Here is a 57,671-nt window from a genome sequence, read left to right as displayed (position 1 = left end):
ATCATTCGCAATCATGAAAGTGGTGATTGGAATGTGCAGTTTTCGGGCTTGTTGTGCCTGATTGTAGCATTTATCTACAATATATTCATCGAGTCCGTTACTGTTCATATAATAGGAACCGTCTTTTTCGCGGACACAACTTGGTTTTCCATCGGTAATCATGAAAATTTGCTTGTTTGTATTTCTTTTTCGACGCAAAATATCCATGGCTAATTGTAAACCGGCAACCGTATTTGTGTGATAAGGACCCACTTTTAAATACGGCAAATCCCGGATCGCAATTGTCCAGGCATCGTTTCCAAAAACCAGAATATCTAAAGTATCTTTTGGATAACGGGTCGTAATCAATTCAGCAAGAGCCATTGCCACCTTTTTAGCAGGCGTAATTCTGTCTTCTCCGTACAAAATCATACTGTGACTGATGTCTATCATCAAAACGGTACTCATCTGAGATTTATACTGTGTTTCTTCGACAACCAAATCATTTTCGGTCAACATAAAATCCGCCACTCCATTATTGATTTGCGCGTTGCGTAAACTTTCAGTTAACGAAATCCGTTCGAGACCGTCACCAAAATGAAACTCCCGAAATTCACCGGTATGTTCGTCTCCGTTTCCGGAATGTTTGGTTTTGTGATTACCGCTTCCAGAGCGTTTTAGATTACCAAAAATGTTGTCTAACGCTTGTTGTCGAATGGCGCGCTCCGTCTTGGCAGTAATTCCAATTCCCGAGGTTCCATCCTCTTTGAGTTCGTCGCGGATGTAGCCTTTTTTCTTTAAATCTTCGATAAAATCATCGATGGTATAGTGTTCATCGGTGAGTTTATATTCTTTGTCTAATTCCCTCAACCAGTCGATTGCTTCATCAAAATCTCCCGAAGTATGCGTAATTAACTCTTTGAAAATACCAAAGAGTTTATCAAACGGAGTCTGGAATGGCGCTTCGTATTGCTTGAAATAAAATCCTTTTTTATTATCATTTTTCATAGACAATAAAATTACATCAATAAAAATGTACTGAATACAAACGTTTATTAATTTTTAGTTAAAACAATACTGTGAAAAGGATATAATTAAGCTAATTAAAAAATTGTCCATCTACGTAGAACCAACTTCCATTTTCGAATTTGAATGTCGAAAGTTCATGATGAATTTGTTTTTGACGTTTGCTGTCCAAAAAATAAGCTTTGAATTCCACCGTATTTTCTGTAGCATTTATAATCTCTAATTGAAGCCATTGATTTGAAGTTGCCCAATTTAGAATGTCGGATTTCGAATAGTATTTCCGTTCTGAAATATGAGTGGTTTCCAACAAATAATCGGCTTGATGAGTTGCATAAGCCGAATATCGGGAACGCATCAAGGATTCAGCTGTTGGCGCTTTTTGAATGCCTTTTATAATTGGTTCACAACAGTCCTGAAAAATTTTATCGGAACCGCAATAACACTTATTTGCCATTATTTTTTGATGAAAATCGTTTAAATTGGATTCGTTGCCTGACCATTAAGCCCTACTATTCGTTGATGTAGCTGATTCAATAACACTTGATAACGGCTTATTTCCATCAGATCTTCATCTTCCTCAGCAAAATCAAGGAGTTCATCTAATTCCTCGCTGACGTCCGCTAATTTATTGTTGGCTTCTTTGGCATTTTTTTCGGCAATAAAATCAATTATTTGCTGAACTCCATCTTTCACTTCGTTAAATCTATTTTTTTCCATGACACGAGTTTTATATTATTCTTCTGAAGCTTTGTCTTCATTAAACTTTTTAGTAATTTGTTTTAGCTTTTCCTTTCGCAGTAACACGGATTGTTTGGCCTTGTCTTGCGCTTTGTGTAACTTATCGTTATGTTTTTTTATATTTCTTTCGTTATTTCTGCTCATGACTTTTATTTTTAAAGAATCAAATCAATTATTTGATTCCTAAACTGCTGCAAAGTTCGGATTTATTATTGAAACTAAAATAGTTTTAGTTTGGTAGTTTTAGTTTGCTAAAAAATTGCAGAAACAATTTGGTAGTTATTCACAACGTTGATAGAACTAATTTATTTAAAATCAGGTCTATTATTTTATAATGCGTAAGGTTGTAAACCTTAATGCTCATTGCAATATGTATTACAAAGTATTTTCGAATTAAATTATAAAGAATAGGACTGTACTTAATAAATTATTTTGCTAATTCATTTTTTTTTATATCTTTATTTTTTGAACCAAGTTGCCTCCCAAATCTGCTATTACGATAAATGAAGTCCAAAAATAAACACACAAAATTCATTCACTGGTTCTTAAAAAGGCCAAAAACAACTGGCTTCATAACATTTTTATTCTTAAGTTATGTGGCAGCCTTCATAGTCTCACAGCAGTACAAACTAATAAAAGAAGATGAACAGCGGGAAATGAACAACATATTGCAAGTTGTTCATCAAAATATCGAACAGGCACTTAAAAACTGCTATACGACCACTTTAACCCTGGCATTAACAATCAACGATAAAGGCATTCCTGAAAATTTTGATTATGTAAGTGAAAAACTAATGGAATCAAATCCCAATATTGATGCTGTTCAATTGGTTCCCAATGGAATTATTAAATATACTTACCCTCTTGAAGGAAATGAAACAGCGTTAAATTTAAATATTATAAAAACGCCTCATCTTAGGGACGAAGCCTTAAAGTCGATCGCTAAAAAAAAGATGTATTTTGCAGGCCCATTTGAATTAAAACAAGGCGGAGTTGGAATCGTAGGAAGGTTACCCGTTTTTCGAAATAATAAGTTTTGGGGTTTTTCAGCAGTTATTATTAGGTTAGAAACTTTTTTAAATACTTCGGGAATTAAAAACGTAGATGATTCTAAATATTATTTTCAGTTTTCAAAATATGATATTGAAAAACAAAAAGAGATTTTCTATCTACCTAATAAAACTGACTTTTCAAAAAATTATAGCATTAGTACTCTTATACCGGATGGCGAATGGAATTTATACTTAATATCAAAACATCAGAATTATCTTTATTCTCAGATAGTAATTCCTGGAATTATTGGAATTATTCTGGCAGCACTTTTTGGGGTTTTAATATTTACACTTTTAAAAATACCCGAAGAGTTACAATCTTTAGTAAATACTCAAGCCACTAAATTACTGAATTCAGAAATAAAATTTCAAGCCATATTTGATCAGGCAGCGGTTGGAATTGCACACATAAACTCGTTTACAGGAGATTTTATTGAAATCAATAATCAATATTGTCAATTACTAGGATACTCTCAACAAGAAATGAAAGAGAGGAATTTTCAATCTGTGACGCACCCAGAAGATTTAGAGGAGGATTTAATGAACTTAGAAAAACTTAGGGATGGAAAAATCAATGAGTATTCTATGGAGAAACGGTATTATACAAAATCAGGCGGTATTGTGTGGGTAAATCTTACCGTATCACCACTTTTTAAAAAAGACAAAAAAGTTACCACCCATATTTCCATTGTTGAAGATATTTCAGCAAAAAAAGAAAGTGAAAAATTAATCAAAAAAAGTGAAATTAGATTCAAAAGTTTGTTCGAGGACTCTCCTATTCCTTTATGGGAAGAAGATTTCTCTGAAGTGAAAAATTATTTGCAAGATTTAAAACTTGTCGGTGAAAGTCTTGAAACTGTTTCTCTTTATTTCAAAATGCATCCTGATGTTGTTGAAAAATGCATTTCCTTGGTAAAAATTATTGATGTCAATACGATGTGCCTGGATCTTCATCAAGTCAAAACAAAAAATGAATTAATTTTAGATCTTGCACAAATAATTGATAAAAATTCTATTACGGATTTCACAAAACAATTAATTGCTATAACACAAGGCGAAAAAAAATTGATTGTAGACACCAAAATAAAAAATAAAGACGGCGAATTCCGAGATGTGAATTTAAGGTGGAACGTCATTCGTGGTTATGAAAAAACATTAGAGCGTATCATTGTTTCAACGGAAGACATAACAGATCGTAAATCCTCTGAAAATATAATTCTCAATTCGCAACAAAGAGTCGAATCGCTTATAAATACTATTGACGGAATTGTTTGGGAATGCGACGCAGCTACTTTTAATTTTAATTTTATCAGTCAAAAAGTAGAGAATATTTTGGGATATACTCCGGAAGAATGGCTGGGAAATCCAACATTTTGGCGTGATCATATCTATTCCGAAGATAGCAAATGGGTTCAGGACTATTGCAAAATAAAAACAAATGATGTTTTAGATCATGATTTTGAATACCGAATGGTTGCAAAAAACGGTTCAATTGTTTGGCTGAGAGATATTGTAAATACTGTAATTGAAAACGGCAAAGCAAAAAGTTTACGAGGTATAATGATTGATATCACGAAAACAAAAGAAGCAGAAAAGGAACTGCATAACTCGTTCAACCTGGTTACCGAACAAAACAAAAGACTGCTAAACTTCTCTTATATCGTTTCTCATAATTTAAGATCGCACACCAGTAACATTGCCTCTATTGTCTCTTTGATTGAATCCTCGGAAACTGAAGAAGAACGAGAACAAATGATGGAATTATTAAAAACAGTATCAAGTTCGCTCAACGAAACCATGCTTCATTTAAACGAAGTAATCAACATTAGAACAAATATTGGTTTGGTATCGGAACCTTTAAATTTAGAGCAGTACATCACTACTGTAAGAAACGTACTGTCGGAACAAATCACAACCAATGAAGTAACGATTTTAACAAAAATACCCGATGAAGCAATGATTAATTACAATCCTGCTTATCTGGAAAGCATCCTTTATAATATCATTTCAAATTCTATCAGATACAGACATCCTTCACGTAAACCAATCATAAAAATTAAATTACTTGTCGAAAACGATATGAAAGTTTTACAAATTTCGGATAACGGCATAGGAATTGACCTTGTCAAAAATGCGGACAAAATTTTTGGAATGTATAAAACTTTCACTAATAATTCTGATTCAAAAGGAATTGGATTGTTTATTACAAAGAATCAAATTGATGCCATGGGAGGAAATATTACCGTGGAAAGTGAGCCAAATATTGGAACTACATTTAAAATCTATATTCAATGACAAAAAAAGCAATCTGGATAGTAGACGATGATGCTATTTACCAAATCATCGTTAATAAAATAATTCAAAAATCTGACATGTTTTCTGTCATTTCCACTTTTAAAAATGGAAAAGAAGCTATTGATGACCTTCATACTTCATTAGAAAATAATGCAGATCTTCCGGATATTATTTTATTGGACATCAATATGCCAATTATGGATGGTTGGGAATTCATGGAAGAAATGGGATTGATAAAACCTAAATTTCCTAAAGAAATCGTAGTATACATTGTCAGCTCCTCTATTGCCGTTGAGGATAAAAACAAATCAAAGTCTTATCAAAATATTTTAGGCTATTTATCCAAACCAGTTACAGTAAATGATTTAGTATTGATTGCTTCGAATGATTAAAAGTTTAAGCTGAATTTTGAATCGCAAAGAGACTGAAATTAGAAATCTCAGATGAATTCTTTTTTTATTTCCTCCAAAGTTTTATTGGTGAAAATTAGTTGCTGGATGATTTTTTTTCGCAAATCATCTATATCATCATATTCAAAATACTTGGCCCAGGAAGTAAGACTGAATAGATTCCGAACTTGTTTGATGCGTTTAGTGGTTTCAAAGCTCGTTCTTAAAATTGCCTTTTTATCGTAGTTTGGATTATTCTTGTGTTGGTAATTGACCGTCCTCTTTTGGAAATTTGCCTCTAAATAATAGAGTCCTTCAACAGCATTATCGGGATAAAAATTTTCCCAAGAGGCGAAACCCAATTTAATTTTAGAAATAGTTTCAGGTTCCAAGGGTTCTAAACGCCATTTACTATTAGCCAAGCGACCCCAATGATTTGACAAGCGATACATACCTATTTTAGTGTAGTAATATTTACTTCCAGATTTACTGTCGTACTGGATTTTCAATCCATTTATAGACTCAATAGCTACTTCATTAAAAACACAGAACGTATTCTTGAACGAATTAGGGTTTGGTCGAAAATTTTTTTCCATGATACAAAGGTAATCAGAATGCCCAATTCGTAGCAAGACAAACAATATTTGATTAACTTTGCCAACTAGAATTTTTAAAATAAACGGATTATGACTAAAGCTGCTGAAGAAAGAATGTTACAAAAAGGTGTTTTCACCGGAATTATGGAAAAAGATGAAAATAACAACTTTTTTTGTGGTGTGTATCTTTTAGATTATAAAATGGCACAGAAACACGCTATAGGAGATTACATTACGATAAAATCAATTATTGAAAATCCAAGTGATATCAGTTATAACAAATATCCAAAAAAATCGAAAAACTTCGATAAAGCAAATAATAAGCCACAACAATAGTTGCTTTTAACTTCTAAAATATTCAAATAAGAACATTAAAAAGTACTTTTTTAGGAAAATTTATTGGTGTGAAACCAAAAAAATAAAAAAAAGTGTACCTTTGCAAAAAATTTGTCGATTTTGAAATCAAATTACATTGATTTTATAGTAAAAGACAAGTAGTTACCTTATTTATGAAAAAAATAGTTGAATACCGCAAACTGCTAAATGTAGACAAAACTGCAGAGCTAAAAGATTTGAAAACGATTTATCGTAATGCGATGAAAGAAGCGCATCCTGACAAATTTTCGGGCGATGAAGCTGGATTAAAAGCTGCTGAAGAAAATAGTAAAAAAATTATTGAAGCATATCACTTTTTGGTAAGCATCAATCCTGAAACTATAAAAGCAAACTTACCTGAGTATACTGAAACCATAGCTACATCCACAATTACAGATTATAAATTTGTTGAAGGAAGATTAATCATCAATTTTTCAAACGGAAGTGTTTACGAATACATCAGTGTTCCAAAAGCAACTTATGTAAAAATGGTGAACGCAGATTCTCCTGGAAGATTTGCAAAAAGACATATCCTGAATTCATTTACTTGGAGAAAAACGATCAATCAAGATTAGGTTTTTTTCAAAATTAAAAATACCAAAGCATCCTTCTTAAGGATGCTTTTTTTGTTTTAAGCGGCTTTTAAAAAATGAGTGAAAAATCAGTAAAATTACGGTTGTTTAATCAGCATGTTTTTAGTACTTTAGCAGTCCTGAAAAATCAAAATTGATATTAATAATTATGGAAGATCCTTGCATTAGGTACAAATCGCAATTTAAAAAAGCAAAAGAAACACTTGATATTCTGGAAAGACAAAGAGCAAAAATAGATTTGAGTCTACTTTCAAACCCTATTTGCTCGGTATTACACAAAGAATTAAGGACCGTAAACTTAGATATCAAAATTACTGTAAATGAATTAGAGCATGCCGAAGCGGACATTGAAAAATGCATAATGAAATACAATTCAACCAATAATTAAACAAAGAAACCTTCCTGTTTTTTAGTTTTCTTTTTTTATTAAATATCTCCTTTTTAATAGCTTTACAATTCTTGGCGGCGTAGATAACATTCAGTCAATAGGCACTTTTCTGATAAAAACTCCCTTTATCAAACGGGTTCATCTTTATAAAAACAGCATTAGCAATCACAAAAAATCGGTGTTGATCTACTTACAATTAAAAATTAAGGAACAATAACAAAAATTTAGGGAATAAAAGTATTTATAAATTATAATTTTAAATACTTTTGCAGACTTAACTCAATTAACTAATTTATAATGAAAAAAATAATTTTTTTACTTTCTGCTGCTGTTGTTTTAATTTCTTGTAACAAAGTTGGCAAAGACGAATACATCATTTCAGGTACTGCAACAGGAATTGAAAATGGTAAAACTATCATCTTAGAAACCCAAGATGCAACAGGAGCGATGCTGCCAAAAGATACGGTAAAAGTTGAAAATGGTAAATTTGAAATGAAAGGATCAATTACAGAGCCTGCTTTTTACGCAATTCAGTTAGAAGGAGCACAAGCTAAAATACCTTTTATATTAGAAAATGGAGAAGTTACTATTGCCATAAACAAAGATAGCATCTCAATTTCTAAAGTTTCAGGAACATATAACAATGACGAATACACTAGTTTCAACCAGGACATCACTAAAGTTCAAAAGAAGTTAATGGATTTCCAAACTAAAAACATGCAGGCAATGAATGCAGCACAGCAAGCTAAAGATACAGTAGTTATCAATAGTTTGATGAAAGAATTTTCTGCGATTCAAGAAGAGGTTGCTACTACTTCAAAAGCTAAATACATAACATATGCTGAATCACATCCAAAATCTTTTATCTCAGCTTTAATCATTCAAGGAATGTTAAATGATCCAACTGCTGATGTTGCAAAATCAGAAAAATTATACAATAGTTTAGATGAATCATTGAAAAAAACTAAGCCGGGAATAGCAATTAAAGCTAAATTAGCTGAGGTAAAAGGAATGCCAGCAGTTGGAGCGCCAGCAGCGCCTACCACAGATGCAAAATGAAGAGCAGATTTTTCCGGACCTAATCCTCAAGGTAAAATAATTTCTTTGAAAGAAAGTTTAGGGAAAGTAACAATAGTAGATTTTTGGGCTTCCTGGTGTGGTCCATGTCGTCAGGAGAACCCAAATGTTGTAGCTCTTTACAATGAGTTACACGGCAAAGGGCTTAATATTATCGGTGTTTCTTTAGATAAAGACGCAAAAGCATGGAAAGATGCAATTGCAAAAGATAAGCTAACATGGAACCAGGTTTCAAATTTAAAATTTTGGGATGAACCGATAGCTGCTCAATACAATGTTCAGTCAATCCCTGCCACTTTTATTCTTGATGCGTCAGGAAAAGTTGTAGCAAAAGATTTAAGAGGAGCTGAACTTAGAGCTAAAATTTTAGAACTTTTAGCCAAATAATCTCCATTTTTGGAAAAATAAAAAAAATCTCCCTTGTGGAGATTTTTTTATTTTATTCAATACCAATACATTAAAAATAATACCAAAATTAAGTGCAAATATTGTTTGGAAAACTCAAAACTGTTTCTATATTTGCACCCGGTTAGCACGATAAGCAATGCTTATTGAGACTTGGGGAGATACTCAAGCGGCCAACGAGGGCAGACTGTAAATCTGCTGTGTAAACTTCGCAGGTTCGAATCCTGCTCTCCCCACCAAAAGGGTAAAAGAAGCAAAAAGGCAACTTTTTCAATCTTTTCAAAAACCCGCAAAAAACGTGGTAAAACCTGCAAATCCAAGGATTCGCAGGTTTTTTTATTTTAAAGCACTTTTCAATATTTATAAAAACGCTCAAAGTTTCTATGGCAAAATCGTGGCACATTACCGTGTTCACAAAATGTGCCACAGAATACCACTTAAACACTAGTAAATACAGAGGTTAACGAGGTTAACGACTTGTTTTTTTGATGCTATAATTCTACATTTATTAATCTAAAAAGTTGAATTATGTTAGAGAGCAGCTTTGGGTTGGTTTTCTTTTTGAAAATCCCCCGCAATGAAAGTAAAATTAGAACAGTTTATCTTAGAATAACTGTAGATGGAATCCCTAAGGAAACATCCACCAAACGAAAATGGGACAGCGCCCGCTGGGACCAGAAAACCGAAAGGGCTATCGGCACCAAAGAAGATGCGAGATCCCTTAACTTTTTTCTGGATTCACTGATTTTAAAAATCAATGAATACAAGACCGACATCATGTACAGCGGAAAACCAATAACTTCCCAAAAGATCATGGATTACATATTAGGAAACGTTACTCCAAGGGTTAAAGTACTGGAAGAATTTCAAAAACATAATGATGAAATGACTGCCTTACTGGGAAAAGGATATGCTAAAGGAACTCTTGATCGTTTTACTATTACGATAAATCATTTAAGGTCATTTATTAGATTTAAATTTAATGCTGATGATATTGAATTTACAGATCTAAATCTTGAATTTATTAAGGACTTTGAGTTTTACCTGAGAACAGTTCGAAATTGCAGCAACAATACCACGCTTAAATACATTGCTAATTTCAAAAAAATTGTCATTCGTGCAATCGATAAGGAAGTCATCCTAAAAGACCCTTTTAAAAACTTTAAAAGCCGAAAAACCAAAATAGTTAAGAAACCTCTTTCCACACAAGAACTGTATGAATTGGAACGGCATTATTTTACCACAGAAAGACTTAATGTTGTCAGAGATGTATTTGTATTCCAATGTTACACGGGATTGGCTTATATCGACGCATATCAATTAAAAAAAACCGATATCAAAGATGGTATTGACGGGAATTCTTGGATAATGTCTGAAAGACAAAAAACGGGTTCTCCTACCAATGTCCCACTATTGCCTCAAGCACTCAAAATAATTAAAAAATATAAAGAACACCCTCTGTGCTTACAGCGTGGCACAGTTTTACCAGTTTCTTCCAACCAGAAAATGAACGAGTATCTTAAAGAGATTGCGACTCTATGCGGTTTTCCCTTCACATTAAATACACATATGGCACGTCGAACCTTTGGAAGTACAGTTACATTAAACAATAATGTCCCCATTAATGTAGTTAAAGAAATGCTAGGCCATGCGTCTGTTAAACAGACGGAAGCCTATGCCATTACAGAACAGGCAACCATTGGACGCGAAATGTCACTGCTCAATAAAAGACTGTCTAAAACGTCCTTTAAGATGTCCAAAGTAGATCTGGCTGTACTTTCAAGATTAGAAAAAGATATAAAAACAATTAAGGAAAAATACAATATACCCTCATCTTAATTCATATTTGGAAAAAAAATAAATAGTAAAACAAAGAGGTTATCTCACTAGTTATGAGATAACCTTTTTTCATGTAATTCAACTTCACTCCTATAGTCTGGATGGTATGAGGGGCTGTACTTGAAATATCCAAAATCTTGAAGCTGTTTAAAGTATTTATGGTATGTTGGCAGTGTATTTATGTGCGACAATGCCATTATTTTACTACGACTAACTTTGATTCTCTGCCATTGTCTCTGCCTGTAACCTAAATTTAGAATTGCCGCTAAAATGGCCAGATGCCAAACATTAAGCCTTGGATCGTCCATACAAATGGATAAATAGTTCATGATTTGGTCTTCACTTGGTTTATTTGTCTGATTCATCATTAAAAAGTTTCTGAAGATCTTCTTTATTGTAATAATACGAGCCCAGAACTTTTTTAAATCGGACTTTCTGTGTCACTCTGAGATTCTGCACTGAACCTGCAGAGATATCCAGCAGCTTTTTGACAGCCTTACTTTTGAGCCATTCTGGCTGTACTAATTCCGTTTGCGTAGGAGTGGTCTCTTGAACTATAATGCGCATTTTATCTAATAATTGCAGACCAAACTGCCTTAAATCTTCTTTTGTTATAATTTCTTCCATAACATTTTTTTAAAAATTTGACTGTTGCATATTTTCATTTACCAAAAAATAAATTCTGCTTTTTTGATTTCTTTTTTTTAATCGGTACAACTACTAAATTATTAGAATGATACAGAAATAATCAATCTTCGGCTTTAAAAGGAGATTCTTGGCTATGATTGTCTGTTCATCAACTCTTGGCAATTAATCTATAGTAAAGGCTACTTCAAAAATACTTTCAAAAACGAGCCTTAAGCAAACGAATCATCCTCGGGTTGAAGAAAACCTTCAGCGATAGTATTTTGTAATTTTTGCCGAGAGTTTTTTTGCAATTTTCTGTATTGGCAAATAACAGGACAAAATAACGCAAAACAAAACAAAGAATCCCAGTTAAAATGTTATAAAATAACATTTTAACTGGGATTTATCTTTCTGTTTATTTAGTTTTATTTACAGAGAGTTTGTTCTTTTTTGTACCATTATTGTACCACTTAAAAAAAAATCCAACTTGGGAATTTTTTAGGCGAAATTATGACACAATTAGAGACGCTTAGACACAATGGGACACAAAATTAGTCATATTATGAGTTCTAAAATTGAGGTTATCAGAATTTGCGAGTACTGCAAAAAGCAGTTCACAGCCAGAACAACGCGTACAAGATATTGTTCACACATTTGCAACAGCAGAGGATATAAATCAATCGTGCGCAACGGAAAACTAGAAAAAAGCAATAGCGAAACAGTTCAGCTATTAAACACAGATTTGGAAAAAATAAAGCCGCTAGAGTTTCTAAAAATTACTCAGGCAAGCCTTCTTTTTGGAATCAGCCGGAGTACTATTTATAGGTTAATTAACAATGGACATTTGGACATTGGAAAGTTCGGCAAAAGAACAGTTATCCGACGATGCGATCTTGAATCTTTTTTTGCTATTCCCATACAGGATGTAACCTTGAGTACTGGTCACCAATTTCCTGGATTTGACAATTGCTATACAATAACAGAAATTCAACAGAAGTACAATATTTCTTCAGGGGCACTCTATCTTTTGATTCAGCGACAGGGCATAGTTAAATATTCCGTTGGAAAATTTAACTATGTAGCCAAACAGGATATTGATATAATTTTTAATGACGTGAGAAGATGAAAAATGTAAATGTTACGCTAAGAAAGAGAAAGCTGCCTAGTGGAAAGATCACATTATATCTTGATTTTTTTCCCGCAGTCTATAACCCTAAAATCCGTGAATTCTCACGAAGAGAATATTTAGGCTTATATCTCGTTTCAAATCCCAAAAGCAATATGGATAGAGAAATGAATTTAGAGAATCTGTGCAAGGCTGAAATTATATGTGCAAATAGGCTAAATGAACTGAACAAGTTGCAAATCTATACTCCGTTCGAGCAGGAGCGTCTTCGTCTGATTGAGATTGGTGAAAAATCATTTCTTCAGTTTTTAAAAGAGACAGCAGAAAGTAAAATTGGAATTAACAGTGATATCTGGAAGTACGCGATTATTCACTTTGAGATGTTCCTTAAGAATGAGGATATAATAATGCGGGAAATAGACGTAACCGTTATAGAAGATTTTAGAGAATATATCTTGAACGCAAAAAGTCTACGGAGAAAAAACCAGTTCTTAGCCCAAAACACTGCCCTATCTTATTTTAACAAGATCAAAGCAACTCTTAAAAAAGCGTACAAAAAAGGATTATTGCAAACAGATGTTAATGCAATGGTTGAAAGTATCAAGGAACAGGAGTCTCAAAGAAATTTCTTAACAATGGAAGAAGCTTCAAGGTTGTTCAGTACGCCGTGTAAAAAAGATATTGTCAAGCGCGTCAGTATGTTTTCTCTACTAACAGGAATGCGATATTCTGATATTTCTAAACTTACATGGGATGAAGTACAGTACAGTAAAAATGAAGGATATTATATACGATTTAAGCATCAGAAAACTAACAGACCATCAACCAATCCCATTTCCGAGGAAGCACTTGAATTCCTAGGAGAAAAAAGAGTGGATCAAGGCAAAATCTTTTTAGATTTAAAGAAATGGGATTTTGATCGCTTGATACCTATTTGGGTTAAAGATGCAGGTATTGAAAAACATATAACATTTCACTGCTTTCGCCATACGTATGCAACATTACAAATGGCAGCAGGGACAGATATTTTTACTGTATCTAAAATGCTGGGACACAAAAATATAAAGACAACGCAGATATATACAAAAATAATTGACGAGAAAAAGCGCGAAACAATAAATAAAATATCATTTAAGTAAAAATTTTAATACTGAATAAATCAAGAACATTAATGTTTTATTTTTACTTTATAGCTACCATTTCAAACTCTTTAAACTTCGAAAACAGATGATTTTATATTGTAGAATTTTTAGAAAATGGAAAAAGCCTTTACTTAAACCATTTGATATTTAGAATAACAATGATTGTAAGCAGAACTTAACGGTTCTGCTTTTTTTATGCCCACACTTTTTATCCCCAAAGCACATTTATTTCCTTTACTCACCCCCTTCGCATAAAAGAGCTTTGGTTGGATATACTGAAAAACATATTCAAAAATTTAGAAAAAACCCTAGTCAAAATTTTCCAATATCTTTTTAGTGGCTTTCATAGCCACCAACACTTAAACATAGTTAAAAATTCTGCCAGATAAATGCTGGTTTTGTAATTACATAGACCATTTCTTAATGCCTTTTCCATTGGCTTCCACAAGGTTTTTATTCAATAGCCAGTATGCTGTTTTGTCCCATTTCAAGAGCAAAGGTATTTCCGTGTTCTTTACGCAACATCAAGGTCAAGCCCTGCGGGTTTGCCAAAAAATCTCCACCCATTCGGGTCGTATTTTTTGTCAAAACCTTGCTGCTGCTAAACACGAACCTTTTATGCTCGTGAAACGAAACAAAGCATACTCCGGCTCTTTAGACGAATAAAAAAAATGTCAGAAACGAAAATATACAGCATTAGAAATGGTAAAAGAGAAACGAAACTTCAGAACCTCCTCTCATTACCGAATAAATTAAAAAAAATAAAATCAGTACAAATTTAATAACTCAAAAAAGTAGAAATCATGAACATCACAGGACGATTGACGAGAGATGCGGAAGTACGCACAACGTCACAGCAAAAACAAGTAGTAAACTTTTCAGTAGCAATCAACGACAGCTACCGTAACAAACAGGGCGAACGCATAGACCAGACGACCTATTTCGACTGCTCCTATTGGATAAGCCCAAACGTAGCCTTGCTACTCACAAAAGGCACTTTGGTAGAACTATCGGGAAGAGTAAGTACAAGAGCGTGGACAGGTAATGACGGAGAATTAAGAGCAGGACTGAATTTTCATACCTCACAAATCAAACTACACGGAGGCAGTAGAAAGACTGATACCGTACAAGCTACTGTGCAAACTGAAAGTAACAAAACTACAAAACAAGGTACGGAAAACGACCTCCCATTTTAACAACGAGTATTTAATCATTTTTCAAACTATAAATTTTAAGCATTATGGCACATAATATCAATTTCAACGAGAGAACAGGACGTTATTCATTCTTTAGCGTTCAACAAAAAGCGTGGCACGGTTTAGGGCAAATCGTAGAGCAGTACCCAACGAGCGAGGAAGCTATAAAACATGCAGGGTTAGATTACGAAGTTGTAAAAAGACCTTTATATACTAATGGCTCAGGAATTATTCAAATAACCGAGGGTATTGTTATGCAAGATACTGAAATTGAAGTTCCTAACTATTTTGCCAACATCCGTAACGATAACAACGCAGTATTGGGCGTGGTGGGTAAAGATTACCACATCGTACAAAACCGTGAAGCATTCAATTTCTTTGATGCTATTGTAGGAGGTGGCGAGGGTATTCTGTATGAAACCGCAGGAGCGTTAGGCAACGGAGAGCGCATATTTATCACAGCCAAATTGCCCGACTATATCCGTGTAGGTAATGGCGATGATGTAACAGAAAAGTACATTTTCTTAACTACTTCGCACGATGGTAGCGGAAGTATCACAGCCGCATTTACACCTGTTAGAATAGTTTGCCAAAATACGTTGAATGCTTCGCTACGTAGTATGACCAATGTAGTTCGTATAAAACATACTTCGGGAGCAAAACAACGTATCGAAAACGCCCATAAAATTATGGGACTAGCGAACACTTTGAGCAACCAATTAGAGAATATTTTTAATGAGTGGGCAAGCGTAAAAGTTACAGACCGAGAAGTAAGAAAGCTAATCCAATTGGCACTTTGCCCGAATAAAGAAACGCTTGAGTTAATTAAAGAAGGTGCAGAAGATGAAATTTCAACCTTATTTAAAAACACCGTTGACGATGCTTTTTCTTACGCAATGATGAGCGACACGCAACAAATGGACACTACAAAAGGAACATTGTTCGGAGCATACAATGCCGTTACAGGATACTATCAGAATGTACGCAATTACAAAAATGATGAAGCCAAGTTGCAGAGTATTGTATTGGGTGGAACAGCTCAACTCAAATCTCAAAAAGCATTTGAATTGTGTACCGCCTTTGCATTGGACGGTGCGGAAATCTTAAACCTCAATTAAATAACTATAGGCTACCGCCTTAAGCGGTGGTAGCCTACCATAAAACAGCTATGAACGTAACAGACATAAATGGTTGCCAAATCGAAGTAACAGATTTAAAGGAAGCTATAAAAATAGCAAGGCGATACAAAGAATATAACCACCAGGACAGCAATTTTTCGGAGTTTGACAAAAGACAAATAACCTATTGGTCAGATATGTACGAAAAACTAAGAGCAATCAATACGCAATTAACAACATCTTAAATTTTATAGCAATGAATACTAATTTTTTCAATCAGATAGCACAGTTGGACTTTACAGGAGTATTACAACTGAATATTTCAAAAGGAGCAGAAAATAACCTAATTGTTTCGGTTATCCTCAACAACGAACAATGCGGAGATAACGCCAAAAATCTAATTCCGCCATTGACATTTAATGCAACGCCCCAAGAGTTTGACGATGGATTTTTTGAGCAAATTACCGCACCTATCCAAACCGTTTCGGGTTTAATGGTGGATATGGAGAAATTTCTAAAACAAATGGAAGAAGTCAGAAAACAATCGGCTATGGAGAAAGAAAAAGCCGATAAACAGAAGAAAGAACAAGAAGCCAAAGACAAGAAATTTAAAGATGCAATGGCAAAGGCGGAAGAACTAGAAAAAGAAGGCAAATTCCGTGAAGCATGGATGAAAGTACCCGAGATAACAGAGTTTCCCGAAAAAGCGGACGAGATACGCAAACGTAAAAACGCATTGTCTGAAAAGTTTGTAACACCGAGCCTTTTTGGAGCAATGGAAGAAGTAAAACCCGAACTGCACCAAGAGGAAGAAGTTACAGTAAATTATCCTACCGATGAAACGGACGAAGAACAAGAATATTAATCCAAAAAATCAGAGTTATGTTAGTAGCAACGCAATTAAAGCGAGTTTTTATACTCAAAGATAAAGGACAGGACATTAGACTAACCGAACCCGAACCACGTTGGAGCGTGGAAGCCGTAATGAATTTTTACGCCAATTTGTACCCGATACTTACAACGGCAAAAGTATCTGCTCCGCAAATAAAAGACGATGCAATTGAGTACAAATTTGAAAGCGTAATGGGTACAAAAGGTTAAACCAAAAATCAAAACGATGAATTATGCAACCACATATCCTATCGGGAATTATCAGCATACCCGAACAGAAAAGACAACGGCAATTGCACCGACAATTCGGCGAGTTCGCACAATGGATGCAAAGACCAAAAGATGCAAACCAAGTACAAAAAGACAAGCGGAAAGCCGTACCAATAGCAATGTTGCCAATGGTTTTCTAAAGTGTATATTCCTGCCTAAACTGAAAACGCAACAATCCTTACAGGCTTGTAAAGAAATAGCAAAAACAGAGAGGGATTTTTATCAATCCCTTTCCAAACTTGCCGAGCAATATGGCATAGAACCAATGCAAACACAAATTTATGGCTATCCCTACAATATAGCGTTGGCGATGTGGGATATAGAAACCAAGTTAAAACGCACCCATTTAAATTGGAATAGTTTGAGATTGGTACAGGACAGTAAGAAAACATTTTTTGTAAGTGAGGAACGATACGATACAAGAACGACCTTGTATTATATTCCTATCGTTCCGCTCTTTAAAATGCTCAACGACAAAAGGCGTAAAAAGACTGCTCAATTATTGGTTTCCGTATGCAGTTATCTGTATCACATTGTTGGTATTCCGTATTACAGACAAGAAAATAGTTATCTGTATTGGATGTATGAGATGATGACCGATTGGGTGGAACAGGACAATGAAACGGACGAAACGGAGAAATATAAAAGTGAGTTAAGGCAAGCCGAACAAATTGGCGACAAAATAGAACAGAAAATATTCAACCGTATCAATTTACAACTATTTGAAGAGCGTTTAAAAAACTTCAAAAAACTTGATGAATTTGACCAAGAATGTTGGCAAGTAGCTTGTAAAGTTTTTGAACTTTTTACGGAATATCCAATAACAAGTATTTTTAAAAATGCACCCATTTCCGAACAAGACTCTTACGACAATGATTACGACAATGAAATCCTTGGAATGGAAAAGTACATTTCATTTGTAGCAGATACCAAAGGTTGGCTGTATGAACGTCTTTCGGATAGCATTAACAATGAATTTAATGAGTATGGAGCAATGGCAGAACCAACAATTAGCAAACACTTTGACGGAAGCGAGAAAACATATACTAACCTTGATTTTGAAAACCGCTTGTTTCCGATACTAAATGATTTATGCGGTTTATTAGATGAATATAAAACAGCAGAAAAATGAATAATACAAACGACATAACCGAGAATTTTGGCACATTATACCACCCGAAATCTGCTTTGGTTTTTTATGAAACCAAAGGTATAAATACAGATATGTATGTAGAGCATTTCGATATGGACAAGAACGGTAATCCAATTAATGCGCATCCATTGACTGTAAAAGAAGCCAATCTATTGGCAAAATCATTACAGACGGATGAAGAAAAAAATAAAGCTTTTTTAAAACCAAAAGGGATTTTACCAACCAACATTTTACAAATCAACCCGAGCGAAAAGGGTACGGTACTTTGGTACACCAAATCACAGCAAAGACAACTGTATTTTGTAGATGGTTTGGGCATTCCTAATGGAAAAGCACAAGTACCGCCAATGCTTTGGTTTGCTAATAAAAATAGCCTGGCAGTATTTGCTTTGTCAAGCGATAGAAGACCGACACAAAAAACGCTTTTGCATTACGCACCATTTTTCAATGTGTATGAAAACGGAAATGTATGTATGGGAACGGTAACTATTGATATTCAAAATTCGGCTACGGTGGAGGAATTTATACAGGCTTGGGAAAGTTATTTTTTTAATAGTTATTTCAGTCACTTATTAGGCGAATACAATCCAGTAAAAGGAAATTGTGTAACTATGTGGAAAGACCTAATTGGTACAGACAACCCCTTTCCAAAAGAAGTATTGAAACCAAATAACAAAACACTTAAAAATCTATTGTGATGAAAACGAAAATACATTTTACAGATATTGATTTAATTAATCCGACCAATCCGATTTTAGTAAATTTAATTGGTGCAGGTGGAACAGGTTCAAAGGTTTTGACTGCCTTGATGGAAATGAACCACAGTTTAATTGAGTTGGGACACGCAGGACTACAAATCCGCCTTTGGGATGATGATGTAATTACCCAAGCAAATTTAGGCAGACAGCGTTTTGCAGAATGTGAAATTGGATTGTACAAATCCGTTGCATTAATTAACAGAGCCAACCGATTTTCGGGGACAAATTGGAAATCGGAAACGGCAAAATTCGAAAAAGACTATTTGGATAAATTACCCGAAAAAGCTGGTTCAAGTATTTATATTTCTTGTGTGGACAGCGTAAAAGCAAGATTTGAGATTGCAGACATTTTAAAAATTTTAAACAACGGTAAAGCCTATTCAAATCGCCCACGGTATTGGTTGGATTTTGGCAATAGCCAACATACAGGACAAGTTTTACTATCTACAATAGGAAATATCCAACAACCCAATTCAGAGAGATTCGAAACGGTGGCAAGCCTGCCATTGGTTACCGATGAATTTGGCGAACTTTTAAAACAGTCTGAAGAGCAGGACGACACGCCAAGTTGCAGTTTAGCTGAAGCATTGGAAAAACAGGATTTATTTATTAATTCGTCATTGGCGCAAATGGGTTGTTCTTTGCTTTGGAACTTATTTCGTTATGGAATGACGGAATACAGAGGATTTTTTCATAATCTGAAAGACTTCCGCACCCACCCGGTAAAAGTCCCCTGACCCGAAAAATCGGGTGGCAAAAATGCAATTCCTCACTATGGTCGGAAACGCATTTTTGCATCTAATAAGGTGCAACCACTTTGTCAAAAATCTTCCATTTCATTCTTTCATTTCCCTATTTTCGCCAAACAAGTTGCGAGATATTTTCGTGGGATATTCAGTATCCCATTATTGATTTTAACGGACTTCTTTTCTTTTCACATCTGCGACCAAAGAAAAGATTCTGTGTTATAAACCAAATATATTTTTTAAAAATGATAGAAATTTAATACTATCTCTTCTCTAATTCTCGCTATATATTATTTAAAAATAACAGTTGATGTTCTAATTCTTTATTACTGTGTGAAATTGAGCATAAATTTATACATTTGCCAAATGAAAAATTTATCATTCATATTAGCATTAATGGTCTTGGTCTTATCGATCTTGCCAGGCTTTATGGAAGATAAATGCTTTGACGTCATACATCAAACAACAAATAATCAGGAAGAAGATAGCGACGGTTGCGGTATGGAATGTTGCTCGCCTTTTTCTAAATGCAATACCTGTACTGGATTTGTAATTACTTCTTTTTATGCTTTAACATCCAATTATGTCCAACAACCTAAAAAGAAATTAGGTGTAATAACTGCGTCAGCTGTTTCAGACTTCTTCTCTTCCATTTGGCAACCGCCTAAGATTAATTAATGTTTTTAGTGTCTTCGGCACAATAACAAATTGCGGTGCTACAAACCGTCAATTCTTATTTTTCAAACATTAATAATTTTTCATATAATGAAAAAAATACTCTTTATGTCATTTTTTATGACACTAAATCTCTGTGTATTTGCACAAAACAATTTAAATGCTGTTATTAGAAACAGTGAAAACAAAGATCCTTTGATTGGTGTGACGGCATCTATAAAAGGAACCTCGCTTGCAGCGACATCCAACGAAAATGGTCAAATCATAATAGTAAATGTTCCTGACGGTGTACAGGAAATACATTTTAGTTACGTAGGCTTTAATGAACGTATTGATACATTGGAATTTCCATTAAAGGACACCAGCGTTATTGAAATCTTACTCAAAGAAAGTTCAGAGGAGTTAGAGGAAGTGGTTATATCTTCTACAAGAAGTACAAGGAGCATACAAAATATTCCTACCCGCATTGAATTTATCGGAAGTGAAGAATTGGGCGAAAAAGGCAATATGAAACCTGGGGATATTCGTATGCTCTTGGCGGAAAGTACAGGTATTCACGTACAAACCACTTCGCCCACAAGTGCCAATGCAAGTATCCGTATTCAAGGACTTGACGGAAGATATACGCAAATCTTGAAAGACGGCTTTCCTATTTTTTCGGGTGCTTCAAGCGGATTAGGTTTGTTGCAAATTCCACCGCTTGACTTAAAGCAGGTTGAAGTTATCAAAGGTTCTACATCTACGCTGTATGGTGGTGGAGCAATAGCAGGTTTGGTAAACCTGATTTCCAAGACACCAACGGAAGAAAGGGATTTGCGTTTTCATTTAAACGGAACATCAGGTGGAGGTTTAGACATCAACGGTTTTTACGGACAGAAGTTTAAGAAAATCGGAACAACCATATTTGCTTCGCATAATAGAAACGGAGCTTACGACCCAGCAAAAATTGGTTTTTCTGCCATTCCAAAATTTGAACGTTTTGTACTGAACCCTAAATTGTTTGTTTATTTCAATGATAAAACAAAAATGAATTTCGGTGTCAATACAACTATCGAAAACCGTTTGGGAGGTGATATGCTTTACATCAAAGGTAAAGGAGATAACACACATCAATATTTCGAGAAAAATAAAACACAACGCTATTCCACACAATTTGTTTTCGACCACTTAATTGATGAAAAAAGTTCTTTTCAAATTAAAAATAGCGTGAGTTATTTTAACCGAAATACAACAATTCCCAACTATCAGTTTGAGGGAACACAAACCGCAACTTTTACAGAAGCAAATTATACCAACAGTACAGAAAAATCGGAATGGGTAGCAGGGGTCAATATTTGGACAGACAATTTTAAAGAAAAGCAGATTACTGCATTTCCGTTGAGGGATTACAGCCAAAACACATTCGGAGCTTTCGTTCAAAATTCTTTTAAGGCTACTGATTGGCTTCAATTAGAAGCGGGTTTAAGAACGGATTACGTGATAGATTACGGAGCTGTATTTTTGCCAAGAGTATCTGCATTGTTTAAGATTGCAAACGGATTGACTTCACGTATTGGAGGTGGATTTGGGTATAAAACACCAACCATTTTTACAGAAGAAAGCGAACGCCTACAATATCAAAATGTAATGCCTATTGACAACAAAATCAATAAATTGGAAAAAAGTTATGGAGCAAATGCAGACATCAATTACCGCACCTACATTGGGGAAGATTGGTCATTTAGCATAAACCAATTGTTCTTTTACACCTATCTGGATAATCCCTTGTTACTTGAAAACCCCTCTGCAAATCTGTATCAGTTCGTTAATTCTCCAGGTTATATTCATACTAAAGGAACAGAAACCAATATTAAAATTGGTTACGATGACCTGAAATTATTTTTGGGATACACTTATACAGATGCTCGATTAAACCAAAATGGAATGACTGTAGAAAGCCCGTTAACGCCAAAGCACCGCATTAATTCCATCCTGATGTATGAAATAGAAGACAAATGGAAAGTTGGTCTGGAAGCCTATTATTTCAGTCCTCAAAAACTGAATAATGGAACTACGGGCAAAGGTTACTTTATTACCGGGTTTATGGCTGAAAAGATTTGGGAAAGATTTTCTCTGTACATCAACTTTGAAAACTTCCTTGACACCCGACAAACACGCTTTGGTAGCATTTATACAGGAACAATAACCAATCCGGTTTTTAAAGACATTTATGCACCTTTGGACGGATTTGTGATTAACGGAGGAATAAAATTCAAGCTTTAAAACAAATGGAAAAAACCATATTCAATATAACTAAAATGGATTGCCCAAGCGAGGAGCAATTAATCCGTATGAAACTGCAAGACTTTGATACGGTAAAAGGATTGGAATTTGATATAGCCAATAGAAAATTGGACGTTTATCACAATGGAAACCCAGAGCCAATTTTTTTGGCTTTGGGAACACTGAACCTAAATACGACATTGGTTTCAACTGAAAAAAGCAATTTTGTTGTTGAAACAGATACAAGCAACAAGCAACGGAAATTACTTTGGATCGTGTTGATTATCAACTTCCTGTTTTTTGGACTGGAAATGTTGTTCGGTATTTTTTCAGGTTCAATGGGATTGATAGCCGATAGCTTGGATATGCTTGCAGACAGTGTCGTTTACGCATTGGCATTAATCGCTGTTGGTGGAACAATCGCCCTAAAAAACAACATCGCCAGATTTGCAGGATACTTCCAAGTCTTACTTGCTATTGTAGGTTTCGTTGAAGTGATCAGACGTTTTATGGGAATTGAAGCTATGCCCGATTTCAAAACAATGATTGTCGTTTCAGTTTTAGCATTGATTGCAAACGTATTTTGCCTTTATCTCTTACAAAAGAACAAAAGTAAAGAAGCGCATATGCAGGCTTCGATGATATTCACATCAAATGATGTCATTATCAATTCGGGAGTTATTGTTGCTGGTCTTTTAGTTAATTGGCTCAATTCAAGTTATCCCGATCTTATTATTGGAGCGCTTGTATTCCTAATTGTGGCAAAAGGTGCGTATCGCATTCTAAAACTTGCAAAATAATAATGAAGGTTAACAGAATTGTTCGTGAGAAAGCATAACACTGCGGATGAATTTCTTACTGAGAATTCATCTTGTTTTGCATATTTATTATTGGGTAGCATATAAAACAGCTACCCTTTTTTCATTTTATTACATGGTTATTGTTTCTGTTGTAGTACTCTGATTGTGATAATTTGGGCAATAAGACGTATTTGATTTCCATAGGATATACGTTAGCTCCAGAAGCTTTCTTTGAATGGCAACAATTGCTTTCATTTTAATGCCATGCCTTGAAGCCAATCTTAAGAAAATACATTTGAAGTTTTCATCGGTTCTGATTGCAGCCAATGCGGGGAAGTGCATTACTTTCCTTAAATTCCGATTACCCCGCTTGGATATTCGGGGTTTAGATTTCACAGAAGTTCCAGATGTTTTTTCCCTTACATCCAATCCAGCATAGCTTACCAACTGTCTTTTATTTTTTATTAATTCAAATCCGTTGGTTTCAGCGATAATGGTGACAGCAGTCAGATTTCCTATTCCTGGTATAGAAGTTATTACTTTCATCTTTTTAGCTATAGCTTCATCTCCTTTGATAAGTGCAGCAATTTCCTCCATTATTTCCTTTTCCTGCTTATCAATCATGGCAATTCTTTTCTTGGTACGTTTTATTGATTTTTCGCTAGATGTTGCAGAAGTACGCTCAGCATGTAGCTGATTTTTTAACATAGTCCGTTCCTGTACCAGTTGTTCTCGTTCTCGACAAAGCTGTCTCAAATCATTGAATATTTTTAATGGAGGTTGCCATACTTCTAATTGCCTTTCCAAGCCAAATCTTGCAATGGCTTGTGAAGCACTCTTGTCGGTAATAGTTTTTATGTCAAGTGTCCTTACATAATTACTGATTTTGTTTGGTAAAACGATACTAACTTGTTTTTGATTAGTGCAAAGGTAATAAGCTAAGGATTCATGGTAAACTCCGGTAGCTTCCATCACATACCGTACCTCTACATTAGTTAATGTTTGCTTATTTACCCATGATACAAGACTGGAAAATCCTTTTTGTGTGTTGGGAAATACTTTATAGGCATAAACTTCTATGCTTATCTGTTGATCCATTCGACCAAGCGATACAACTAATTCATTTTGTGCGACATCAATTCCTACTGTCTGTTTTAATAATACCTTCATCTTATCTGGTTTAGGTAAGTGATAACCTTTCTACATCTTTTCTCCTGAATGGATATACTGGCTATACAACCCAATGTTTGTGGGTGAATTCCTTACATTCTGTTCAGATTCTAAAAGGTAAAAGAAGAGGAGGCAGTTTCTTTTCTTGAATATACTATTAAGCTATTTAAAGCAAAATCTGCTCTCACTCTTCCTCACTTAGATTATATTATACAAACATAGGAGGTAAAAGAAGAAGAGGCAGTTTCTTCGCTTGAAAATACTATTAAGCTCTTTAAAGCAAAATCTATCTCACTTTTCCTCACTTAGATTATATTATACAAACATAGGAGAAGCAAAAGAACGTCGCTGGATTATGTTTGGTTTTTGACTTAGCACTTTTTAATTAATATTTTTAATTCATTAAATTTGTTGCTATTTCGATGGCTAGAAATCATTTAATATACCATGTCCCTAATTGATAACCCCTTCAACGACTTTTCTAAAATCATCTTTACCACTTCCGATAAGCAAATAACTCGAAAAACCAATATCTAACAAATCTTTACCGACTTTCTGATCATCAATATCACTATGAGCAATAAGTTTTATTGTTGGATATAGTGCTCTCAATTCTTGAAGTTCTGCCAGCACATTCCTGTTGTAAAAATCAAGATCAATAATACATACTTTGGGAAGTGTTTTTAATGTTAATAACTGAGATAATCCGCCTTCGATATTTTCTGAGCGGAATAAAACATCCATTCCTGAGGCAACTAGGTCGTTGCAAGTTATATCCAAAATTGGACTTTTGTCATTTATAAAAGCTAAGGTAATTTTTTCTTGTGTTGTACCAGTTTCCATATCATCATACTTTTGTGAAATTGATGTAGCCCTGCACAAAAAATAAGGCGCAGACCACTACACTTAACGCACATTGAGGTACTGGTATACCCGACAACGAATAAGCGAGCACCTACGCCTATGGCATAGGTGTTCTTTCTTATTGTCCCGTTGTCTAAAAATTACCAGTTTTCAATGTGGGACTTAAAGTAAAAACACTTTAAGATTTTCTATATTTCGTTACAAAGATACTAAACTGCTTTAGATACTCATCATATCTTTAAAACCAATTGGGGCAAAAAACCTATTAGTTACTGGCTTTATTGTTTAAATAATTATGCTCTAGTTCAGTGAGTATATCTGTTTGTTTAAAAATGATCCCCCCCTATTTGGATGTATGGCAGTAATTTATCTTCTCTTTTCGCCATTCCTAAAGGCTCTTTCAGTTCATTTTTATTTCCATCCAATGAAGATTTCTGTATTGCGATTACTTCCATTTCTGCTCAATTTTGGTATGAAATCTAATTTATAAAGGCTTTTAAAAGGATTGATAACGTTTGAATTTGTTGGCATTTAAAAGAAATATGTGGCTTTTACTAACCGGCACAAAAAAAATCGGATACCCTTTGGGGTTATCCGATTTTCTTACAACCGTATTTTAAAAATCACTATCTGCGTTGGTCGGTTGGTTCGGTTTCTATCTCCACTTTCTGTTTTTCATTATCATTTTTTTCGCGTGAATAAACCCATAACGACAATAGCCCAAAAATAATCAGTGCATAGGCTACCCATTTGCCAACTCGTTCAATGAATTTAATGCCAATCGATTTTTCGTAAGAAGAAAAACTTTCGGCACCCATAGGACTACGCCTGTAAAACTTTCTACGATTTATCCAATAGCGAAGTGCCAAGCCTAAAACCAAAAATAGTATCCCTATAACTAATGATGCAACCATAATAATAGCTATTACATTTATAAATATGAATTTACAAAAAAAATATTTGTTTCACTACATCACAAAAATATAAAATGTGAGCGTGGTAGTATAAAAAAATCCTGTCTTGTGGACAGGATTTTATTTGTTAATCGCTACTATTGAATTGGAAAGTGAGTTTCTTCTCATTTCCAAAACTATCAGAAATCCATACATCAAATGATTGCGACACAGTGCATGAAGAAGTGTAATACAATCGGAACTGCTCTGTTGGTAAAGGATATAAATCGTTTGGTAAGTACGCAAGTTCATTAGAATATCTTAAAGTTCCCTGACCATCAAACTGAAAATAACGGATAAAATATTGCGTATCGCTGTAATTACCGCTTCGCTTTATCGCCATCCTTATTTCTACGGTTTGCCCATTCGATACATCTTTTTGAACAGGCATAACCTGCACTTCAAAAGGAAAATCGTTCTGTATTTCGAGTTCATCATCTTTGCTACAAGATACCAAAGTAACCGAACTTGTGAGGATTACCAGCAATACATATACTGGCAGTAATCCTCTTTTGAATTGTTTGAAAAATGTTGTCATTATTATACGTTTTAAAAGTTAAACCTTAATCCCACACCTGCGGACGGTCGGAATTGTTTCATATCCGTACCCCATAAAACCTTTGTACGTCCTTGCAGGACTAATACAAATCGGTCGGACAGATACGTTTCAAAAGTCAACCTACCGCCAGCTCCGTAAATGAAATTGTCTTCACTCACTATTTTCGCTCCGTCATCCAACATTGCTTCGCCTCGGTTGATGGTTTCATAACCGATGACGCCAGATATTCCAGTATTAAGCGTTATGTTTTTTCGGGCATCGCCTAAAAGGAATAAACTGTAACCGCCTTCAGCAGTATAAGTTTCCTTCGGAATGCGCAAGTCTTTATAAGAATGGTATTGGTGCGTATATTCCAACGCCCAAAATTGGTAATTGCCGTTTTTGCCATTTACGGTCATTGCTACATTGATGTAATAATCGTTTCCGATTTTATCATTAGACAATACACCAGCACTTACTTCCAAGCCTTTTTGCTTAGGTAACATTCGTTGTGCCTGTGTAGCGGTAATGCCCATTAACACAAGCATTACGGTATGGATATACTTTATCATCTTATTGTTTTAATAGGTTATTAAAATTTCAGGTGCATATCATTAACCAAACGAGCCTTGATTAAATCCGAATTTTCTACCTGAAGCGTTTGGTGTCTGCCACCGTTTTTCTCAAAGATTTCAATCAGCAAAACCTTGTCATCGGCAATGGTAAACTGGTCTAAAAGGAATACGTTTTGTTCGATTGCTTTCCCGCCAATCTCATTCAATGGCTTATAAGTACGTAATGGTATCATTGGTCTTTCCTGCACTACGGTACGCTTGGCTACTTTTTTATCTACTACTTTGAAATTGATAAAATCAATTCCGAAAGGCACATTGGTACGGTTTCTCAATTCTGTATGGAAATAGTATTTGCCATTGTGTATGTAAATTCCTTTTAGGATAAACTGAATACCGAAACTTTTAGCACCGATATGCTTTACAATTCGCTGGTCTTTTTTGTAAATCGTTTCCAAAAGCAAACCTGACAATGATGGCGAATTGTTACCCAATTCTTCAAAAAGCACATCATTTCCATTTTCCTTATCCACTGCTTTTTGCATTGTCAGCAGATCGTAACTCAACGCTTCCGGATAAGCACTATAATATACATTGAAGCTGTAAAAGCGACCGTCATTTGTAATGACCGAAAAATTGGTTTCCGTTTCGAAATCTTTTACCGATGCTTTTACACGAAGTACGTTTTCCGCATCTTCTGCTTTTCCTGCAATCAGGTATTCGCTTCCCAAATCCACATAACGTATGGCGGTTGGGAAAATCAAATGAGTAGTCTTGTCATAAGTTACTTGCATTTGGTACGGTTCTATCTTGCCTAAATTTAGCGGTGCTTTTATACTGTCTTGTGCAAAAGTGTTTACGGCAAAGCCGATGATAAGGGCAAAAGCCCAAAAAGTTTTTATATGATTTTTCATTTTCTTAATTATTTGAGTTCAATATTATTTTTTAGAAACAAGGAAAACTTGATGTCCTGCTTTTAGCGTAACTTTTGGTGTTCGTATTTTTTTGGCGAAATAACCCGAAATACCTTGTACGGCACTTTTACTGAGGTCGGAACCAATCTGTTGTCCTGTTGACGAGTTCATACTGAAGCTTGAACCTGTGGCATTTCCCATATTGGCTACGATGTCGGTAACTGCATTACGTTCTGGCGAATAGGGAACGTACAAACCCTGCTGACCATCGAGGTCGTAGATGGTTATATCTACTGGGATAATATTGCCCTCAAGCTCAATAGATGTAACTTTTAACTGTAACCTGCCACCTTGAAACTTTCCGATTGCCGTTAAAATTGTTCCCTGCGGAATGGTACGGTTTGGCGTTTGTGCAGGTTCTAACAAACGCAGTCGTACACCGCTTTCGCCAATAATGGTCTGTGTTTCCTGTATGCTGGCTTTTACGCTATTTTTTGGTTGAGCGACTTGCTCTACTGTTCCAGCAGTATAGAAACCTCGGTTTTTTTTTTCGCTCCAGTCGGCTAAAAAAGCACTATCCGTAGGTTCTCTGTACAAAGCCGATACAGCTTTCTTTCTTGTAGGTGTGAATGCTACAAAATATTCTTTCTGAGAATTTGAAGAAGAACCTCGGCTAGCACTGTCGGTGCTTACAGGTTTTTCGGTATTTCCTCCCGAAGGCAGATACTTTGAAGCCATCTGATACGATTTTTCCATCAACGTCAATTGGTCATTTACAGTTACACCGACAGGTATATCTTTTTCAGCCAATTTTTCTTTTAGTTCGTCCAATTGCCTGCGTAGTTCTTGTGTTTCGCTGTTATTATCCTGATAAAATGAACCTAATGTGCTTTGTGCATTTCGGTAACTGTTTAGTGTAGAAGTGCCCGATTTTCCAGTCATCATACCATTGTTTTGGTCTTCTTCGGGCAATTCTTCTTTAGTCTGCTGTGTGCTATCGGTATTCCAATAATCCGATAGCGTAGTTAGGGCATTTCGGCTTTCCTGGTCTTTCTGTTCCAGCATATCTTGCTCATAAGCTTTTTGTTTATCATCCTGCATTCCTGCTTCGGTAGCCTGTGGAAAAGCATCGTTTAGTCCGATGTTTTCCATTTCTTTTTTATCTGCCGAGGGTTTAAATATCAGGTATAAACAACCAATAAAAACAATCCCCATTAAACCAAAAATGAGTGGTTTTTTAAATCGTTCAATGGCACTCTTTTTATCCTCCGTAAGGTTGGATACTTTGTTTTGGTCGCCTTCCTCAACCAGAATGCTGACCCTTTTTTCATTTTCTTTCATAAAATTTATTTTTAAAAATTGTTGTCAATGTGTCCTTCAGTTTTTCAGGACTTTCTTTCTTTTTGAGAACAGGATTTTCGATATGCTCAATGACCAAATTGTTATCGGCTTTGCCTGCATCATACCATACTTTTAAAATAACTCCTGCGGTAAGAAGTAGATAGCCTATAAAAAAGTATAAGGTGTATTTATGCTGTTTTCCAACGGGTAATGCCAGCCATCGTTCGTCCAACTTGTTAAAATACCTATCCATATTTGCTCTTAATTTTTTCATGTCTTAAATTATTATTGGCTATCACATTTTAAACCCTCTTTTTTGGGAAGAAATGTGTTGTTTAGGATCTTCAGACACTTCGGCTACGGCTTCCTTTAATATAGGAACCGAACCTGTTGAAAGATTTGTTAGTTCTGATTTCTTCAATAGTTGTCCGTAGCGGTCTGTCCTTTCAATGTCCATCTTTTGTACATCGAAAATGCCGTTTTCATGTCTTATCCACATATTACATTCAATCCTCGGCTTGTCATCTCCATTCCATTGGAGGTAAGTCGATAATAAAAAAAGTTCGTGTCTATTCGGTTTTTTTGTACCGTTGTGAGAGGCTTCCAAGTATTCACTAATGCTTTCTTTTAACTTGCCAGGATAAGATGCTTCCGTTTGGAAGTAACCGTTGTATCCTTTATCTGTCAGTGTTTTCACGAATGTGTCTAAATCAAGTAACTGTTTCATAATCTTTGATTTTAACGTTGAATAACTTCAATGTCCTTATTCTCTACCACGGCAAATTTTTCAATATTGAAACCTTGCGGGTTATTGTCTGAACGGACAGAGTTTACAAGGAAACAGGACGTTACCAAGCTTCGCTTTGTCACATTGCTGGAACGGATGATGAATTGCTTAGCGTAAGTACGCACTGCATAAGGATGATTGTCGAAATTGCAGACCACACTATCCACCTCGATACGTTGCTGTACATTACCCGATATGATACGGTTATAATAGCCTTTTTCGGAAAGATCTTTGTAATAATCAAAGGCACTTTTATCGGCAAGATTGAACGCCCGTTTCATATTGCTTTCAATGGCATTTTTGTCGGGTGCAAGTGTAAAAAAGAGTTCGTGAAAACGTCTTACGTGTTCCCTTGCCTCAACCGGGCGGTTGATGGACGCATCTTGCGAAAGAGCCAACATCAATGATTTTCCATTGTCCAGTACATAAATTTTTTGGCGTTGTTCTGTTGCAAAGCTGTAGGACTGCCATACGGCATATCCTACAACGCTAATGCATAGAACGGCAAACACAATGGCATACAACCTTATCTGTCTAAAGCTGTTTTCGATATTTCTGAGTGTTTTAAATTCCATTTCTTAAATGATTAATTTTGTTTACTTATTGATTAGCCTGCCACCAATATTTCCTGCAACTGAACCAGCTCCGGCTCCGGCAAGATTTCCCGATTTCATTGCAGCTTGGTTAACATTACGGGTAAAGTTTCCGGCACCCCCTGCCTGAATAATCCAGCCCGTTACCGTTGGAATTGTAAAATACCCCACGATACCAATTATCATAAAAATGATATACACAGTATTGGAAGTATCGGGTATATAGGTTGGGTCGGCAAGCATTTCGATGTCCCGTTCCAATATCAGCGATTGTATCCTTGCCAACATTGAACTGAACAAATCTGAAACAGGAAGCCAGAGGTAAACACTTATATACCTTGTAAACCATTGCGAGAGCGTGGATTGAAAACCGTCCCACACGGAAATAGCAAAGGCAATTGGTCCGAGTATGGACAACACTATCAGAAAAAATGTTCTTATAGTATCAATAACCAATGCTGCCGCCTGAAAAAGTATTTCCAGTAAATTGCGAAACCATTCTTTTATTGCTTTCTCAATCTTGTAGGCTTGCCTGTCCATATACATTCCTGCCATTGTTCCCACATCAGAAGGCGACCAGCCCAATTCCTCCAATTTCTTATCGAATTCCTCATCCGATGCCATATATGCGGTTTCGGGATTTCTTACCATTGCTTCGTATTCCAATTGGTCTTTCTGCTGTTGCAATTTATTGAGGTCAAGTACCTGGTCTTCGAGAATGGAATGGGTTCCTGTTACTATCGGATTGAGAATTGCATTGATGGTTCCCAACACGATTGTTGGGAAAAACATAATGCAAAGTCCCAAAGCAAACGGACGTAACAATGGAAACATATCAATTGGTTCGGCTCGGCTTAAAGCCTGCCAAACCTTTAATGCCACATAGAACAAAGCGCCTAATCCGGCCACACCTTTAGCTACTCCTGCCATATCACCGGCAAGTGGCATCATATCATCGTACAGCGAACGCAGTACTTCGTGAAGATTATTCCATTCCATTTTTACCAGTATTTTTGGTTAGAAGTTCCATACAAGTCAAGCACTCGTTTGGCATCGTTTTTCTTTTTCGCTCTCAGGTAGCTTACAGATATGTTCTTGTTGGTGTAATAGCGAACAAGACTGTGATAATCCTTTACCTCTTTGTACACACGGTCGATAACATCCATACGCTCTTTGTCATTTAGCGAAAGGCTGGACGACGTTATAATCTGCTTCAATTCCTTTAGCAGTTCCGTACTTTCATTTAGCAATGAAGAATAACCGTTGCCGATGGCTACCAATTCCTGTGGCGAAAAATTTGGATCGTTCATCATCTTGCCAAAATTCTGCACATACATTTCCGAAACATCACCTACCAACAAAGCAGTTTGTTGCACTTTACGAGCATCTTTTACAAGGTTGTTTATAGCCTGTAGTTTGTCGTAATACTCTTTGCCTTGCTTATACACTTTTTCCACTTCCTTAAAATTCTTAACCACATTGCTTACAGTGGAAGAAGTCTGTATAATTTCGTTCGCACTATTGAGGATGCCTGAAGCCAGATTTGCAGGATCTGTAACCACGAATTGTGCTTTTGCGGACGGTGCTACGGCAAGCGTTAATGCCATACACACCATAGAAATGATTTTTTTCATTTTCTTAAATTTTAAATTGTTAATGAATTATTGATTTGCACTATCACGCCGTTGCATAGCGATGTGTTTAATGGCGAGTTCTACATTGCCATCCAGTTCAGATGCGAGTTGCATCACTTCCAGTTTTTCGGTTTCTTCGGTGGTGTATGCGAGATATTCCTCCAAACTAACTTCTGTGGCATATACCGCAGAGTGTGTTCCACCCAAGCCAATCCATACTTCCTTGTAAAGTCGTGATGGGTCGTTGTTCATATTGATAGAAAGTACTTGCGCTTTTTCCTTATCTGTAAGTCCTAGCATTGCCTGTATATCATCGAACTTGTTCATATACTTTCGCTGGTCGAGCAGGATTTTACAATCGCTGTTGTTTATGATACTTTCCTTTACAATGGGCGATTGGATGATATCGTCCACTTCTTGTGTTACCACAATGGCTTCGCCAAAAAACTTCCTTACCGTTTTGAATAAATACTTGATGTATTCAGCCATTCCTTCTTTGGCGATGGCTTTCCAGGCTTCTTCAATCAGGATGAGTTTTCGGATACCTTTTAGCCTTCTCATTTTGTTGATGAAGACTTCCATAATGATGATGGTCACAATTGGAAAGAGGATTTTATGGTCTTTGATGGCATCAATCTCAAACACAATAAAGCGTTTGGAAAGCAGATCTAATTGTTTATCGGAATTCAACAGATAATCATATTCGCCACCTTTGTAATAAGGTTCCAAAACATTGAGAAAATTGGCAATGTCAAAGTCTTTTTCCCTTACTTGTTTTTCTTCCAATACCTTACGATAATCGCCTTTCACATATTCATAGAAACCATTGAAGGATGGAAAAATATCATCTTGTTTAATGCGTTCGATGTAACCGCTTACGGCATTTGATAATGCAACTTCTTCCGAACGGGTCGGCGGTTCATCATCACGTTTCCAAAGGGTAAGTATCAAGGTTTTGACACTTTCTCTTTTTTCAATGTCAAACACACCATCATCGGTGTAGAAAGGATTAAAGGCAATAGGATTATCTTCGGTATAAGTAAAGTAAACGCCGTCTTCGCCTTTGGTTTTGCCTTTGATGAGTTCGCATAAACCCTGATAAGAATTGCCAGTATCAACCAACAAAACGTGAGCACCTTGCTCATAATATTGGCGAACCATATGGTTAGTGAAAAACGATTTTCCACTTCCCGAAGGACCCAGTATAAACTTGTTCCGGTTCGTGATGATACCCCGTTTCATCGGTAAATCCGATATATCCAAATGAATAGGCTTTCCGGTCAATCGGTCAGCCATCTTAATGCCAAATGGCGATGGCGAATTGTCGTAATTGGTTTCTTCTGTAAAAAAACACAAAGCAGGTTCAATGAACGTGTAAAAACTTTCCTCACTCGGAAAATCGCCTGCATTACCCGGCATTCCTGCCCAATATAGTGTTGCTACATCCGTAGTGTTGTGGCGTGGTTTGCATTCCATTAATGCCAAAGCGCTACCACTATCATTTTTTATTTGTTTTAGTTCGTTGGCATCATCTGACCAAGCCATAATATTGAAATGCGCTCTGATGGATGACAGTCCAAAACTATGTGCCTCATTCAGGTATTTTTCTATCCACTCTTTGTTGATTTGATTTGCCCGACTGTAGCGAGCCAACGAGTGCATATTTCTTGCAGACTTTTCAAACTTTTGCAGGTTGGCTTCGCTATTATCCAAAAACAAATACTGGTTGTAAATATGATTACAGCTTAACAGCAATCCCACAGGTGCAGCAAACGACAAACGGCAGTCGCTTCGGTCGGTAGATAGTTTTTCAAAACGGGTATCAGCAGATACTGTTCCGGGTAAATCGTCGGTATCAGATAAAGTGTGCAGGCACAATCTTTTGTTACCAATACGAATTTCTTCGCCACCCAATGCAATGTCTTGCATCGGTGTTCCAACTTCTCTTGATAATGTTAGGTATTGCTCCAATAATCCCTGCTTTCCATCTGTACCTATGATTTCGTCTTCGGTCAACCGTTGCAGTTTGATAAACCCGCTATCGTTTACGATACGTTCAAATTGTGCTATGGCTTCCATAAAGCGATGTATCACTTCCTTATCCCTGATTTCCTTCGGTATCAGTGTTCCTCTGCAAAGCGAACTGAAATTACTCTGCATTCGCATACGCTCTTTGCTCGTTTTAGTTATGAACAGATAACAATAATGGTTCAGAAAAGGACGTTCATTGAAATGGCGTTGGTAGGATTTTGCTAGAAAACTTTGGTCATCTTTTGCCAGATCTGGCGCATAATTTTCTTTGATGTACCAATCCTGTTTATGGACTATCGTGAAATCTGGCAAGGTTTTGATAGCCTTATGCCAAGCGGAATGGATAGCTTCATATTCAGCAGAAGCCACGGTAAACAGCTCCGGCAGATGTACTTCAAAGCAGGCAGTAATGTCCGCATCTTTTGACAGAATACAATTGTTCTCTACCGCCAATAATGGAAACTTGCTTTCCAGTGTTGTTGATTTTGCTGTATTTATCATCGTACATTAGGTTTAGTGGTAAATTTTAAATAACGATGTACAGGCTTGCGACAAATGATGTAGCGAGGATGCCGTTTATTAGCCGCTATTTTCATTAATCCGTATTCGCCATATTTTCTGTTCAGCGAGAAGGTTTGCCACACAATCAGCGAAGCACCACCTGCTCCAAGAAAAAGACAGATGTAAGAATTAACCCCGATCATATATAGTATCATCACCAGGATTAATGTGCCGAGCAATCCACCTGCGAAAATGAACAAGTATTGCGCTTTCAACCCTTTAAATTCCACCGTTCTTCCAATACCCTTATTGATGTTATAATTACTCATAAGGCAGGGGATTAAAGAAAGAATGAACGAAGGACGGTTGCCGCTACGATGAGGAAAATACACGCACCGAACCACGAAGCCGCCGTTTTGCTCGTATCAGGATCACCCGAACTGAACTTGTTGTACACTTTAACACCTCCGATGAGACCTACTACGGCACCAATGGCGTAGATGAGTTGTGTGGCAGGATCGAAATAAGACGTTACCATTTGGGTTGCTTCGTTGATACCGGCTGTACCATTTCCTTGTGCGAAGGCACCAATTCCCGACAGCATAGCCACGGCTGCCAGCAAAGCTTTTTTTCTCTGTTTTTTCATAATTGAAACACATTAAATTGTTATTCTTTCCCACACCTTGCGGGCTTTCGTGACAAAGGTGTTTCAGAAATAAAGGCGTTATAACAAAGTGACAGTCAAAGGAATTGTTTGGCTGTGGGTGGCATAATTGGGAAACTTAAATCCTTATTTTTTTAAAGTTTTTTTGTTATATTTGACTTATTTAGACAAGTCTTATAAATTCAAAATGACATTTGGAAAACGCATAAAAGAATTGAGAGAAAGTAAAGGTTTATTCCTTAGAGAAGTTGGCGCAGCTTTGGAGTTAGATAATGCTTTTATCAGTAAGGTAGAAAACGGGGAAAGGTTGTTGCCAAGAAAACATATTGAAAAACTTGCAAAATTTTTCAATACCGATATTAATGAACTATTGGTTTTATGGCTGTCAGATAAAATAATTGAATTGCTACTAAATGAACCTGTAGCAGAACAAGTTTTAAAAATATCGCAAAAAAGATTAAGAAAAGATGAGAATAAAAACTAATCAAATACTATAACCAACTATTATGAAGATAAAAAAAATAGAAGTTGAAAATTTTCGATTACTGAAGACTTTTTCAATGGACCTTGAAAATGAACTTTCTCTTGTTATCGGAAAAAACAATACAGGAAAGACTTCTATTCTGTCAGTTCTGGATAAATTTATAAATGAAAAAAGTAAATTTTCTTATGATGATTTGAATATTGATTTTAAAAACGAATTAGAAAGTTTAATCAAATCGGCTGATGTTCCCGATGAATTCTCTCCTAAAGGTATTAAACTGAAAATCTATATTGAATATAACGATACTGATGATTTATCTAATGTTAGCAGAGTATTGATGGATTTAGATCCTGACAATAACAATATTGTTTTAGGTTTTGAATACACTGTAAGTTATGATGCTTTTTTAAAAATAAAAGCTGACTATGCAATCTTCGCAGCCAGTGAAAATGCGAAAAATGCTAAGAAGAAAGAATATAAGCCACGGGAACTAAAAGATTTTTTAAAGCAAAACATAGAAGCTTATTATAAAATTCATAAATTTTCTTTTGAATACGATACGACTGCAAATAAGATTACCGAAACTAAGCCAATCGACCTTGTTAGTGAAAACATTAATTTAAAGGATATTATCAACTTTAAGTACATAAGTGCAAGAAGAGATGTAACAAATAAAGAAAAAGAAAACACACTCTCAAAACAAACGTCAAGTCTCTATAAAAAACAAGAAGACAGTAGTGATAAGGATCAAGCTACTGAAGATTTTAAAGACCAGCTTTCAGAAACAGATAGTACGTTAAGCGACATCTACAAAGATTTATTTAAAGACGTAATAAAAAAAGTACAAGATTTTGGTGGCGTTAAGTTGAATGATACTGATATAGCAATTATTTCAACATTACAACATCGAGAATTACTTGAAGGAAATACTACAGTAGTATACACTCACGATGACCATAAGTTACCAGAGCATTACAACGGTTTAGGTTATATGAACCTAATAAGTATGATTTTTGAAATTGAAATTTTGGTACAAGATTTCAAAAAAGATAAGGACAAGAAGCCTGCCGATATTAATTTACTTATTATAGAAGAACCGGAAGCTCATACCCATCCCCAAATGCAGTATGTCTTTATAAAAAATATAAAAAAACTACTTGGAGAAGGTATCAAAAGAAATGATGGTATAGATAGAACATTACAGTACTTAATTACAACGCATTCATCACATATTGTTGCAGATAGTGATTTCGATGATATAAAATATTTGAAAACAATAGCAACGAATAATGTAACTGCGAAAAATCTTAAAGATTTAAGAACTCAATATGATGCCGACCCAAAACAATATCAATTCTTAAAACAGTACCTAACAATTAGCAGAGCTGAAATCTTTTTTGCTGATAAGGCTGTTCTTATTGAAGGAGATACAGAAAGGATTTTAATACCAACTTTTATGCGAAAAGTTGACTTAGAAGAAGCTGCACGTTTAGAAGTGGAAGGAAACGAGGATACATTCTTACCGCTTCTATCTCAAAATATATCAACTATCGAAGTCGGTGCATATTCACAAATCTTTGAGAAGTTTATTGACTTCTTGGGTATTAAATCATTGATATTAACAGACATTGATGCAATGAAGGTCGTAGGGAAAAATGACAAAGAACAAGATGTTTGGGGAGCGTGTCCTGTTAATGAAGGTACCAAAACAAGCAATTCTGCAATAAATCATTTCCTAAAAGCTGTAACGTGGGACGATTTAAAAGCCTTGGCAGTTGGCGATAGAACAATTACTGTTGGGAGTTCTACAATTTGTATATGTTACCAACAGGAAGAAAATACTTATCACGCAAGAAGTTTTGAAGATGCTTTTATACATCTTAATAGAGAATTTGTAAAAGGAAATAAAGCTACTTTTCAGGGAATAAAAAATGCTTCTTATTTTGATGATGACACGAAAAGCCCCTATGTCTTAGCAGATAATTGTATTAAAAAGAAAACCCATTTCGCTTTAGATATTTTATATCACAGTGATGAAAAATTTAATAATTGGAATATTCCGGCTTACATTAAAAATGGCTTGTTATGGTTGAAGAAAGATTAAATTTAGAACTCGAAGTACAAGAAATATTTCAATCAATTGATGCAGGTAGAAATTTCCTTCTTAGTGGTGGAGCTGGTAGTGGCAAAACCTATTCTTTAGTAAGTGTAATTCGTCAGGCAATTTTAGAAAATCCAACTGCTAAAGTTGCTTGTATGACTTATACGAATGCGGCTGTTAAAGAAATTGAAGAAAGGGTTAATCATAAAAACCTAAACGTATCTACAATCCACGATTTTCTTTGGGATAATATAAAACACTTTCAAAAAGAGCTTAAAGTAGCTATTATCGCATTGGCTAATGATGAAGAGGTTAGTAGAATTTCCATTGATGATGCAAACCCTATTCCTAATACTTACTATGAGGGTCTAGAAGATGGAATACAATACAAGGAATATGTCAGGTTAAGAGATGGTATTATATCCCACGATGAATTGCTTTTGGTTGCAAACTATCTTTTTGACAAATACCCAAAGCTTAGCAGTATTGTAAAGGATAAATTCCAATTCATCTTTATTGATGAATACCAAGATACAAGCAAAGCTGTTGTAGATACCTTTCTTACTCATTTCAAGAAAAGCGAAAGGAAGAATATTATTGGTTTCTTTGGCGATGCAATGCAATCAATTTATGAAGATGGTATTGGTAATTTAGATGAATACAAAGGTCAAGATGCAGATAAAGTAAAAGAAATTCTAAAGAAACAGAATAGAAGAAATCCTCAGCTTGTTATCAACCTTGCTAACAAACTTCGGACAGATGGTATTATACAAGAACCCTCAATCGATATTAATGCACCCAATATGGTTGAAGGTTTAGTAAAACAGGGGACAGTTTTGTTTTTATATTCAACTGATGGCAATATTGAAAAAGTAGAGAAATCCTTAAGGGAAAATTATGGTTGGGATTTCAATAATACGAAGCAAACAAAAGAACTCAATCTTACACACAATTTGATAGCTAGTAAGGCAGGGTTTAGAGAATTAATGGATATTTACGATAGTGACCCTATCATTGGATTAAAGACGGATATCCTTAATAAAATAAAGGATAACAAGAAAAATAATAGACCGGAAATTGCAATAGATGATAATGACACTTTTGATGTTGTAGTCGATAAATTTCAGTTGAAAAACATACAAAGAAATTTAAAGAAAGATATTTTATTAGCAGACCCAATAAAGGCAGAATTATACAATCAATTAAAGGACAAGCTATTTTCTGAGGTAAGGAAAATTTATATGAATAAAGACGCTCTGACTGACGATAAAAAACAAGATAAAGATGATGAAAACAAGAAAGGGTCAAAAAGAGATAATTTGATTAAACATTTGTTCAAAATCCAGAATAGTATATCTCTTTATAAAAACAAGCAGTATAATGAATTTTTGAGAGTAACGGATTACAGAATACACATAAGAAGTATTGCCAACAAAAGATTGTTGAAAGAGAATATCGATAATCTTATAAATGTTGGAGAAAAAACAATTGAGGAAGTTATTACTGATGCTCACGAAAAAGGTATTTCCTTGATAGATGACAGATTACTTGTATTTAAGGAGAAGAACCAATATTTATATAACCGTGTAAAAGATGTCAAATTTAATGAGTTTCAAAAGTTGTATGAATATTTAGAAGGTCAAACTCCATTTTCTACGCAACATAAAACTAAAGGTGCTGAATTTGACAATGTCTTAGTTATTCTCGATAATGGAGGATGGAATAATTACAATTTTGAAAAAATGTTCTTGGGCACAGCTACCCCAAGTGTCTTAGAAAGAACTCAAAAATTATTTTACGTTTGTTGTACACGAGCTAAAGAAAATTTAGCCGTATTCTTTCATAATCCAGATGCACAAGTAATTGCAAAAGCAAATGGATGGTTCGGGAACGATAACGTAATTAATATTGATTAAGCGGCTATTGTTAATTAAAAAATGATATCGGGGAGTTTGCTCACACAAACTCCCCGATATCAAAATCTCTCAAATCATTTTTCCGCAAAGTGGAAGAACTGGCTTCCGTTTCAGAAGAAAGGCTACTGTCCAATAGCTCTGCTATTTTACGAGAAGCGCCTTCCATAGAATTTTCCAAAAGGCTGAATAATTCGGTTCCCTGTATTTTCTGAACTATAGTTATCGCTGTTTCCTTTTGAGACGGCTCCAATTTTTCTTTTTGTAGCAACATCCCCACGGAGCTTAGTTCTTCAAAGGTAACCCCTTGGGCAAAACCGTTATCGTCACTGGATATTCCGTACCTGTTCCATTCTTCTTCCTCATCTTCAAAATCAGGCATATTTCTGAAAACTTCATCCAGTTCTTCCTGCGGAATTTGAATACCTACGTTTTCATTTTCGTCGTATTCTATGTCAAAATTATCTGGATTTATTTCCAGTTCTTCAACTTGGCTTTCGGTGGCATTGTTTGGCACCGAAAGGCTTCTCTTAGGTCTAGGTTGCCCCATAATATCGGGCAGTTTAGGGTTGCTTTTTTCCTGTATCGGTTTTCTTTCTGAATTTTTTTTGATTACAATCTTGTCATGCACAAGCAGGGCAATCACAATCAGCAGGCATATCACAATTACTATTTCCATAACTTATAAAATGGGTTTGTATTTATCATCATAACTCTTGGTAATCTGTTTACCAAATTCCTGAAAATGGTAATCCAGTAAATTGTCTAAATAACCGTAAATTGATATTTTGTCTTCGCCTATCACTTGTACAATACGTGACAATTTTTCGTGAAAATCTGGTCGAATATATACCGTTTTTCCATCTCGGGCATTCGTGTCTGTTCTTTTGAAAAAGAGGCTTTCGTAATCTGTTTCGTTTGTTTTTTTAATTTTGGTCTTTTCCTTCACAGTAGGTTTCTCCAATAGTAATTTTTCGGGCTGAACATATTCCTTTTCGAGGGTTGCAACAGTTTGTTCTATGGGTAACTGTAATCCCTCTTTTTTTACGCCATCTACCATCAGGCTCATCATCAGTTCCTCGTTAATATCGGGCGTATGTTTTTTTTTATTTTCTTTTTCCATTAGACTATAATTGAATGATTTTTAAAAATTCATTTACAAATTGATCTAACTGACAGGCTTTCATCAAGCGTTCATCAGGTGGCATTACCGTAGAGCGGAAAACGGCTTTGCTGTTTACTTCACTTTCTTTGCGAAAACGGGTGCTGTTTTTGATTTGGCTCTGCATCAGGCTTAATCCTAATTGGTCGATGAGTTGGTTATAAACCTCATATAAAGGTGTACTTTCCCTGCCATCAACCTGGTTCCAAAACAGATTGATGGTTTCTATGGAAGTTTCGCCTTTTTTCATAATCACATCCTGCAAAAGCTGTGTAAAAATCAGTGTGCTTTCCATTACCACTCGGTCTGCCGTGATAGGTGTAAAAATGTGGTGCATTCCTGCCAATGCATTCAAAATACCAGGCGTGTTAACCGTTCCGGGCAGGTCAAAAAAGACCACATCAATCGGCACTGAAGAACTACTTAAAAATTCGTGAGCGGTTTCTAATACACTATCAGCTTTGGATTGCATAATCGGATAGGCTTTTTTGTTGATGGTGGTAAATTGTTTGTAAGCCAGCTTTTTTAAAGCTTCGTTTTCCATTACCATCGCCAAATCACGAGCCTTCATTTTCATCAGACTGTGCTGGGGAAAATCGGCATCAAATACGGCTATATTATAACCCAACCGATAGTGCATCGTACTTGCAACCAATGTTGTAAATGTACTTTTTCCCACACCGCCTTTTTGAGATGAAAAGGCGATAAATACTGTTTTGTGTTTTGCATTCATATTTTAACTGTTTTTAAAATTTATATTCTCAATTACTTAGGTGCGTATATAGGTTTGTAGCTCTATACAGAATTATAGAGATAAGCAGGTAATTACGTACTAGGCTATTTATGTACTTGAATACATTTTTATGGCTGTAGACAAATAGATTTGTACAACCATAATTACTTATTTATGTATCTGCTTTTTTGCATACGCAATTGCATATTTAAGTATTTCAATAAGCGCTTTTTTACATCTGCACATTTGTATTTATTTACATTGGTAATGATGTACTTACGTTGTTACCTCCATAGCTAACTATGTCCCTATATGTGTTTGTAAGTACAAATAAATGCAGATAAATAGGTGTTTACATTATCGTGGTAGTGTTTGGCTTCCAAAGGCAGAATTTGTCCTAGTATCACATTGCAATACTCTTATCAACAGTTGGTTACTTTGTAAAATGAATTTTACTAACGGATTTATACAAAGCATCTTGATAAAATGGACACGAAGCAGAACGGCATCGAGCCGTTTTTCCCTGCTACATTTAATCCGTCCCGAAGGGCGGATTTTTGTGTTCATCAGAACACGGCAAGTTGTGTTTTGAGCATCTCGAAACGATTTCGGATGCTCAAAACAACTTGCCCTGCCGGGGGCTGAAAAACACCTTCCGAAGTCAGGGTTTTGTGTAAATTATAAATGGATTTGTGATGAACGAAAACAACAGAAAACAATTAAAGAAGACCGGACGCCGACCTAAAGAAGACCCGGCAAAGATTAGATATACAATTTCCTTTAATGAAGAAGAGCACAGCCGATTTCTTTCGCTCTTTGACCAATCGGGAATGCTGGTAAAGGCACATTTTATAACGTCTTGCATCTTTGAAAAAACGATAAAGACCATTCAAATTGATAAAGGAACAGTTGATTTCTATATGCGATTGACCTCGTTTCACAGTCAATTTCGCTCGGTCGGTGTAAATTATAATCAAGTTGTAAAGCTATTGTACAAGAATTTTTCGGAGAAAAAAGCCGCAGCATTTCTCTACAAATTAGAAAAACAAACGGCTGAAATGGCGATGCTATGCCAAAAAATCATTCAAATGACCGAAGAATTTGAAGCAAAACATCTGAAAAAGCAGGTCTAAAAATGATAGTAAAAATTGGAAGGAGCAGTAATTTATATGGTGCTTTGGCATACAATAATCTTAAAGTGGAAAAGGAAAATGGACAAATTCTGTTTGCCAATAAGATAATTGAAACACCAAGCGGGCATTACTCTGTAGCACAATTAAGCCAATCTTTTATGCCTTATCTTATTGCAAATCGAAATACCGAAAAACATACGTTGCATATTTCGCTCAATCCCGACCCGAAAGATAATGTTAGTGATGAAAAATTTAGGGAGTTGGCAGAACAGTATATGCGGGAAATGGGCTACGGGGAACAACCTTTTGTAGTTTTTAAGCATACTGATATTGACAGAACGCACATACATATTGTTTCGGTTTGCGTGAATGAAGAAGGCAAAAAGATTTCAGATAAATTTGAGAAAAGGCGGTCTATGAATGTGTGCCGAGAACTCGAAAGGCAACACGGACTGATACCTGCAACGGATAAAGAACATAAGCAGAACAATAAGATTTTTAGCCCTGTGAATTACCAGAAAGGTGATGCAAAAAGTCAGATAGCTTCGGTTGTCCGCCACCTGCCGAATTATTATCAGTTTCAAACTTTAGGTGAATACAATGCTTTACTCTCGTTGTTCCATATTACTACGGAAAAAGTGGAAGGCGAGCTGCAAGGTAAATTCCAACAAGGACTATTATATTTCGCATTGAATGATAAAGGTGAAAAAGTAAGTCACCCCTTCAAAGCTTCCTTATTTGGAAAAGATGTTGGAATTTCGGCATTGGAATTACATTTTGAAAAATCGAAAGAAACCTTAAAAAACCACCCAACTAAACAGACTTTAAAATCAGCTGTTACTACGGCTCTGCAAGCTACAAAGGATGAACAAACCTTTAAAAAACAATTAGCCGAACAGGGCATTAATGTTGTGGTTCGTAGGAATGATACTGGTCGTATTTACGGAATAACTTTTATTGACCACAATTCTAAAACGGTTTGGAACGGTTCCCGTTTAGACAAAGAACTTTCTGCCAATACCTTTAATGCTTATTGGAACAATAATATCAAACCCGAATTTAAAGATCCTAATCAACCTCAACAAAAAGTATCACAGTCCAACGATATAGAAGATGTCCCAACGGAAAAACCTCATCAATTATTTGACTTCTTAAATACTGAAAAACACGAAGATGGACTGGTTGAAGCGTTAGGAGGATTGCTACCTGAAACCCAAGGTGAAGATTATGAAGAAATGGATTTTGCCAACAAAATGAAGAAGAAAAAGAAACGCATAAGAGGTCAGTAGTAACTGATAGCCAAACGCTTCCTTTCACTGCCATCGACTACCACTTTTCCAAAGTCAGTCTTTACAGCCTTTAAATTCACGCCCGAACATTAAAAATTAAAATAATGCAGGGAGAAGATGATTTAAGAGGACTTGCCAAGATTATGGCTTTTATGCGGGCAGTAAGTATCCTTTTGGTACTAATGCATCTTTATTGGTTCTGCTATGGTTTCTTTTTAGAACGTGGCTGGACGTTGGAAGTCATCAATAAAATACTTGGCAATTTCGACAGAACAGCAGGTTTATTTTCACATACCTTATATACTAAAGCATTCGCTTTGGTTTTGCTTGCTTTGAGTTGCTTAGGAACGAAAGGCGTAAAGAACGAAAAGATAACGTGGGCTAAAATCTATGTTGCTTTGGGAATTGGTTTTGTGCTGTTTTTTCTGAATACGTCTTTATTAAAACTAACTCCGGTAATAGGCACTTTTTTGTATATCCTTACTATTTCATTAGGTTATATTACCTTGATGATGGCTGGTGTTTGGATAAGTAGGTTATTGAAAAATAACCTTATGAATGACGTTTTCAATATGGAAAACGAAAGCTTCATGCAGGAAACCAAACTAATGGAAAATGAATACTCTGTAAACCTGCCTACCAAATTCTGGTATAATAAAAAGGAACACAAGGGTTGGATTAACATTGTAAATCCTTTCAGGGCAACGATTGTTTTAGGAACTCCAGGTTCCGGAAAATCTTATGCCGTCGTAAACAACTATATCAAGCAGCATATAGAAAAGGGCTTCTCAATGTACATCTACGATTTCAAGTTTGACGACCTTTCTACTATTGCTTATAACCATCTTTTGAAACACGGCGATAAGTACAAAGTTCAACCCAAATTTTACGTCATCAACTTTGACGACCCGAGAAAGAGCCACCGATGCAATCCACTCAATCCAGATTTTATGACGGATATTTCCGATGCTTACGAAGCGGCTTATACCATAATGCTTAACCTCAACAGGTCGTGGATACAAAAGCAAGGCGATTTTTTCGTGGAAAGCCCAATTATCCTATTGGCAGCCATTATTTGGTATCTAAAAATCTATGAGGACGGCAAGTATTGTACATTTCCACACGCTATTGAATTGCTGAACAAAAAATATTCGGACGTTTTTACAATTTTAACCTCCTATCCCGATTTGGAAAATTATCTATCGCCTTTTATGGATGCGTGGCAATCCGGAGCACAAGACCAATTACAGGGACAAATTGCATCCGCAAAAATTCCGTTGTCAAGAATGATTTCGCCACAATTGTATTGGGTAATGACTGGCGATGATTTTTCACTGGACATCAACAATCCCAAAGAGCCAAAGATTTTATGTGTAGGTAACAATCCCGACCGTCAAAATATTTATTCAGCAGCATTGGGATTGTATAATTCGAGAATTGTAAAACTCATTAATAAAAAAGGGCAGCTCAAAAGCTCGGTTATCATTGATGAGTTGCCCACGATATATTTTAGAGGATTGGACAATCTTATTGCAACTGCCCGTAGTAATAAGGTAGCAGTTTGTTTAGGATTTCAGGATTTTTCTCAATTAATAAGGGACTATGGAGATAAAGAGGCAAAGGTTATCCAAAATACCGTTGGTAATATTTTTAGCGGTCAGGTAGTAGGCGAAACAGCAAAAAGTTTATCTGAACGTTTTGGAAAAGTATTGCAGAAACGTCAAAGTTTATCAATCAACAGAAATGATACCTCAACTTCAATATCGACACAATTAGATAGTTTAATTCCGGCTTCTAAAATCTCAACATTAACCCAAGGTATGTTTGTAGGTGCTGTTTCGGATAATTTTGATGAACGCATCGAACAAAAAATATTCCACGCTGAAATTGTAGTGGATAATGATAAGGTTGCTGCTGAAACTAAAGCTTACCAAAAGATCCCACAAATCCTATCCTTTGTTGATGAGCAGGGTGAAGATAAAATGAAACAAGAAATCGAAAGCAATTATCGCCAGATAAAAAAAGACATCGTTCTAATTATTGCAACGGAATTGGAAAGGATTAAGAATGATCCGGATTTGCAACATTTGGTGCAACAGGAATAAATACTGTAAGTAATCTGAGTAATTAAACTTAAAGCGTAAATTTGTCCATTAAATTAATTGTGAGTTTATAATGTGCAAATAAATATGACAACACTCTTTATTAAAAATATGGTTTGCAACCGTTGTATTATGGTAGTGCAAAATGAATTGGATAAATTAAGTTTGGATGTAAAAAACATCAAACTTGGAGAGGTAACATTGGGCAAAGAATTGACCGATGAACAAAAGAAGAATTTTGAGGAAGTACTTACCTCATTAGGGTTTGAACTAATTGACGACAAAAAAAGCCGTATCATCGAAAAAATAAAAAACATAATCATAGAGTTGGTTCATCATCAAGACAACGACACCAAAAACAACCTTTCAGATGTGCTAAGCAGTAAACTGCACCACGATTATAATTACTTATCCAACCTATTTTCAGAGATTGAAAACACTACTATTGAAAAATATTTTATTGCTCAAAAAATAGAAAAGGTCAAGGAATTATTGGTGTATGATGAATTGTCTTTAAGTGAAATTGCTTTCCGGCTGAATTATTCAAGTGTTGCTTATTTAAGTAACCAATTCAAGAAAGTAACCGGACTAACACCCAGCCATTTTAAACAAATTCGTGAGGATAAAAGAAAGCCTTTGGATGAAGTTTAAGTAAATCTTACAAATCAATTCCACAAAACTACAATAACCCTCATTCTAATTATTGCCAATTTTGCATTGTAAAGTAAAACAAGCGAAATATGGCAACAAATAATAATAAAGAAATCATTTATCTTCCTTTGGAAGATGTTGATAGTGAGCACTGTGCTTTAATAGTAGGAAAAGGGCTTGCACAGGTTAAAGGTATCCAGAGCTACAAGGTGGAACTGAATAACCGAAGGGCGGCCATTACCGTAAGTAATGCGGAGGTTGTAACCGATGCAGTGAAAGCAGTAAAAGACCTTGGATATGGTGTTACAACAGTAAAAGGCACTTTCCCAGTTTTGGAAATGACTTGTGCTTCTTGTGCTGGAAGTGCGCAAAGTATTATACAGCTCCAACCTGGAGTGGTAAGTGCATCGGTAAACTATGGTACAGGAAACCTTGTTGTGGAATATCTTCCCAATATGACCGATCCTTATATCCTACAAAAAGCAGTGCAAAGTGCCGGTTACGATTTACTGATTAAAGAGGAAAGCGCACAGCAGGAAACACTTGAAGCCATTCACGAAAAGAAATTCAAAAAACTAAAAACCAAAACTATTTGGGCAGTGCTATTGTCGCTACCCGTTGTGGTTATTGGTATGTTCTTTATGGATATGCCTTACGGGAATGAAATTATGTGGGCATTTTCTACTCCTGTAGTATTGTGGCTTGGAAGGGATTTCTTTATCAATGCGTGGAAACAAGCCAAACACCGTTCTGCTAATATGGACACTTTGGTTGCGTTGAGTACAGGTATTGCCTATATTTTTAGTGTATTCAATATGCTGTTTGCAGACTTTTGGCATCAACGAGGATTACACGCACACGTTTATTTTGAAGCGGCAGCTGTTATTATTGCATTCATTCTGTTAGGTAAACTGTTAGAAGAAAAAGCCAAAGGAAATACCTCATCAGCCATTAAAAAACTAATGGGCTTACAGCCTAAAACAGTCATTGTATTACATTCTGACGGAACTGAAAAACAGGTAGCCATTGAAGAGGTAAATGCAGGTGATGTTATTCTTGTAAAGCCAGGTGAAAAAATTGCGGTGGACGGTATGGTAACATCGGGTAATTCGTATGTGGACGAAAGTATGCTAAGCGGAGAGCCTGTCCCTGTTCTCAAAAAAGAAAACGAAAAAGTATTTGCGGGTACAATCAATCAAAAAGGAAGTTTTCAATTTAAAGCCGTTAAAGTAGGCAAAGAAACAATGCTTGCCCAAATCATTAAAACCGTTCAGGATGCACAGGGAAGTAAAGCACCTGTACAGAAATTGGTAGATAAGATTGCAGGTATTTTTGTTCCGATAGTGATAGTTATTGCTATTCTCACATTTATTTTATGGTTCTTTTTGGGTGGCGACAATAGCATGGTACAGGGATTATTAGCGGCAGTTACAGTATTGGTTATTGCCTGTCCTTGTGCTTTAGGTTTAGCGACCCCAACCGCTATTATGGTAGGTGTTGGTAAAGGTGCTGAAAACGGTATTTTAATAAAAGATGCTGAAAGTTTGGAATTAGCCAAAAAAGTAAATGCCATTGTTTTAGATAAAACTGGAACCATTACCGAGGGAAGACCGCAGGTAACAGGTATTCAATGGCTGAACAATAACGATGCAACCAAAGATATTTTATTAAGTATCGAAAAGCAATCGGAACACCCGTTGGCAGAAGCAGTAGTGAAGCATCTTGATGGCGTATCAACCACTTCAATATCAATGTTTGACAGTATTACAGGTAAAGGTGCAAAAGCCAATCACAATAACGAGAGCTATTTTGTAGGTAATAAAAAGCTATTGACAGAAAACAACATCAATATTGCGGAGCCATTACAACAGCAAGCCGATGAATGGGGCAAACAATCCAAAACCGTAATATGGTTTGCAGACAACAAACAGGCTCTTTCGGTAGTTGCTATTTCCGATAAAATCAAAGAAACATCGGTACAGGCAATCAAAGAAATGCAAGAAATGGGAATTGACTTATATATGCTCACAGGCGATAATGAAGCGACAGCCAAAGCCATTGCACAGCAAACAGGCATCAAACATTACAAAGCAGAAGTATTGCCACAGCACAAAGCCGACTTTGTAAAAGAACTGCAAAAACAGGGCAAAGTAGTCGCAATGGTTGGCGATGGTATCAACGATAGTACCGCATTAGCAACGGCAGATGTAAGTATTGCGATGGGTAAAGGAAGTGATATTGCAATGGACGTAGCCAAAATGACCATCATTTCATCAGACCTGACAAAAATCCCACATGCAATACGCTTATCCAAGCAAACAGTGGCAACCATTAAACAAAATCTGTTCTGGGCGTTCATCTATAACCTTATCGGCATTCCTATCGCAGCAGGTATTCTTTACCCAATCAATGGTTTCTTGCTTAATCCGATGATTGCAGGTGCGGCAATGGCATTGAGCAGTGTAAGCGTAGTTAGCAATAGTTTGCTTTTAAAATGGAAAAAGTAAATCAGTAAATATCACAAATCAAATAAAAAATAGTACAACAGTCGCATTTAAAAGTATCATCAACTTTGTACTATCAAATAAATATAAAAAAATGGAAAATAATAATCAAAATCTACAGTTCAAGACGAATATTAATTGTGGCGGTTGTGTAGCCAAAGTAACCCCCTTTCTGAATGATGCAGAAGGTGTTTGCCATTGGGAAGTGGACACAAATAATAAAGACAAGGTGCTTACCGTAAAATCCGAAGGAATTACCCAAGAACAGGTAATTGAAACGGTACAAAAAGCAGGGTTCAAAATTGAGCCGTTAAGCAAGGATTAACTTCTTTATCCGAATACCTATTTAATTATTTATTGTATAAGAAACAAAGTCGATAATTAAACAGGTATTTATTTAATGAGCATAAAAAGGACTATGCAGATTGGTCATTTAGACATTTTATCTGAAATTATATATTTGCGGTTCACGAAAGTGCAAAATATAGCAATTAAAAGAAATAATTTCATAATTTTGTAGTGTTGAAAAATTTGAGTAAACATATCAGCTTTGTTATCTTACTGTGTTTGGGGGTTTTCCTTACGCCAAGCATAAGCTATGCTTGTGCAAAAAAAACAGATAAGACAGAGCAAAAGTCTTGCTCAAAAGAAAAATCTGAAAAATCGCACCATAAAGACAGTTGCAAGGACAAGTCCTGTAAAAAATGTAAGGATGGTCATGACTGCGGGGGCAGTTGTAAACACAGTTCTTGCAGATGTAGCACTTCTTCATCTTCTGTAAGCTTCCCAATACCACTTGATTTAAAAGTAACAAACCCTTTTGCTGAAATTAAAAAGCAAAAATTTGGTTTCAAACAAGCCTATTATTCTTCAGGTTACTCTTCCATTTGGCAACCGCCTAAAATAAGCTAAAACGATGGCTTGTTAGCCATACGTGTGTCTTGTCGAAAACTAAATCAAGTTTTCGCAAACCTTTCGTATATCTTATTAAATTAAAAAAAATCAAAATGAAATCAATTTCAAAAATATTGATGGTAATCACCGTATTACTATCAGCCGTAAATGGTTTTGCCCAAATCAAAAACTCAAAAACAGAAACCGTAAAAATATATGGCGACTGTGATATATGTAAAACAAACATCGAAAAAGCAGGAAACGTAAATAAAGTAGCAAAAGTAGAATGGATTAAAGACACCAAGATTGCTACGCTTACTTACGATAGCAAAAAAACAAATCGGGATGAAATTTTAAAACGTATTGCTTTGGCAGGTTATGATAACGAGCAATTTTTAGCACCTGATGATTTATATTCAAAACTACCCGCATCTTACCAATACGAAAGAACGTTAAAACCAATAACCAAAAGCAAAGACGCAGGAATGGATATGAAAAATGAACACGAAAACCATGACCACAGCGAAATGGTTCAAGCAAATACAGCTACTACTCAAAACATATCACAACTAAATGCTGTTTTTGACAATTATTTTTCAATAAAAGATGCGTTGGTAAAAACCGATGCGAATCTAGCCTCCTTACAAGCTACCAAATTAGTCGCAGCTATTAATGCCGTTGATATGAATAAACTTGCTATGGAAGAACATACTGTTTGGATGAAAGTAATGAAGGATTTAATGTCAAATGCAGAAAATATTTCTAAATCCAAGGATGCTTCAAAACAAAGAGAAACATTCGCACTACTTTCTAAAAATATTTATGAATTGACAAAAGTATCTAAACAAGATACCCCTATTTATTACCAACACTGTCCGATGTTTAACAACGGCAAAGGAGCAAACTGGCTGAGCAAAGAAAATGTGGTTAAAAACCCATATTTCGGCTCCAAAATGCTTACCTGTGGTAGTACAGTTGAAACAATTGGCAACAAATAAGCACTCTTTATTATGGAAAACATGGAACACAAACAAGGAATGCAACATACCTCAAAGAATGGAGAAAATAATTCTAAAGATTCTTTAGCAATGTACAAGCGCTTTGTAATTATGGCTGTTGCAATGTTTGCCGCGATGTATTTTATTATGTATGCGATGATTGATGGATTGTACAACCTCATACCTAACGTTAATAATTTGTATATGACTTTGCTGATGATTTCTGTAATGTTACTTATCGAATTATTGATAATGAAGAGCATGTACAATAACAAAAAAATCAATTGGGCAATTATTATAATTTCAGTTGTTATTGGTGGTTTCTCGTGGTTTGGCATTAGAGAACAAATAGGTGTTGGCGACAAGCAATTTGTAAAAGGAATGATACCTCATCACGCAGCAGCAGTCCTAATGGCAGAAAAAGCAAACCTTACCGATCCTGAACTCATACAATTGCAAAAAAACATACTCGCAACCCAAGCAGAAGAAATAGAATTTATGAAGCGGAAGCTGAAAGAATTTGAAAAAAAATAAAAAGAAAGAAAAGATGCCCTACCAGCTTGGTGAATGCATAACACATTAACATTAAATATTCATAAAATGAAAAATATATTTTTCTCAATCATTACATTGGCAACAGTTGCGGTAATAACAGTTTCCTGTAATCAATTTTCCAATAAAAATAACGATCAGCAAGCTACTGATAGTACGGTACTATCTGAAACGCAAACTTTACCATCATCAGAACAAAACGATACAGTAGCTTCAACAGCGGATACATTAGCTAAACAATCAAAAAAAATAGACGTAAAAGAGCAGGTACAAAATTTTAGTATCGCACCAATTGTAAAAGATTACTTGGTTTTAAAAAATGCACTTGTTGCAGATAATGACAAAGCAGCAGCCAGTGCAGGCAAACAACTATTAGCTACGCTAAAAGCAGTGGATATGAAAGCCATTCCTGCCAACAAGCATAAAGACTATATGGAGATTGCAGATGATGCAAAAGAAAACGCAGAGCATATAGGTGACAATGCTGGAAAGATAGACCATCAAAGAGAGCACTTAGCACCATTAAGTAAAGATGTTAGCGATTTAATAGCATTGTTTGGTTCTCCACAAAAACTCTATCAAGACCATTGTCCTATGTATAACGATGGCAAAGGGGCAATTTGGATAAGCGAGAGTAAGGAAATCAAAAACCCTTATTATGGTAGTCAGATGATTTCGTGCGGTTCTGTAAAAAAGACATATTAAAATGAAAAGTAAATTAAAGATAATAGCAATGGTTTTGCTATTTCTTTTCATTGCTATTCAGGTTTATCAGCCTACCCTAAATGTAGATAAAGGACAGGTTTATCAAACTGATTTTATCCAATCGTCTAATGTGCCTATTGAAGTAGGAAATATTTTAAGGACTTCTTGTTATGATTGCCATAGTAATAATACAAATTATGTATGGTACGATTATATTCAACCTGCAAGGTTCTTGGTAGAAAATCATATAAAAAGTGCAAAAGAAGACTTGAATTTCAACGATTGGGGAAAATACTCAAACCGAAAACAGGAGAGATTATTAACGTCTATAAAAAAACAAATTAAAACAGGCAAAATGCCTTTACCATCATATACTTTGATGCATAAGGATGCTGAACTAAATAATGCACAAATAAAAATACTGACAAGTTGGTTAGAAGAGCAAGAATAGTATCTGTTAATAAAAATATCAAAATGAATATACAAAAAGAAATATCAAAAAAGTTGCTACAAGTAGTATTGATACTACTTTGTACGCAATCTTTATTTGCACAAAAAGTAGTCCGCTATGATTTGTATGTAAAAGACACGCTTGTCAATTATGCAGGTAAAGAAAAAAGAGCCATTGCCGTAAACGGGCAAATACCAATGCCCACCCTTACATTTACAGAAGGTGATACCGCTGAAATTGTAGTGCATAACCAGTTAAAAGAAAGTACATCCTTGCATTGGCACGGGGTATTTTTACCTAACAAAGAAGATGGAGTGCCCTGGCTTACGCAAAAGCCAATTAAGGCAGGTACAACATATACCTATCGTTTCCCAATTATCCAACACGGAACACATTGGTATCATTCACATTCAGGCTTACAAGAGCAGATTGGGATGTATGGCAGTTTTGTAATGAAGAAAAAGAATAACGATAAAACCTTTAGAAAAGGAATAGATGATTTACCAACTGTACCCATCATTTTAAGTGAATGGACAAACCTAAATCCCAATAACATTAACCGAATGTTGCATAGTGCTAATGATTGGTCGGCTATAAAAAAAGGTGCAACACAGTCTTATGCAGAAGCTATTAGAGAAGGTCATTTTAAAACAAAAATAAAGAACGAATGGAAGCGGATGTTAGCAATGGACGTAAGCGATGTGTATTATGACAAAATATTAATTAACGGAAATCATTCTACTGATTTAAAAACGGTTGATGGCAAAACACTAAAAGCAGGTGATAAAGTAAGGTTAAGGGTGTCAAACGGTGGTGCATCTTCTTATTTTTGGTTACGATATGCAGGGGGAAAAATTACCGTAGTAGCCAATGATGGCAACGATGTAGAACCTGTTGAAGTAGATAGATTAATTATTGGGGTTTCGGAAACCTACGACCTAGTGGTAACAATCCCTGAAGACGGTGTTGCTTATGAATTTTTAGCTACAACCGAAGACCGAACGCAATCTGCAAGCTATTTCGTAGGTAACGGCATTAAGCAATTAATATCGCCACTTCCCAAATTGAAATATTTTGAAGGTATGAAAATGATGAACGATATGATGAAGATGAATGGCGATTTGGACGATATGGGAATGAAAATGAGCCTTAATCAAATGGATATGAACGTAGTAATGTATCCCGAAATCACAGGAGATGCAAAACAAAAGCAAGACCATAGCCAACACAATATGAATATGGATAATGACCCTAACCGTTACAATGCAAATGCGTTAGGCGAAATTAAGACCTTAAATTATGCAATGTTGCAATCGCCCTACAATACTTCACTTCCCAAAGGCGCACCCGTTAAGGAACTCAATTTTACCCTTACCGGAAATATGAACCGTTATGTATGGAGTATGGATAATAAAATCCTTTCAGAAGTTGATAAAATCCCTGTAAAAAAAGGAGAAATTCTACGCATCACCATTCATAATAACTCAATGATGCGTCATCCAATGCACTTACACGGTTTCGATTTTAGAGTGATTAATGGGAAAGGCGAAAAATCACCACTCAAAAATGTTTTGGATATAATGCCAATGGAAACCGATACGATAGAATTCCTTGCAAATGAAGAAGGAGATTGGTTTTTTCACTGCCATATCCTATATCATATGATGGGTGGAATGAATAGAGTTTTTGCAGTTGATGATTATCAAAACCCCAATTTACCTAATAAAAAACAGGCATATAATATGTTGCAGAAAGAGAGCAATATGCCTCATTTTATGGCACAAAATGATTTTGCCACCAATGGAAATGATGGTGATGCAATGCTTCAGAATGCAAGATGGAGCTTAGGCACAGAATGGCGTTTAGGGTACAATGATATGCACGGTTATGAAATAGAAACACACTTAGGCAGATACATTGGTAAAATGCAGTGGCTTATGCCCTTTATTGGTTTTGATTGGCGATATCGAAAAATGGGAATAGATGAACACGAAACCAATTTATTCGGACAGAAAAATGAAAAAGATACACGCAGAGCCTTTAGTTTAGGTTTTATGTACACATTGCCAATGTTGGTTAATTTCCAAGCAGAAGTATATCACGATGGTATTGTCCGCTTGTCTTTAATGCGTGAAGATATTCCTGTTTCTAAGCGGTTAAGAGCAGGATTTATGGTAAATACTGATATGGAATATATGGCAGAATTGAAATATATTATCAATAAAAATATGGGTATTCGTACACATTATGATAGTGATATGGGTTTAGGCATAGGACTATCTTTGAATTATTAGTGTATATAAACAGGTGTAATTAATCAATTTAAAGAAAATTGTAAGGAGATTATTTAATAATTATCTATGCTAAGAAGCTGTTTAAAAATGAAATTTTTGTTTACTATATTGTATTTGGTGTACACTAACCACTTTTCGATCATAAACAATTTATAAAAATCGTTTTTTTAACAGCTTCGAAGGCTAGAATCTTTATCTTTGTGCGTTATAATATGAAAAAAGTATTCATCCTTTTCCTTTCCTTAATTTATTTGGTATTGTCTTCTGGCTTTACCCAGTACTCGCATTTCTGCAAGGGAACAGCAACAGAAAGAATAAGCCTAACCAATACGGCACATCAAGATTCAGATAAACCATGTCCAATTTGTTCGGCGAAGGAAAAGAGTTTAAAAGACAAAAAGAAAGATTGTTGTAAACACGAAAGTAAAATTATCAAAGTTGATGATGCTGCCAAAAAACAATCCAATTTTGAAACCTCGGTTAAGTTTTTAGGAGAGGCTATTCCGAACAAAATGTTGGGAACTCTTTTTGATTTTCCGATTGCCTCTGATACTGAAAAAATTCCCCATTACCTTTCTTCCAAAGTCCCCATTCGGGGCAATCCGCTCTATATTTTACATTGCGTATATAGAATTTGATTTTAGCGTATTGAATTGATTGAAAGTAATCCAATGATTTATTGGAACTACTTTAATTCTTTATGTCTAATTTTTAAATATACGATACAATGAAAGTAAAAATCATTGCTATTTTAGGTTTAGTATTGGCACTTAACACGAATAGTTATGCCCAAATACTTCACTTAGAAGACGCACTACAACGTTCTGTAGTCAGTTACGATAGAATAAAATCTAAAAAATCTATTGTTTCGGCAGCAGCGCAGAACACCTCATTTCAGAAACAACAATACCTTCCAGATGTAACTTTGGCTGCACAACAAAGCTTTGGAACTATCAATGCGCAACACGGACCAATGTACGCTTACGGCGGATTGGCTTCTGCGGCTTCTTCGATGCCTTTAGCAGAACAAAACTGGAATGCCGCGTTTGGATCTTTATATTTTGCGAATGTCAATTGGAATCTTTTCACCTTTGGAAGGATTAAAAATCAAGTTGAATTAGGTCGAAAAAAAGAACAAATTGCCTCGGCAGATTTAGACCAGGAAATTTTTAATCATCAAATTAAAGTAAGTGCTTCCTACTTTAATTTATTGGCAAGTCAACGAATCCAATATGTTCAGGAAAGAAATCACGAACGTGCCCAAGTGTTTTTCGAGATGACCGATTCGCGTGCTAAAAGTGGGTTAATCCCTGAAGTAGATGCTTCTTTGGAAAAACCGGTCAAATTGACCACCACTTTCCAGTGTAAATTGACCACCAGTTCCGGAGCAAACTGACCACCACTTTCCAGTTCAAATTGACCACCTAATTTTGGGGTAAATTGATTATTAAAAACTACTGACTTTTTCATGTTGTTAGCACCATACATTCGTTAAAAAAATACGGATTATGGCAAACAAAATAACAGACATGAGTAAAATTAGAAAAGTAATTAAATTCTATTGTGAAGGAAAGAGTAAGTTGTTTATAAGTAGCTACTTATCCCTTTCCAGGAATACGGTAAAGAA

Annotated in this window: 63 protein-coding genes, 1 tRNA gene and 1 pseudogene (1 of these 65 running past the window's edge); 39 read left to right on the top strand and 26 right to left on the bottom strand. The window is 35.5% G+C overall.

Features of this window, described 5'->3' with window-relative positions; all coding sequences use genetic code 11:
* The 4 genes from E0F89_RS14965 to E0F89_RS17180 form a co-directional block, all read right to left on the bottom strand.
* Positions 1-987, bottom strand: the 5' portion of a protein-coding gene (locus tag E0F89_RS14965; protein WP_131910576.1) for a vWA domain-containing protein. The gene continues 132 nt to the left of window position 1, outside the view; only the first 987 of its 1,119 coding nucleotides appear in the window; its start codon is at positions 985-987; its stop codon lies beyond the left edge, outside the window.
* A gap of 91 nt (positions 988-1,078) precedes the next feature.
* Positions 1,079-1,459, bottom strand: a complete 381-nt coding sequence (locus E0F89_RS14960) for a YchJ family protein (protein ID WP_131910575.1) — start codon at positions 1,457-1,459, stop codon at positions 1,079-1,081.
* Between the two features lie 20 nt (positions 1,460-1,479).
* Positions 1,480-1,722 (bottom strand): hypothetical protein, encoded by a 243-nt coding sequence (locus E0F89_RS14955; RefSeq protein WP_131910574.1) that lies wholly within the window; start codon positions 1,720-1,722, stop codon positions 1,480-1,482.
* Positions 1,723-1,737: 15 nt separating this feature from the next.
* The gene (locus E0F89_RS17180; RefSeq protein WP_165930049.1) at positions 1,738-1,887 is read right to left on the bottom strand and encodes a hypothetical protein; all 150 of its coding nucleotides are present in this window, start codon (positions 1,885-1,887) and stop codon (positions 1,738-1,740) included.
* Positions 1,888-2,399: 512 nt separating this feature from the next.
* Between E0F89_RS17180 and E0F89_RS14950 the strand changes: the two genes are divergently transcribed.
* Both E0F89_RS14950 and E0F89_RS14945 read left to right on the top strand, forming a co-directional pair.
* Positions 2,400-5,090 carry a PAS domain S-box protein gene (locus E0F89_RS14950; RefSeq protein ID WP_165930048.1) on the top strand — a complete coding sequence of 897 codons (2,691 nt, stop codon included), beginning with the start codon at positions 2,400-2,402 and terminating at the stop codon, positions 5,088-5,090.
* Positions 5,087-5,482 carry a response regulator gene (locus E0F89_RS14945; protein WP_131910572.1) on the top strand — a complete coding sequence of 132 codons (396 nt, stop codon included), beginning with the start codon at positions 5,087-5,089 and terminating at the stop codon, positions 5,480-5,482. Before E0F89_RS14950 ends, E0F89_RS14945 begins: the two co-directional genes overlap by 4 nt.
* 47 nt (positions 5,483-5,529) lie before the next feature.
* On the opposite strand, the gene E0F89_RS14940 is transcribed toward E0F89_RS14945, so the two are convergent.
* Positions 5,530-6,075 (bottom strand): hypothetical protein, encoded by a 546-nt coding sequence (locus E0F89_RS14940; RefSeq protein WP_131910571.1) that lies wholly within the window; start codon positions 6,073-6,075, stop codon positions 5,530-5,532.
* Positions 6,076-6,165: 90 nt separating this feature from the next.
* Here E0F89_RS14940 and E0F89_RS14935 point away from each other — a divergent pair, with 90 nt between their 5' ends.
* The 7 genes and pseudogenes from E0F89_RS14935 (at position 6,166) to E0F89_RS14900 (ending at position 10,752) form a co-directional block, all read left to right on the top strand.
* Positions 6,166-6,411, top strand: a complete 246-nt coding sequence (locus tag E0F89_RS14935) for a hypothetical protein (protein WP_131910570.1) — start codon at positions 6,166-6,168, stop codon at positions 6,409-6,411.
* Between the two features lie 173 nt (positions 6,412-6,584).
* Positions 6,585-7,025 (top strand): KTSC domain-containing protein, encoded by a 441-nt coding sequence (locus tag E0F89_RS14930; protein ID WP_131910569.1) that lies wholly within the window; start codon positions 6,585-6,587, stop codon positions 7,023-7,025.
* A 166-nt stretch (positions 7,026-7,191) separates the two neighbouring features.
* Complete coding sequence (locus E0F89_RS14925; protein WP_165930047.1) at positions 7,192-7,431, top strand: hypothetical protein; 240 nt, start codon at positions 7,192-7,194, stop codon at positions 7,429-7,431.
* Between the two features lie 297 nt (positions 7,432-7,728).
* Entirely contained in the window at positions 7,729-8,490 is a 762-nt protein-coding gene (locus E0F89_RS14920) for a DUF4369 domain-containing protein (protein WP_131910567.1), read from the top strand.
* A gap of 18 nt (positions 8,491-8,508) precedes the next feature.
* Positions 8,509-8,895, top strand: a pseudogene (locus E0F89_RS14915) (TlpA family protein disulfide reductase); the annotation flags it as partial.
* 173 nt (positions 8,896-9,068) lie between these two features.
* Positions 9,069-9,152: transfer RNA gene (locus tag E0F89_RS14905), tRNA-Tyr, on the top strand.
* A 289-nt stretch (positions 9,153-9,441) separates the two neighbouring features.
* Entirely contained in the window at positions 9,442-10,752 is a 1,311-nt protein-coding gene (locus tag E0F89_RS14900; RefSeq protein WP_113637343.1) for a site-specific integrase, read from the top strand.
* Positions 10,753-11,100: 348 nt separating this feature from the next.
* On the opposite strand, the gene E0F89_RS14890 is transcribed toward E0F89_RS14900, so the two are convergent.
* Positions 11,101-11,379 (bottom strand): MerR family transcriptional regulator, encoded by a 279-nt coding sequence (locus E0F89_RS14890; protein ID WP_113637347.1) that lies wholly within the window; start codon positions 11,377-11,379, stop codon positions 11,101-11,103.
* 562 nt (positions 11,380-11,941) lie between these two features.
* Between E0F89_RS14890 and E0F89_RS14885 the strand changes: the two genes are divergently transcribed.
* Positions 11,942-12,505 carry a helix-turn-helix domain-containing protein gene (locus E0F89_RS14885; RefSeq protein ID WP_243698892.1) on the top strand — a complete coding sequence of 188 codons (564 nt, stop codon included), beginning with the start codon at positions 11,942-11,944 and terminating at the stop codon, positions 12,503-12,505.
* Entirely contained in the window at positions 12,502-13,644 is a 1,143-nt protein-coding gene (locus E0F89_RS14880) for a tyrosine-type recombinase/integrase (protein WP_131910563.1), read from the top strand. Before E0F89_RS14885 ends, E0F89_RS14880 begins: the two co-directional genes overlap by 4 nt.
* Positions 13,645-14,100: 456 nt before the next feature.
* Here E0F89_RS14880 and E0F89_RS17490 read toward each other — a convergent pair whose 3' ends face one another.
* Entirely contained in the window at positions 14,101-14,235 is a 135-nt protein-coding gene (locus E0F89_RS17490) for a hypothetical protein (RefSeq protein ID WP_262709549.1), read from the bottom strand.
* 215 nt (positions 14,236-14,450) lie between these two features.
* Between E0F89_RS17490 and E0F89_RS14875 the strand changes: the two genes are divergently transcribed.
* From E0F89_RS14875 to E0F89_RS14825, 11 genes are all read left to right on the top strand, one after another.
* The gene (locus tag E0F89_RS14875) at positions 14,451-14,843 is read left to right on the top strand and encodes a single-stranded DNA-binding protein (RefSeq protein WP_131910562.1); all 393 of its coding nucleotides are present in this window, start codon (positions 14,451-14,453) and stop codon (positions 14,841-14,843) included.
* 44 nt (positions 14,844-14,887) lie between these two features.
* Positions 14,888-15,961, top strand: coding sequence for a DUF932 domain-containing protein (locus tag E0F89_RS14870; RefSeq protein ID WP_131910561.1), 1,074 nt, complete (start codon positions 14,888-14,890; stop codon positions 15,959-15,961).
* Between the two features lie 50 nt (positions 15,962-16,011).
* Entirely contained in the window at positions 16,012-16,206 is a 195-nt protein-coding gene (locus E0F89_RS14865) for a hypothetical protein (RefSeq protein ID WP_131910560.1), read from the top strand.
* 11 nt (positions 16,207-16,217) lie between these two features.
* Entirely contained in the window at positions 16,218-16,826 is a 609-nt protein-coding gene (locus E0F89_RS14860; protein ID WP_131910559.1) for a PRTRC system protein E, read from the top strand.
* 17 nt (positions 16,827-16,843) lie between these two features.
* A complete protein-coding gene (locus E0F89_RS14855) occupies positions 16,844-17,062 on the top strand; it encodes a PRTRC system protein C (protein ID WP_131910558.1) in 219 nt (72 codons plus the stop codon).
* Between the two features lie 16 nt (positions 17,063-17,078).
* Positions 17,079-18,254, top strand: a complete 1,176-nt coding sequence (locus E0F89_RS14850; protein WP_131910557.1) for a hypothetical protein — start codon at positions 17,079-17,081, stop codon at positions 18,252-18,254.
* Positions 18,251-18,973 (top strand): PRTRC system protein B, encoded by a 723-nt coding sequence (locus E0F89_RS14845; RefSeq protein ID WP_131910556.1) that lies wholly within the window; start codon positions 18,251-18,253, stop codon positions 18,971-18,973. Before E0F89_RS14850 ends, E0F89_RS14845 begins: the two co-directional genes overlap by 4 nt.
* Positions 18,973-19,770, top strand: a complete 798-nt coding sequence (locus tag E0F89_RS14840; protein WP_131910555.1) for a PRTRC system ThiF family protein — start codon at positions 18,973-18,975, stop codon at positions 19,768-19,770. Before E0F89_RS14845 ends, E0F89_RS14840 begins: the two co-directional genes overlap by 1 nt.
* Positions 19,771-20,145: 375 nt before the next feature.
* Complete coding sequence (locus E0F89_RS14835; protein ID WP_131910554.1) at positions 20,146-20,457, top strand: hypothetical protein; 312 nt, start codon at positions 20,146-20,148, stop codon at positions 20,455-20,457.
* 87 nt (positions 20,458-20,544) lie between these two features.
* Complete coding sequence (locus E0F89_RS14830; RefSeq protein ID WP_086452611.1) at positions 20,545-22,716, top strand: TonB-dependent receptor; 2,172 nt, start codon at positions 20,545-20,547, stop codon at positions 22,714-22,716.
* Between the two features lie 5 nt (positions 22,717-22,721).
* A complete protein-coding gene (locus E0F89_RS14825; protein WP_045752356.1) occupies positions 22,722-23,516 on the top strand; it encodes a cation transporter in 795 nt (264 codons plus the stop codon).
* 129 nt (positions 23,517-23,645) lie between these two features.
* Here the strand turns inward: E0F89_RS14825 and E0F89_RS14820 are convergent, their stop codons facing one another.
* The 16 genes from E0F89_RS14820 to E0F89_RS14750 form a co-directional block, all read right to left on the bottom strand.
* The gene (locus E0F89_RS14820; protein ID WP_045752355.1) at positions 23,646-24,686 is read right to left on the bottom strand and encodes an IS110 family RNA-guided transposase; all 1,041 of its coding nucleotides are present in this window, start codon (positions 24,684-24,686) and stop codon (positions 23,646-23,648) included.
* Between the two features lie 453 nt (positions 24,687-25,139).
* Complete coding sequence (locus E0F89_RS14815) at positions 25,140-25,529, bottom strand: response regulator (RefSeq protein WP_131910553.1); 390 nt, start codon at positions 25,527-25,529, stop codon at positions 25,140-25,142.
* Positions 25,530-25,876: 347 nt separating this feature from the next.
* Positions 25,877-26,005, bottom strand: a complete 129-nt coding sequence (locus E0F89_RS17485) for a hypothetical protein (RefSeq protein ID WP_255673697.1) — start codon at positions 26,003-26,005, stop codon at positions 25,877-25,879.
* 171 nt (positions 26,006-26,176) lie between these two features.
* Entirely contained in the window at positions 26,177-26,464 is a 288-nt protein-coding gene (locus E0F89_RS14810; protein WP_131910552.1) for a molybdenum ABC transporter permease, read from the bottom strand.
* A 127-nt stretch (positions 26,465-26,591) separates the two neighbouring features.
* On the bottom strand, positions 26,592-27,041 hold the full coding sequence (locus tag E0F89_RS14805; protein ID WP_131910551.1) for a DUF3872 domain-containing protein: 450 nt from the start codon (positions 27,039-27,041) through the stop codon (positions 26,592-26,594).
* 11 nt (positions 27,042-27,052) lie between these two features.
* On the bottom strand, positions 27,053-27,613 hold the full coding sequence (locus E0F89_RS14800; protein WP_131910550.1) for a conjugal transfer protein TraO: 561 nt from the start codon (positions 27,611-27,613) through the stop codon (positions 27,053-27,055).
* Positions 27,614-27,633: 20 nt separating this feature from the next.
* On the bottom strand, positions 27,634-28,527 hold the full coding sequence (gene traN, locus E0F89_RS14795) for a conjugative transposon protein TraN (RefSeq protein ID WP_131910549.1): 894 nt from the start codon (positions 28,525-28,527) through the stop codon (positions 27,634-27,636).
* 24 nt (positions 28,528-28,551) lie between these two features.
* Positions 28,552-29,868: a conjugative transposon protein TraM gene (gene traM / locus E0F89_RS14790; RefSeq protein ID WP_131910548.1), complete on the bottom strand. Its 1,317-nt coding sequence runs from the start codon at positions 29,866-29,868 to the stop codon at positions 28,552-28,554.
* A complete protein-coding gene (locus E0F89_RS14785; RefSeq protein WP_131910547.1) occupies positions 29,855-30,142 on the bottom strand; it encodes a nitrogen regulatory IIA protein in 288 nt (95 codons plus the stop codon). Before E0F89_RS14785 ends, traM begins: the two co-directional genes overlap by 14 nt.
* Positions 30,143-30,163: 21 nt before the next feature.
* Positions 30,164-30,595 (bottom strand): hypothetical protein, encoded by a 432-nt coding sequence (locus E0F89_RS14780; protein ID WP_131910546.1) that lies wholly within the window; start codon positions 30,593-30,595, stop codon positions 30,164-30,166.
* Positions 30,596-30,606: 11 nt separating this feature from the next.
* Positions 30,607-31,230, bottom strand: a complete 624-nt coding sequence (gene traK, locus E0F89_RS14775) for a conjugative transposon protein TraK (RefSeq protein WP_131910545.1) — start codon at positions 31,228-31,230, stop codon at positions 30,607-30,609.
* Positions 31,231-31,251: 21 nt separating this feature from the next.
* Positions 31,252-32,247, bottom strand: coding sequence for a conjugative transposon protein TraJ (gene traJ / locus E0F89_RS14770; RefSeq protein WP_131910544.1), 996 nt, complete (start codon positions 32,245-32,247; stop codon positions 31,252-31,254).
* Between the two features lie 2 nt (positions 32,248-32,249).
* Positions 32,250-32,882 (bottom strand): DUF4141 domain-containing protein, encoded by a 633-nt coding sequence (locus E0F89_RS14765; RefSeq protein ID WP_131910543.1) that lies wholly within the window; start codon positions 32,880-32,882, stop codon positions 32,250-32,252.
* A 27-nt stretch (positions 32,883-32,909) separates the two neighbouring features.
* Complete coding sequence (locus E0F89_RS14760; protein ID WP_131910542.1) at positions 32,910-35,414, bottom strand: TraG family conjugative transposon ATPase; 2,505 nt, start codon at positions 35,412-35,414, stop codon at positions 32,910-32,912.
* Positions 35,411-35,743, bottom strand: a complete 333-nt coding sequence (locus E0F89_RS14755; protein WP_074590698.1) for a DUF4133 domain-containing protein — start codon at positions 35,741-35,743, stop codon at positions 35,411-35,413. The genes E0F89_RS14760 and E0F89_RS14755 overlap by 4 nt, the downstream gene beginning before the upstream one ends.
* An 11-nt stretch (positions 35,744-35,754) precedes the next feature.
* Positions 35,755-36,060, bottom strand: a complete 306-nt coding sequence (locus E0F89_RS14750) for a DUF4134 domain-containing protein (protein WP_074590696.1) — start codon at positions 36,058-36,060, stop codon at positions 35,755-35,757.
* 205 nt (positions 36,061-36,265) lie between these two features.
* Here E0F89_RS14750 and E0F89_RS14745 point away from each other — a divergent pair, with 205 nt between their 5' ends.
* From E0F89_RS14745 to E0F89_RS14735, 3 genes are read left to right on the top strand one after another with little or no spacing between them, the layout of a single operon-like run.
* Entirely contained in the window at positions 36,266-36,562 is a 297-nt protein-coding gene (locus E0F89_RS14745) for a helix-turn-helix domain-containing protein (protein WP_074590872.1), read from the top strand.
* A gap of 22 nt (positions 36,563-36,584) precedes the next feature.
* Positions 36,585-38,666 (top strand): ATP-dependent endonuclease, encoded by a 2,082-nt coding sequence (locus tag E0F89_RS14740; RefSeq protein ID WP_131910541.1) that lies wholly within the window; start codon positions 36,585-36,587, stop codon positions 38,664-38,666.
* Entirely contained in the window at positions 38,648-40,579 is a 1,932-nt protein-coding gene (locus E0F89_RS14735) for a UvrD-helicase domain-containing protein (protein WP_074590692.1), read from the top strand. The genes E0F89_RS14740 and E0F89_RS14735 overlap by 19 nt, the downstream gene beginning before the upstream one ends.
* 40 nt (positions 40,580-40,619) lie before the next feature.
* On the opposite strand, the gene E0F89_RS14730 is transcribed toward E0F89_RS14735, so the two are convergent.
* The 3 genes from E0F89_RS14730 to E0F89_RS14720 are packed head-to-tail and all read right to left on the bottom strand — an operon-like array spanning position 40,620 to position 42,471.
* Complete coding sequence (locus E0F89_RS14730; RefSeq protein ID WP_074590690.1) at positions 40,620-41,255, bottom strand: conjugal transfer protein TraD; 636 nt, start codon at positions 41,253-41,255, stop codon at positions 40,620-40,622.
* 3 nt (positions 41,256-41,258) lie between these two features.
* Positions 41,259-41,699 carry a DUF3408 domain-containing protein gene (locus E0F89_RS14725; RefSeq protein WP_131910540.1) on the bottom strand — a complete coding sequence of 147 codons (441 nt, stop codon included), beginning with the start codon at positions 41,697-41,699 and terminating at the stop codon, positions 41,259-41,261.
* A gap of 4 nt (positions 41,700-41,703) precedes the next feature.
* A complete protein-coding gene (locus E0F89_RS14720; RefSeq protein ID WP_074590685.1) occupies positions 41,704-42,471 on the bottom strand; it encodes a ParA family protein in 768 nt (255 codons plus the stop codon).
* A gap of 695 nt (positions 42,472-43,166) precedes the next feature.
* Here E0F89_RS14720 and mobA point away from each other — a divergent pair.
* From mobA to E0F89_RS14650, 14 genes are all read left to right on the top strand, one after another.
* Entirely contained in the window at positions 43,167-43,604 is a 438-nt protein-coding gene (gene mobA, locus E0F89_RS14715; RefSeq protein WP_131910539.1) for a conjugal transfer protein MobA, read from the top strand.
* Positions 43,605-43,606: 2 nt separating this feature from the next.
* A complete protein-coding gene (mobB, locus tag E0F89_RS14710) occupies positions 43,607-44,893 on the top strand; it encodes a conjugal transfer protein MobB (protein WP_131910538.1) in 1,287 nt (428 codons plus the stop codon).
* 104 nt (positions 44,894-44,997) lie between these two features.
* Positions 44,998-46,998: a conjugal transfer protein MobC gene (gene mobC, locus E0F89_RS14705; protein WP_131910537.1), complete on the top strand. Its 2,001-nt coding sequence runs from the start codon at positions 44,998-45,000 to the stop codon at positions 46,996-46,998.
* Between the two features lie 84 nt (positions 46,999-47,082).
* Complete coding sequence (locus E0F89_RS14700; protein WP_131910536.1) at positions 47,083-47,646, top strand: helix-turn-helix domain-containing protein; 564 nt, start codon at positions 47,083-47,085, stop codon at positions 47,644-47,646.
* A gap of 89 nt (positions 47,647-47,735) precedes the next feature.
* Positions 47,736-50,153, top strand: a complete 2,418-nt coding sequence (locus tag E0F89_RS14695; protein WP_131910535.1) for a heavy metal translocating P-type ATPase — start codon at positions 47,736-47,738, stop codon at positions 50,151-50,153.
* A gap of 91 nt (positions 50,154-50,244) precedes the next feature.
* A complete protein-coding gene (locus E0F89_RS14690) occupies positions 50,245-50,475 on the top strand; it encodes a heavy-metal-associated domain-containing protein (protein WP_131910534.1) in 231 nt (76 codons plus the stop codon).
* A gap of 206 nt (positions 50,476-50,681) precedes the next feature.
* Entirely contained in the window at positions 50,682-51,062 is a 381-nt protein-coding gene (locus E0F89_RS17270) for a hypothetical protein (RefSeq protein ID WP_207915824.1), read from the top strand.
* 95 nt (positions 51,063-51,157) lie between these two features.
* On the top strand, positions 51,158-52,042 hold the full coding sequence (locus tag E0F89_RS14680) for a DUF3347 domain-containing protein (protein ID WP_131910532.1): 885 nt from the start codon (positions 51,158-51,160) through the stop codon (positions 52,040-52,042).
* A 21-nt stretch (positions 52,043-52,063) separates the two neighbouring features.
* Positions 52,064-52,576 carry a DUF305 domain-containing protein gene (locus E0F89_RS14675; protein ID WP_243699534.1) on the top strand — a complete coding sequence of 171 codons (513 nt, stop codon included), beginning with the start codon at positions 52,064-52,066 and terminating at the stop codon, positions 52,574-52,576.
* A gap of 66 nt (positions 52,577-52,642) precedes the next feature.
* Positions 52,643-53,299 carry a DUF3347 domain-containing protein gene (locus E0F89_RS14670; protein ID WP_131910530.1) on the top strand — a complete coding sequence of 219 codons (657 nt, stop codon included), beginning with the start codon at positions 52,643-52,645 and terminating at the stop codon, positions 53,297-53,299.
* Position 53,300: 1 nt separating this feature from the next.
* Positions 53,301-53,750: a heme-binding domain-containing protein gene (locus tag E0F89_RS14665; RefSeq protein ID WP_131910529.1), complete on the top strand. Its 450-nt coding sequence runs from the start codon at positions 53,301-53,303 to the stop codon at positions 53,748-53,750.
* A gap of 23 nt (positions 53,751-53,773) precedes the next feature.
* Positions 53,774-56,044 (top strand): multicopper oxidase domain-containing protein, encoded by a 2,271-nt coding sequence (locus E0F89_RS14660; RefSeq protein ID WP_131910528.1) that lies wholly within the window; start codon positions 53,774-53,776, stop codon positions 56,042-56,044.
* Between the two features lie 212 nt (positions 56,045-56,256).
* Positions 56,257-56,682 (top strand): HYC_CC_PP family protein, encoded by a 426-nt coding sequence (locus tag E0F89_RS14655; protein WP_131910527.1) that lies wholly within the window; start codon positions 56,257-56,259, stop codon positions 56,680-56,682.
* A gap of 89 nt (positions 56,683-56,771) precedes the next feature.
* Positions 56,772-57,440, top strand: a complete 669-nt coding sequence (locus E0F89_RS14650) for a TolC family protein (RefSeq protein ID WP_131910526.1) — start codon at positions 56,772-56,774, stop codon at positions 57,438-57,440.
* The last annotated feature ends 231 nt before the right edge of the window (positions 57,441-57,671 follow it).

The sequence above is a fragment of the Flavobacterium caseinilyticum genome (assembly GCF_004349085.1).
Taxonomy (GTDB): Bacteria; Bacteroidota; Bacteroidia; order Flavobacteriales; family Flavobacteriaceae; genus Flavobacterium; species Flavobacterium caseinilyticum.
This window is presented reverse-complemented; position numbering and strand designations above follow the sequence as displayed.

Coding starts and splice junctions, on each gene's coding strand:
- E0F89_RS14675 (WP_243699534.1), top strand. CDS start 52,064: ATGGAACACAAACAAGGAATGCAACATACCTCAAAGAATGGAGAAAAT.
- E0F89_RS17180 (WP_165930049.1), bottom strand. CDS start 1,887: ATGAGCAGAAATAACGAAAGAAATATAAAAAAACATAACGATAAGTTA.
- E0F89_RS14945 (WP_131910572.1), top strand. CDS start 5,087: ATGACAAAAAAAGCAATCTGGATAGTAGACGATGATGCTATTTACCAA.
- traN (WP_131910549.1), bottom strand. CDS start 28,527: ATGAAAAATCATATAAAAACTTTTTGGGCTTTTGCCCTTATCATCGGC.
- E0F89_RS17485 (WP_255673697.1), bottom strand. CDS start 26,005: ATGGAAGTAATCGCAATACAGAAATCTTCATTGGATGGAAATAAAAAT.
- E0F89_RS14730 (WP_074590690.1), bottom strand. CDS start 41,255: ATGGAAATAGTAATTGTGATATGCCTGCTGATTGTGATTGCCCTGCTT.
- mobC (WP_131910537.1), top strand. CDS start 44,998: ATGCAGGGAGAAGATGATTTAAGAGGACTTGCCAAGATTATGGCTTTT.
- E0F89_RS14665 (WP_131910529.1), top strand. CDS start 53,301: ATGAAAAGTAAATTAAAGATAATAGCAATGGTTTTGCTATTTCTTTTC.
- E0F89_RS14880 (WP_131910563.1), top strand. CDS start 12,502: ATGAAAAATGTAAATGTTACGCTAAGAAAGAGAAAGCTGCCTAGTGGA.
- E0F89_RS14940 (WP_131910571.1), bottom strand. CDS start 6,075: ATGGAAAAAAATTTTCGACCAAACCCTAATTCGTTCAAGAATACGTTC.
- traK (WP_131910545.1), bottom strand. CDS start 31,230: ATGGAATTTAAAACACTCAGAAATATCGAAAACAGCTTTAGACAGATA.
- E0F89_RS14920 (WP_131910567.1), top strand. CDS start 7,729: ATGAAAAAAATAATTTTTTTACTTTCTGCTGCTGTTGTTTTAATTTCT.
- E0F89_RS14745 (WP_074590872.1), top strand. CDS start 36,266: ATGACATTTGGAAAACGCATAAAAGAATTGAGAGAAAGTAAAGGTTTA.
- E0F89_RS14930 (WP_131910569.1), top strand. CDS start 6,585: ATGAAAAAAATAGTTGAATACCGCAAACTGCTAAATGTAGACAAAACT.
- E0F89_RS14680 (WP_131910532.1), top strand. CDS start 51,158: ATGAAATCAATTTCAAAAATATTGATGGTAATCACCGTATTACTATCA.
- mobB (WP_131910538.1), top strand. CDS start 43,607: ATGATAGTAAAAATTGGAAGGAGCAGTAATTTATATGGTGCTTTGGCA.
- E0F89_RS14655 (WP_131910527.1), top strand. CDS start 56,257: ATGAAAAAAGTATTCATCCTTTTCCTTTCCTTAATTTATTTGGTATTG.
- E0F89_RS14820 (WP_045752355.1), bottom strand. CDS start 24,686: ATGAAGGTATTATTAAAACAGACAGTAGGAATTGATGTCGCACAAAAT.
- E0F89_RS14690 (WP_131910534.1), top strand. CDS start 50,245: ATGGAAAATAATAATCAAAATCTACAGTTCAAGACGAATATTAATTGT.
- E0F89_RS14840 (WP_131910555.1), top strand. CDS start 18,973: ATGAAAACGAAAATACATTTTACAGATATTGATTTAATTAATCCGACC.
- traJ (WP_131910544.1), bottom strand. CDS start 32,247: ATGGAATGGAATAATCTTCACGAAGTACTGCGTTCGCTGTACGATGAT.
- E0F89_RS14890 (WP_113637347.1), bottom strand. CDS start 11,379: ATGGAAGAAATTATAACAAAAGAAGATTTAAGGCAGTTTGGTCTGCAA.
- E0F89_RS14875 (WP_131910562.1), top strand. CDS start 14,451: ATGAACATCACAGGACGATTGACGAGAGATGCGGAAGTACGCACAACG.
- E0F89_RS14825 (WP_045752356.1), top strand. CDS start 22,722: ATGGAAAAAACCATATTCAATATAACTAAAATGGATTGCCCAAGCGAG.
- E0F89_RS14805 (WP_131910551.1), bottom strand. CDS start 27,041: ATGACAACATTTTTCAAACAATTCAAAAGAGGATTACTGCCAGTATAT.
- E0F89_RS14695 (WP_131910535.1), top strand. CDS start 47,736: ATGGCAACAAATAATAATAAAGAAATCATTTATCTTCCTTTGGAAGAT.
- traM (WP_131910548.1), bottom strand. CDS start 29,868: ATGAAAGAAAATGAAAAAAGGGTCAGCATTCTGGTTGAGGAAGGCGAC.
- E0F89_RS14750 (WP_074590696.1), bottom strand. CDS start 36,060: ATGAAAAAACAGAGAAAAAAAGCTTTGCTGGCAGCCGTGGCTATGCTG.
- E0F89_RS14780 (WP_131910546.1), bottom strand. CDS start 30,595: ATGAAACAGTTACTTGATTTAGACACATTCGTGAAAACACTGACAGAT.
- E0F89_RS14670 (WP_131910530.1), top strand. CDS start 52,643: ATGAAAAATATATTTTTCTCAATCATTACATTGGCAACAGTTGCGGTA.
- E0F89_RS14830 (WP_086452611.1), top strand. CDS start 20,545: ATGAAAAAAATACTCTTTATGTCATTTTTTATGACACTAAATCTCTGT.
- E0F89_RS14700 (WP_131910536.1), top strand. CDS start 47,083: ATGACAACACTCTTTATTAAAAATATGGTTTGCAACCGTTGTATTATG.
- E0F89_RS14900 (WP_113637343.1), top strand. CDS start 9,442: ATGTTAGAGAGCAGCTTTGGGTTGGTTTTCTTTTTGAAAATCCCCCGC.
- E0F89_RS14740 (WP_131910541.1), top strand. CDS start 36,585: ATGAAGATAAAAAAAATAGAAGTTGAAAATTTTCGATTACTGAAGACT.
- E0F89_RS14845 (WP_131910556.1), top strand. CDS start 18,251: ATGAATAATACAAACGACATAACCGAGAATTTTGGCACATTATACCAC.
- E0F89_RS14735 (WP_074590692.1), top strand. CDS start 38,648: ATGGTTGAAGAAAGATTAAATTTAGAACTCGAAGTACAAGAAATATTT.
- E0F89_RS14725 (WP_131910540.1), bottom strand. CDS start 41,699: ATGGAAAAAGAAAATAAAAAAAAACATACGCCCGATATTAACGAGGAA.
- E0F89_RS14835 (WP_131910554.1), top strand. CDS start 20,146: ATGAAAAATTTATCATTCATATTAGCATTAATGGTCTTGGTCTTATCG.
- E0F89_RS14865 (WP_131910560.1), top strand. CDS start 16,012: ATGAACGTAACAGACATAAATGGTTGCCAAATCGAAGTAACAGATTTA.
- E0F89_RS14855 (WP_131910558.1), top strand. CDS start 16,844: ATGTTAGTAGCAACGCAATTAAAGCGAGTTTTTATACTCAAAGATAAA.
- E0F89_RS14755 (WP_074590698.1), bottom strand. CDS start 35,743: ATGAGTAATTATAACATCAATAAGGGTATTGGAAGAACGGTGGAATTT.
- E0F89_RS14785 (WP_131910547.1), bottom strand. CDS start 30,142: ATGAAAAAATTAAGAGCAAATATGGATAGGTATTTTAACAAGTTGGAC.
- E0F89_RS14885 (WP_243698892.1), top strand. CDS start 11,942: ATGAGTTCTAAAATTGAGGTTATCAGAATTTGCGAGTACTGCAAAAAG.
- E0F89_RS14950 (WP_165930048.1), top strand. CDS start 2,400: ATGAACAACATATTGCAAGTTGTTCATCAAAATATCGAACAGGCACTT.
- mobA (WP_131910539.1), top strand. CDS start 43,167: ATGAACGAAAACAACAGAAAACAATTAAAGAAGACCGGACGCCGACCT.
- E0F89_RS14800 (WP_131910550.1), bottom strand. CDS start 27,613: ATGATAAAGTATATCCATACCGTAATGCTTGTGTTAATGGGCATTACC.
- E0F89_RS14720 (WP_074590685.1), bottom strand. CDS start 42,471: ATGAATGCAAAACACAAAACAGTATTTATCGCCTTTTCATCTCAAAAA.
- E0F89_RS14870 (WP_131910561.1), top strand. CDS start 14,888: ATGGCACATAATATCAATTTCAACGAGAGAACAGGACGTTATTCATTC.
- E0F89_RS14650 (WP_131910526.1), top strand. CDS start 56,772: ATGAAAGTAAAAATCATTGCTATTTTAGGTTTAGTATTGGCACTTAAC.
- E0F89_RS14850 (WP_131910557.1), top strand. CDS start 17,079: ATGAATTATGCAACCACATATCCTATCGGGAATTATCAGCATACCCGA.
- E0F89_RS14660 (WP_131910528.1), top strand. CDS start 53,774: ATGAATATACAAAAAGAAATATCAAAAAAGTTGCTACAAGTAGTATTG.
- E0F89_RS14960 (WP_131910575.1), bottom strand. CDS start 1,459: ATGGCAAATAAGTGTTATTGCGGTTCCGATAAAATTTTTCAGGACTGT.
- E0F89_RS14935 (WP_131910570.1), top strand. CDS start 6,166: ATGACTAAAGCTGCTGAAGAAAGAATGTTACAAAAAGGTGTTTTCACC.
- E0F89_RS14810 (WP_131910552.1), bottom strand. CDS start 26,464: ATGGTTGCATCATTAGTTATAGGGATACTATTTTTGGTTTTAGGCTTG.
- E0F89_RS14760 (WP_131910542.1), bottom strand. CDS start 35,414: ATGATAAATACAGCAAAATCAACAACACTGGAAAGCAAGTTTCCATTA.
- E0F89_RS14860 (WP_131910559.1), top strand. CDS start 16,218: ATGAATACTAATTTTTTCAATCAGATAGCACAGTTGGACTTTACAGGA.
- E0F89_RS14925 (WP_165930047.1), top strand. CDS start 7,192: ATGGAAGATCCTTGCATTAGGTACAAATCGCAATTTAAAAAAGCAAAA.
- E0F89_RS14955 (WP_131910574.1), bottom strand. CDS start 1,722: ATGGAAAAAAATAGATTTAACGAAGTGAAAGATGGAGTTCAGCAAATA.
- E0F89_RS14815 (WP_131910553.1), bottom strand. CDS start 25,529: ATGGAAACTGGTACAACACAAGAAAAAATTACCTTAGCTTTTATAAAT.
- E0F89_RS14765 (WP_131910543.1), bottom strand. CDS start 32,882: ATGAAAAAAATCATTTCTATGGTGTGTATGGCATTAACGCTTGCCGTA.